Origin of the sequence: Roseiconus nitratireducens, from assembly GCF_008629675.1 — a bacterium.
GTDB classification, from domain to species: Bacteria; Planctomycetota; Planctomycetia; order Pirellulales; family Pirellulaceae; genus Stieleria; species Stieleria nitratireducens.
Genome location: NZ_VWOX01000009.1, coordinates 173,014 through 230,684 on the forward strand (window position 1 = coordinate 173,014; position 57,671 = coordinate 230,684).

Here is a 57,671-nt window from a genome sequence, read left to right on the forward strand (position 1 = left end):
TCCGAATGGTGGGGGCGGGTCAGCGCCCTGGTCGTGTTCGGCGGTTTCAACATGACGTTTTTCCCGCAATTCATCCTCGGGATCCTGGGCAACCCGCGCCGCTACCACACCTACCCCGATGAATTCCAGGTGTTCCACGTCATGAGCTCGCTGGGGGCAACCATCCTGGGCATCGGTTACCTGCTGCCGTGCTGCTACCTGCTGTGGTCGTTGAAGTTCGGACGGCGTGCCAGCAACGATCCGTGGCACGCGACCGGGCTGGAATGGCGCACAACGTCTCCCCCACCGAAGCATAATTTCTTATCCCAACCGACGGTCAGTGGTCCGCCGTACGCCTATGAATCGCCACACCCCGAACTGGTGATCGGGGAAGGAGAGCCCGAACCCCACTGAGTCTTTAACGTCCGGTCAAATCCGTTGGTGCAGAAGCACCGACCGGATCGTCCGCCATTCACCCCTTTTCGGTCCCTTCGAAATCTTCATGGCCAACGAGATGTCCAGCGAAATCGCGATTCCGTACGACAGCGCCGACCAGCAGCGCTCCGCGGCGACGTTCGGAATGTGGGTGTTTCTGGCGACGGAAGTGCTGTTCTTTGGCGGCCTGTTTGTGGGCTATGTGGTTTATCGCTATGAGTACCCCGAAGCTTTCCGCACGGGCAGCGCTGAATTGAATCTCTGGTCGGGCGGCGCGATGACGTTGCTGTTATTGCTGGGCAGCATGCTGGTCGCCGTTGTCGATCACCTGATCGCCCCATCAGCCGACAATCGGTCATCGCTGCGCGGGCCGGTGGTTCGTCGATTGGTAGCGACAACCGTGCTGGGCATCGCGTTTTTGGCCCTCGAGTTCCACGAATATCATCAACTGATTCAAGACGGTCGGTTTCCCGGTCACGCGTTTCGCCTGTCGGACGTTTCGTCCGATCCTTTGGATGGACGTAGCGTGGAAATGTTCTTCACGCTGTTCTTCTGCATGACCGGACTGCATGCCTTCCACATGTGCTTGGGAATCCTTTTGGTGGGAGGCATGGCCGTCGCGATCGGCCGATCAGAACAGCCCCGTTCGCTGGCCAATCCGATGAGCGTGATTGGACTCTACTGGCACTTTGTGGACATCATCTGGGTGTTTCTGTATCCGCTGTTCTATCTGGTTCGCTGAATCCCATGCGTTCACACCAACTCTCGATCTACCTCACCTTCCTGGCGTTGACGTTGCTACTGGCCGCAACGATCGGACTGAGCTTTGTCGACATCCGGCCCTGGAACCTGTGGCTGGGATTGGCCATCGCCACGGCCAAGATGCTGCTGATCGCGTGGGTGTTTATGAACCTGGCTCATTCGATCGGACCGGTGAGGGTCGCGGCGGCGGCGGGGCTGTTGTGGCTTTCCTTTGCGATTGTGTGCACCCTGGCCGACTACACCACACGCGGCTGGGGCGAAACACCCGAACATTGGCTGCGCCAGACCGAGCACGTTGAAAGCTACGATCGGGTGGAACCGCCCCAACCGGAATTCCAGATTCCCACCGCGAGTGGTCGGGCTCTGGACGACTCCGACCTCGGCTCGCTTTGATCGGACGACTTGCCGACGCGGTTGGCGCAAAAGTTGCGTCGTACCCGCCTCACGACCAAACTCAGGCAAGAGCGTTATCTGGATGGGCCACCAAAGCCGGATCGGCCCCCGGTGCAACACCGGCGCCCACGCTCAAACCAAAAGAACCCTTTTTCATGGAGCACCCGATGCAGAGCGGCGGCGAGAGTACGAACACGGTCTCCGTGATTGGAAACGTGACCATCAAACCCGTGTTGTGGGCGGTGTTGTTGTTGGGACTGATCCTGGCCGCCTCCGGATTGCTGGTGCCGTCACTCAGTGTCGTCTTGTTGGTCTTCGCCGGCATTTTGTTCGGAATTCTCATGAACGGTGTCAGCAGTTGGTGCGCCGAGCGCACGCCGCTGTCGTACCGAACCTGGTACTTGATCCTCACCACCGTATTGATCCTGCTGATTCTGCTGGGCGTGTTCTATTTGGGATCACAGATCGTCCAAAGAGCGGACGAATTATGGGTGCAGTTGCAGTCGGCGATCTCAAACGCATCCGAACAACTGCGTGAATCGGAGCAGGCTCAGAAATACTTGCCGGATGCTTCCCAGGTGAAAAAGGCGGTGACCGAGTCGCAATCGGCCATTCTGCCTGAAATGTTGAAAGGTTTTCGTGGCTTGGGATGGGCGATCACCAGCGCCTTTGTGATTTTTTTCGTCGGCTTGTATGCCGCTTACGAACCGGATTTGTACCGCACCGGTCTGATCAAACTTGTCCCCAAGCACCGACGGGGACGCGCCGAAAAAGTCTTTCGGGAACTCCGATCGGCACTCGGACAATGGATCATCGGCCGAATGTCCTCGATGGCCATCATTGGTGTGTTGACCGCCATCGGCTTGTGGCTGTTGGGCTTGCCGCTGCCGATCACGCTGGGTGTCGTCGCCGCCTTGCTGACGTTCATCCCCAACATCGGCCCCCTTTTGGCTGCGGTGCCTCAAGTGCTGCTCGCTTTGAACCTGGGGTCCAGCACCGTGATCTACGTGTTGATTTTCAATGTCGCATTGCAAGGCGTGGAAAGCTATCTGATCACACCGGTCATCCAACGTCACGAAGCGTCTCTGCCTCCGATTCTGACCATCGCCGCCCAACTGCTGATGGGCGTCACGGTGGGCGTGATCGGCATCATGATGGCGGCGCCGCTGGTCGTGGTGATCATGGTCCTGACGCAAATGTTGTACATCCACGACCAACTGGGCGATTCCCACCCGGGCGAACTGACCGAATCGTAACGCCGTCGGCTGATCCATTGATGTCGACCGGGATTTGCAGGGCGCGGCGCGGCAAGGTGCTATGCCCTGTCTAGAAACCGCACAACCCTGGAACTGCCGTCACCAGACGTCCGAACGCCACGCTCTGGCGAGCGTCGCTACTCGATTTCACGCAAAGCTTGGTTGAACCGCGACACTTACAATCAAAAACGTCGGGATTTGCAGTGCAATGCCTGGCAAAACGCTCGTGCCGGTCGATGCGGGAAAACCCGCCGATCAAGCAAAGCGCCGCTGTCTAGCTAGCCGAAAGATCATCACGCCTAATCCGATGACGGTCGACACGCCCAGCAGTCGCAGTGACCACTGGACCAACGCACCAAACTTTCCCGTGGTGGGATCGTACAGGTAGCATCGGACGAAGGTGGCGGGGGGCTCGCGATCGCTCACCTCTCCTCGTCGCGACCGATCGATCGCCTGGGATAACTGCTGGGGCGAAAACTGAACGCCATCCAAGAACTCCGTCATGGTGCCGTCGGCGGCAACCACCACCAGCCCGGAAGCATGAGCAAATTGTTTGGATCGCTCGTCCCAAACGTATCGGAATCCCAACGCGTCGGTCAGCCGATCCACCGTGGGCCGATCGCCGGTCAGAAAATACCACCCTTCGCCACTGCTATCGCCTTCGCCGCCCGGAACTTGCTGGAGAGCGTGGGCTCGTGCGTGCCGGGCATCTTGTGGCGTATCTTTGGTATTGAAACTGATCACCGCAATGTTGAAATCGGATCCCACCGACGGTTCCATGCTGGCAACGGCACGGTACAACCCATCGGCCGCCAGTTTGCATAACATCGGACAATCGAAATAGACCAAGCAGATAACGGTGGGACGCTGTCGGACCACCTCCGTCAAGTCGACCGGACGGCCGGCATGGTTGGTGAAGACGAGCGGCGTGGGCAGGCGAGATCCAATCTTGGGCCGATACGATGCTTGCCGCAGCAATGCTTCTGGACGTGTTGACTGAGACGGCTCCGCGCACTTGGCACCGGTTGCAGCGAACACCAGAATCACCAGAGCGACCATGCGCCCGCGTTTGACCGCGATGGATCCTCGCCGACGCGGGTGTTGCTTCTCGAAGGTGCGATCACCGCTGGACGGCGATTTGCAGATTTGGTTGCCCGCCGCCCCGGAAGGCTCCTGGGATGGTCGGTGACATGGTGAACAATCACGCATGGACAGGCTCACGTGTTCCCTCGAATTCCGGGTGATCCGAACGCCTGACGGGTCATCGATTCATCACCCGTCCGGCCGCCCAGGTGCCAACCGCCAGTCCCAGCCCGATGGAGGCGATTCGTTGCAGCGTTTTTCGCGATTCGCTGACCGCTAACATCGGGCTGCGATCACTTGCTTGGTCGTCGAACGCCCCGTGAGCCCCGAAATCTCCGCCTCCGTTGCTATCCACGGGCGACCACAGATTGTGCGGACGGTCCACGTCCTTGGGCTGGTCAGTTTGCTGGGCCTTGTAACCGTTGGCCGCCAGGTAATGGTCTGCCAGGCCCGGCACGAGTTTCTGTGCCAGAATCGACAGCACCGCGGAGCGTGCGACCCACAGTTCGCGTCGACGATGGTGCGCGGCGAAAAAGATCGCTTCCGCGGCGACCTCCGGCTGAAAAATCGGCGGAACCGGCTGGGCACGGTTGGGAAGACGCGACTTGACCCAATCGAATTGCGGTGTGTTCACCGCAGGCATGTGAACCGCGGTCAGATGAACGTTGCTCTTGTCGTGAATCAACTCGCACCGGAGCGAATCGGTGAAGCCGACGATCGCATGCTTCGCAGCGCAGTAGGCCGACTGCAAGGGAATGCTTCGATACGCCAACGCCGACCCGACTTGCACGATCGCGCCACGGTCTCGCGGCTTCATGCGTTTGAGTGCCGACAGGGTTCCATACACGTAGCCCAAGTAAGTGACTTCCGTGACACGTTTGTATTCTTCGGGTTTCATCTGATCGACCGGCGAGAACACGGAACTCATCGCGTTGTTGACCCACACGTCGATGGGCCCCAACTCCATCTCCACCTGTTCGGCGGCCGAATCGAGGGCGCTGGCGTCCGAGACATCGCAGGGGAGTGTCAGGGCGGTCCCGCCGCCGCGTCGGACCTCATCGGCGGCGGCTGATAAACCGGATTCGCCGCGAGCGATCAAACCGACGTCGTATCCGCCGCGGACGAACCGCCGCACCGCGGCGCGCCCGATCCCAGCGGAGGCTCCGGTGATCACCACGACGGGGCGTTTGCCGCTTCGATTGACGGGTTCCATTGGTGGACTCCTGATTCGTTGGATGCAACTTTCTGCTGGGGAAAGGTCTGATCTGGTTTCAGATCGCACTCCATTCGACGGTCGCAACCACCATGCCAATCGAGCCATCAAGACGGTGATGCGACTTGGCTTTGCCGGTAAAGTCGATCGAGCGAGAATGATTGCTGCGCTGGGTTGGTAGTACCATGAACCTTTGGCCGAACGTCGTGTGCGCGTCCGGCGGGGACGGTATTCTTCCGTCTGCCCGCACTGCAGATCCTTTCACCTGCAAATCTTTTCACACCTGACACCGGATGGTCGTCCATGTCTGCTATCACCACGCTGACAATGAATCCCACCGTCGATCGAAGTGCTCGCATCGACCACGTCATTCCAGACTGCAAATTGCGTTGCAACGACGAGCGATTCGATCCTGGGGGCGGCGGCGTCAACGTCGCTTCCGCGATCCATCAACTCGGCGGGGAAGCCCTCGCGATCCTGACGTGCGGAGGCTTTGTCGGCGACTTTCTAAAAGACCTGTTGAATCGCCGCGGGATCCGAACGCAGCTCATTCCGGTTGCCGAGAACACGCGAGAAAACGTGATCATTGACGAAACGGAATCCCAGCATCAGTACCGCTTCGGGATGCCTGGCCCTCGGCTCAGTTTTGACGAGCAACAGGCGTGCATCCAATCAATCGAACAACTGTCTCCCGCGCCGGACTACCTGGTTCTCAGCGGCAGCCTGCCGCCGGGTGTACCCGACGATTTTTATGGTCGCGTGATTGAAGCGACCGGAGAAAAGACGCGTGTGATCCTCGATACCGGCGGAGCAGCGCTCAGGAGCGGCGTGGATCAATCCGTCTTCTTGCTCAAACCCAATCAGCGCGAGTTGGAGGAACTGGCCGGAAGCGAGATCACCAGCGACCTCGATGCCCGCGATGCCGCTCGAAAACTGATCGATCGGGGAAAGGTGAAAGCCGTGATGGTCTCCCTGGGCCGCGGTGGGGTGATGCTGGTGACCGAAGACGACGAACACCGGATCGTCGCTCCCACCGTGAAGATCCGCAGCAAGATCGGCGCGGGCGACAGCACGGTCGGCGGTACCGTGCTCGCACTCCACCGCGGTCAGTCGCTACCCGACGCGGCACGTTTTGGCGTCGCCTGCGGGAGTGCCGCAGTGATGACGGACGGCACCGAACTCTGCCGCCGCGAAGATGCCGAACGAATCTATCAAGAGATGTTGAGCTTTTAAGTCGGCGGGCCCAGGGTGAACTCTTGAGTCCAGAGGGCCGAGGGCTCTCGTGCAAGCCCATCCCCGATCCCGAAGAGTCACCCCCCAACGCTCTGACGAGCGGGGCTACGAAAAAGCAGGATCATCCGGGTTCACGGTGAAAGGATTCTCGCGGAGACTCCCGGTACCGCTTGATCGACTGTTGGATGCTGGTGAGAGCGGCATCCAGAGACTGAAATCCCTTCACGTCGACCTCCTTGCCTTCCAACGTCTTGTAGTCGCGAAAGAAGCGAACCAATGTCCGCATTCGGTGCTCGGGCAATTCATCGATCGTCCGATAGACGTTGTACTCCGGGTCCGATGCGGCGACCGCAATGATCTTGTGGTCCTCTTCCCCACTGTCGATCATCGTCATCATCCCGATCGGACTGGCCTCCATCAGCGTCAACGGGCCGACAGCCTCCTGGCACAACACCAGAATGTCCATCGGGTCACCGTCGCCGGCCAACGTCTGCGGGATGAAACCATAATTGGCTGGATAGTGGACCGCCGAGTACAAGACTCGGTCCATTTTCAACAAGCCAGACGCCTTGTCCAACTCGTACTTCACGGTGCCACCCCTGGCAATCTCGATGATCGTGTTGACCTTTTCAGGTGCGTCATCGCCAGGTGAAACATCATGCCAGGGATGCGTCATCGCAATTCACCATCTGGGGGTATCGAAGGTTTCGTGGACCTTGCCAGTTGATACCCTCGAGATGGTGATTTGATCAAGCCCCAGGAAACCGCTTCGTCTACCAGCCGCGGCGCTCCGTCGATGTAGCTGCCGGCGCCAGACGGTGGCATCGCTAGGTCTTCCGCGCCGAATCTTCCACGCTCTGGCGAGCGTGGCTACGTGATAGAGACGGCGTCGTCCGCCGAACGAATCTTCTACGCTCTGGCGAGTGTGGCGACGCCGAAGCGAAAGAACGCCATTGTCAGGCACATCCTGACCTACTGACACTGCCCTCGGGCGGCGGCAGCCACGCGGTTTATTGCTTGGATTCGTTTTGATCACGCGCAGCGAACTTCTTCGCGTCCATTTTTGAAAGCGTGACCGCTTGCTCTCCGTCATAGATCGCGTCGGCAACCCACACCGAGTCCTCGTTGTAGCGACCCTGGCGAACCAGCAGATGGACATCTCCACCCTGCTTCAACTGCAGATCGCTCAAACGGTTCTCCGGACCCAGAATCACGGTTTCCTTCTCGCCGTCCGCCGTTTCGACCGTCGCCACTTGGAACGGATTGTCCCGGTCACGAAACTTCTTGCTGACCAGGTTGGCAACCGTCCCATCCAGCAGCTTCAAATCGCGGTCACGCTCGCGTCCAATATCGACACTCTGATCGCCGGAAGTGATCTTCTGAGCACTCAGCATTCGCCGATTGTTGATCCGGACACGCTTCCCTTCAACGGTGACCTGATCGCCCTCTTTCAGATTCAGCTTGGACAGCGGATCGACCCGGCCGAGATCGACAGGAACGACGCCGCCGTCTTTCAGATCAAGCTTGATGAATTGGTGCTTCGGGCCATCGACCAAGTCGAACGATCGCATGGCCGCAACCGATCCGCTGACGCGAAACATTCCATCCTCGGAAGGCGACTGCTGAGAATCCGACTTCAGTTCAGCGACCGACTCCGCATCCTGCTTTCCGTCAGACAGCCATTGCTCGAACTGCCCCTCGCCTTGAGGCTCGTACCATGTGCTGGTGAAGAACCAATCGTTCTTAGCATTGGAGTCATTCTTGTACCAGCTTTCATGCCAGATGCCGGTTTTGTCATAGTCGTCACCGTAATCATCGAACTGGTAATAGTGCTCGGTGTAATCGCTGGGCTTGTTGTTGTACTGCTCACCGGATTTCGATTTCTTCTGCGACGCATAGTCGGAGTCGTAGTCGTCGAACTGGTAATAGTCGTCGCTGTAGTCACTCGGTTCGTCGTAGTATCCGCCGTCACTGTCGGGAGACCGTTCGGCCGACTTTTGGGAATCCGTTGTTTGCTGATCTGCTTGCTGATTTTGACGTTGCGATTGCCCTGACTTGACAGCTTCCGCACCATCCTGGGATCCGTTGGACGCGTCCTGTGCTGCGGCAACTCCGCTGACAGCGACTCCGGCCAGGATCGCGAGAAGAGCGCGCTTGATTGAGATAGAAGTTGGAACGGACATCAGATGGTTCTCCTAGATAAGGCGGAATGGCTTGAAATCGACCAGGCTTGAATGCTTGCCGACCAAACCCTCGCGGGAATGGCAAGAGCGATGATTCAGAACTGGTCCTCGCCAATTAGGGGAGGCAATTCTGATGCCAGAACGGTCACGATCGACGAAAACTCGCCACCGTGACGAAGTCGCACAGTTGCCTGTAGCCTTGCAAAGGATCGCATCGGATCTTGCCCGAACCCCAGGCGTTTCCGAACAAGCGCGGCGACGCTCGCCAGAGCATGGTTCCCTCGCTTGGCGACGCCGGCTACGTGGACGCAGGATCTTTTGAAAGCTCTTCACTGGCTTCAAGGACCAGTAAAAACCTGGAAGAGCCGGACGGATGAAAGCATCCGTTTGCAACTTAGCTTTGCGAGTCCTTTCCCTGGTCCTGTTCGTCTTCAAACCGCTTCGCCAACTGACGAGCACGCTTCAGGTGCTTCTGGACCTTGTCAATCGCCTGTTCTGAGAATGGTTGCAATGACCCTGGCCCCACGTCGCGGATCGCCTGCAGTTCGGACAGGAGCATGGTGTGCGCGACGATTTGATGGCCCAAGAACGCCATGTCCAAATCCTGCCCGCTGTATTGCGCGAACATCTCTTTGGTCATCTTCAGCGCATTGGAACACGCCTGATCAGCAATCTTGCATAGTTCCTCGGGGACCCTCTGCGGAGACTGCCCCGCCACGACGCGACTCTTTCCCTGGTCGTCTGCCCATCGGGCATCACTGGTCAGCTTCTCTAATTCCCGGTTCAGGATTTGATGATCGCGGGCAATCGTCTGTGTCAGCTGCCGAATGTCGGCGTGGTCGGTTTTGTCCTGAACCATCTTCGCCAATTCGATCGACGCGTCATTGGCCTTCCGAAGCTTCATGACCAGTGCTTGCGGAACCGTGGGGTTCTGCTGGCCATTTTCGGATGCAACGCGGCGAGCTTCATAGCGATTCCCAGTCTCTTCTTGCGCTAGCGTGATCGAAGATCCCGCAAAAGTGATTAGCGTGATTGCCGCCGGGATGATGAAATACTTAGACATTGTCGACTCCGTTGTATCGAGAGGAGGGAAAGTTGCTCGCTGCCGACGCCGGGGGACGCAAGGCAACGATGAACAACGACGGAGCACAATTCGCGCCTTTCGCAATGCGCGGCGTCAGCGGAAAGATCGCCGGGCGTCGCTAACCGGGCAGACGACGGCGATCCCGGGCGGAAGAGGAACGCCCGGTCACGCGCAAATCGACATGGATCAATCGGCAGTCTTGCGCGCTGAGTCCACACCTTGGTCGACGACCGTCCTGCTTCGCGCGCCGGCTTCAATCAAGCGGGGGTCCGAGATAAGAAAAGCTTGTAAAGACGTGATTCGCCACCGACCTCGGGGGACGCCGGACCGTCAACACGCGATATGATTGAGAGCGAATGCTGGTTCTTCAACGCTGCACGGAGCTCGCTTTGAGTCAACGTCTGTTCTTTTGGTCACTGACCGCCGCCTTGGCCGGTTTTCTGTTCGGATTCGACACGGTCGTCATTTCCGGAGCGGAGAAAACGATTCAGTCGTTGTGGAACCTTGGCGACTTTCAGCACGGGCTGGCGATGAGCATGGCGTTGTGGGGCACGGTTGCCGGGTCGCTGTGTGGCAGCTGGCCAACCGACCACTTCGGTCGGAAGACGACCTTGCTTTGGATCGGCATTTTGTACTTCGTGTCTGCCGTCTGGAGTGGTTTGGCCACCGACGTGTATTCGTTCATGGTCGCCCGTTTTCTCGGTGGTCTGGGCGTCGGGATCTCAACCGTCGCCGCGCCGCTGTACATCTCGGAGATCGCCCCTCCGGAGCATCGCGGGCGGTTGGCTGGCATGTTCCAGTTCAACATCGTGTTTGGGATCTTGATCGCGTTCGTTTCTAACACGCTGCTGGGACGCATCGGCGAAAATGCGTGGCGCTGGATGCTGGGGGTGGAAGCTGTTCCGGCAATGATTTACAGCGCGCTTTGCTTCACCCTGCCCAGAAGCCCACGATGGCTGATCGGCCAACGAAGCGACCGGGCGGGAGCGACAGAAGTCCTGCGGCAGATTTATCCCGACCACACGGAGTCCGAGATCGAAGCCCTGGTCGATGAAATCGCCGGGGTCTCCCACGAACCGTCCAGCACCGGAGGCTTTTGGACTTGGCGATTGCGCGTTCCGATCTCGCTGGCATTCCTGGTCGCCTTCTTCAATCAACTCTCCGGAATCAACGCGATCCTGTATTTCGCTCCACGCATTTTCGAACTGACCGGGCTGGGCGAACAGGCGGCATTGCTGCAATCGATCGGCATCGGGGTGACCAACCTGGTCTTCACCTTCATCGGACTTTGGTTGATCGATCGCCTGGGCCGCAAAACCCTGCTGTACCTTGGCTCGCTGGGCTACATCGCCTCGCTGGGATTGTGCGCGTGGGCGTTTTTCACGGAGACGTACTCCATCGTTCCGGCTTGCATTTTCGCGTTCATTGCGGCGCACGCGCTGGGTCAGGGGACGGTGATCTGGGTACTGATCTCCGAGATCTTCCCAAACCGGCATCGCGCTCAGGGACAATCGCTTGGAAGTTTCACTCACTGGATTTTCGCGGCGTTGTTGACGCTGTTCTTCCCCGCGATGGTGTCGGCATTTGCTCCCGGCTACGTGTTTTCGTTCTTCTGCTTCATGATGGTGCTGCAATTGATTTGGGTGTTCACGATGGTGCCCGAAACCAAGGGCCGACCGTTGGAAGAGATCGAACATGCGCTGGGCCTGGAATCGAGCGGCGATCCAGAGATCCTCGCGAGGTGAGGATGCATTGAATCAGGTTGGCTCCATTGACCGAGACGTCTCATGGCGGCGAATGGTTGCGCGGGTCGCGCCGCGTCTGCCGGAGGCTTGGCCTGTCGATTCGCGGATCACCACGCGTCAAGGTCTGCTGCTGTTTGGTGCGGCTTGCCAGTTTGCGACGGTGTGGATCACCTGGGCACTGTGGCAAACGCGTTCGGATCCGCCCAATCTGCCGACATTTGACCTTCCCCCGTGGTCATTCGGTTGGTGGATCGTGGGCTCGTTGGTCTGGGTGTGCGTACGACCACGCAGTGGCCTGGCGGTTCACTGGTTTCTGCTAGTGATCGCTGCGTTGTTCGACCAAACGCGTTTGCAGCCGCAGTTTTTTGGGCTGGCCCTATTGATGACGGCCTGCGTGTGGCCCGCCGGACTGGCCGTCGCCAGATGGTTCCTGGCATCGACCTGGTTGTGGGCCGGCCTGCATAAGCTCCTTTCACCCGATTGGTTTGGATTCGCGTCACACTGGTTGGTCGAGCGCATGGGCATCGACGACCCCGATGCCTTGTACCTGCCGTTTGCACTCACGGTCGCAATCGTAGAGTTGGCTGTGGGCGTGATGGCTTGCGTCCGTCCACGCTGGGCGGCAATCGCGTGCATCCCGATGCACCTGGGGATCATCCTAATGCTCTCGCCGCTACTGGCCGCATGGAACGCGAGCGTGATTCCCTGGAATCTGGCCATGGCGGTCATCGGCAGTTGGATCCTCTGGAGTTCTGCAGGTCGGTGGATTCTGGGCCGCTGGGAACCGCTCCTCATTGCCGCCTGGATGGCGACTCCACTGGGCTTCTTTGTGGGATGGATCGATCACGGATTTGCCGGCGTTCTGTACTCCGATTCCGTCCCACGCGGCCTGATCACGCGGCATGACGGCCTGCGTGAAATCGTGGGTTGGGGAGCGATCGGTGTTCCGTTCCCCAATGAACGCCGGACGCTGCGGATGTACTTCGAACGATCGGCCCGTCCCGGCGAAAAACTTCACATCGCCGACCCGCGCTGGCTGCTGGAGGATCAGTACTTTGTGCTCGGCCAAGACAGACGTGCCGTCCCGATTGACCGGCCGAGTTTCTTCGCCTCCACTCCAATCATCGCTGGCGATCCTTCGGTGCTTGGTGTCGCCAAGGATTCGCCACGATCAATCTTCAGACTCCAGCAAGCGGGCGTACGGATGCTTCAGGAATCTCTCGGCCAACCCATCTACGCGGTCGCCTTCGACAAACAGAGTTTTCGCCCAGAGTTGATGCAAGCCTTGCCCGGTCTGCCAAACTTGCAACAGGTTCAATTGGCGGGCACTTCGGTCCGCGACCAAGATCTCGTCCCCTTGGCCCAACTGCACCTGCTGGCGGGACTGGGGCTGGACAATACTGACGTGACCGACCGCGGGCTGGAGACGCTGCGTGACCTCCCCTACCTGCAACACGTCGAATGTGAAAACACCGACATCAGCGCGCAGGCGCTACGGTCTTTGCTCTCGAAAGATTAGGGCTGGTTTGTCGACGCGAGGCCCCGTCGGATGCGCGCGCCGCGTGGCGTATCCGCGGGTTCCTTCGCCTCAACCGGCGGCTAACGCCTTGCCGCTCAATGCACGGCAACTCACGGTGTTTTTGATTGAAAGCGACGCTGTCTGAAAAGTCGGATGAGCGAAAAGGGAGTCAGGAAACCTTAAAAAACTCTCGCAAATCGTGTTCGCACTTTGGATAGCGACAAATCAATTCTTCCAATCCCGGCACTTGACCTTGGCGAGCCAGATCCAGGTACACCCCCAGGACCTCATCGCGTGTCATTCCATCACAGCCGGGAAACACTTCCGGACGAATCCGGGACGACAGCCCCACCAACAGATGCTCGATTCGGATCGAACCGACCGGTCCGTGAACTTCACATGAAGTGACCATCAGAAAGGCCCTCCAATTGCATAAGAGAGAAGAGACGCCGACCCACCAGCCGCAAGCCCGTCACAGGCGGTGCAGCGAAGTGTCCAGTCGCGTGGCCCAGTCGCGCCCTGAGACTTCAGCATACCGCGTTGGAGCCACGGCGGCCAACATTCTTTCGACATGAGGCGATCTACTTTCAACTCAAGTCGATGCCGCAAGACGCAAGGGTGTCAATATCGCACGGAGATTAGCAGGGCCGCGCCACTTCCAATCAAGAATGCCGTGATTCGCAGGGTAGTAAGCAGCAAGACGCTAGCCGCCGGTTGATGGGAGAAAACCCGCGGCTAGCGAGACGCGGCTCACGTAACGTGGCGCTGTCCAGTTAGTTGGCGATCTCGATCGGTCGCGATCGGAAGTCGCCGATGGAAGCACCTGAAACCGAACGGACCAAAAACGCGAGGCCGTCGAAATCACCCGGCTTGCCCAGTTCATCGGTCGTCAGGTGGAGGTAGCGTGGAGTTTCCCGCACCCTGGCAATCTTTGCCGGCTACCGCACTGCGACGGCGTCCAGATCATTGAGCCCGGTACACCAAACTGAACGCAAAAAGCATTTTGTATTTGGAATGGGTTGATAGATCGCTAGAATCCGAAACGTGGCGTGCGACTACAGGTGAATTGATCCGGACCAGACTTTCTGGCTGAGGTTTCTTGTCTCTCCCCCGCAGCCACAACTCCTTTTTAAAGGTGCCTCCGGTGTCTAGTGCGAGTTCGTCACGGCCTGGGTTGGGTCACAACATGACCTGTTTGTGTGAACACCTCGCATTCAGCACGGGCGTCTTTTCGCTGCACCTTCTGAACGGGGCGACCAGACGTTCCCACGCAGCTCTTCTTCCTCGTGTCAGGGCTGTTTTTCCCCACAGTTCGCAGGTCATTGGAGATCGCTATGTCTATCAATCTTTTGGATCTTGCCCGAAACGTCCTCGGGGACTCCGGAATCCGTTCTCTGTCTTCGCTGATCGGTGAAGATGAGACGAAGACGCAGTCCGCGATGGATCTTGCCTTGCCCACAATTCTTGGAAGCCTATTGAAAAAGGCTTCCACGCCGCAGGGGACGCGTGAGGTGTTCGAGGGGGCGAGGCATGTCGACACCAGCATTCTGGGACGCTTTGGAGACCTCATCTCCGGCGATCCACAAAACTCAGACCGGCTGTCGTCGCTGGCCGGCAGCCTGCTGCCCATGCTGCTGGGATCAAATCAAGATTCGCTGATCTCCAAGATCGCCGGACTGGTCGGGATCGGGAAAGGATCATCCAAGACCTTGCTATCGGCACTGGCTCCGTTGTTGATGGCCGTCTTGGGGAAGCAAGTGCAATCCGGCGATCTGGGACTGAGCGATTTCACCCAGCTGCTACAAGGACAGAAGCGGTACGTCCAGGACGCGTTGCCAGCGGAAATGGGACGGCAACTGGGGCTTGCCGAAATGTACGACGACGGTGTGGCGAAGGCTCGACAGGCAGCCGCTCGCACCGGAACGGCCGGCGCGGAAACCGGAGCAAACCTGTGGAAGGTCTTGGTTCCGCTTGCCATTTTGGCCGTCCTTGGTTTTGGCATTTGGAAACTTGTCTCTCAACCGGATCGTGAAATCGCCGACACGACACCCACCGTGCCGGCGGTCAATGTGCCGCCAGACGCCGACGCCACCGTGGAAGTCAACAAGCCCCCAAGCGGTGAAGTGGATTGGAGCGGATTGACTGACACATTGAATGAGAGCTTTGGCAACGTCACAAAGTCGATCGCGGGAATCAGCGATGTCGAATCCGCTCAAGCGGCGGTCCCTGAAATAAAACAGTTCAAAGACAAGCTGACGGAACTGGGCCTGGACACGCTGTCGGAACAAAACCCCACGCAGTTGGCGAGCCTGATGGCACCGTTGGTTGAAAAGCTACGCTCGGCTATCGAGACCGCATACAAGATTCCGGGCGTGGAAGCGATTCTGCAGCCCGCCATGGATGGATTGATGCAACGGCTCGGATCCTACGCCGTTTCGGTCTGAATCGAGGCGAGACCTCGCAAGATTGCGGAGGTATTCAAGCCGATTCTGCGTCGACCGACCGGTGCCATTGGGCCGGTCGCGTCAAAACCGTGGTCGGTCGTTACAACTGCCGTCGCCACGTGATGGGAAGCCCACGTCGGATCGAACCTAGCAGCTGGACCATCAGATTCCGTCCTCTTCCGCACTGGCCACGATCGGGGTCACCACCGATCCCGCACCCGGACGCACCGACAGGATACGCATCCGAATGGTCTTCAGCGAATGCGTCGGCAACGTGATGCCTCCCAACACGCCCAGACACAACAGTCGGCCGAACGAAGAAACCGCGAACAGCAGGTAATACGTTTGGAAGCTCACTCCCAACCATTGCAGCACCGCCGCGCCGGCCAACGCCCCCGCACACATCGAAAGCGTGTTGCCCAGGTTGTAGTACGTCAACAACCGAGTGCGATGCCCGGGCGGAAGCGTTTCGAAAAACATCAGGAAGAACCCCAGTTCGTAGGCCGCCCAGGCAATGCCGCTGAGAACTTGCATTCCGGCCAACCACAGCAAGTTGTTCGAAACGATCCACAATCCCGCCAGCGGCACCAGGCCAATACCGCCGATCCAGAGCAGTCGCGAAGCTCCGGCGGTTTCCGCGATGCCGGCCCAGAACGACATCGACAGGACCTTGCTGAGAAACGCGATCGAGATCAGCATCACGTAGATGCCATAGCTGAATTCCAATTGCTGCAACATGTAGGGCACGAAATACGGCGCACTGAATTGGATGAATGCTTGCATCAAAACCAGATAAACCAGCAAGCGGATCGCGTCCGGCCCCACCGGGTCGTCGGTCGACCAGTTCGCCAGTGCCAACTCATCGTGAGATTCCGTGGGGTCAATCGCGTCCTCGGAATCCGGCTGGCCTGACTCCGCATCGCCTAGTGGAAGATGTCCGATCGGCGTTGAATCGGTGCGATGCAAAAACAGGGCGGAAGCAATTCGAAAACCGGCGGCAATGCAAAAGGTGGTGGCGAATCCGATCAACGCGACCTGGGAAGCCTCTGCCCACTGCAACAACACGCCCGCCGCCATCAGCGCCACAAACGTCGTCGCCTGTTGCAATCGGGACCGTCGGGCAAAGAAACGGATCCGACGCTCGGCCGGAACGACCTCCTCCATCCACGTGTTCCACGCCGGGCCGGTCGCCAAGCCGGCCCCCCAATAGACCGCCGCGATCAACAACAACCAGGGCAACGAGAGCGACCCGTACCAAGCGGCGATCGCCAACGGGACGAAGGAAAACGCCTGCACGAATGCGCCGGCAACGACCCACCGCTGCAGACTGCCCAACCAGGTGATGGCGATCGGCGACACCAGTTGGATCAAGCCTCCGGCCAGCAGGGGAAGGCTGGCCACCAATCCGGCCGCCGTTTCGCTCAGTCCGATTGCCAGGGCGAATGGCGCAAAGTAGGTCTCCCCGCAGCCGACCATCGCACCAAAACAGGCGGCATCGCCCATGCTGCGGGTCAAGTTGCGATCATCGCCTCCCCCAGCCGCCGGGCGAGAAACGGTTTCCAGATCCGAAAGGGATCGCTCCATCATGGTCGATGCTGGCACGGTGCGTTCAATTCTGGGCGGACAGTGGCGGTCGATGGGCAATCATCAGAATGACAACCTTATTCAAACAGACAGCGTGATGAAACGGTTGGGCGTCGATGGGTTCACCAGGGTCCCAAAAAGTCACTGTGCAGGCGAGCTCCCGCTGTGATCACGCCGGCGCGAGAACAATCGCAGAAACCGCGATCGCTTCCAAGGTCTTCTTACCTTCCAAGCAGCATCAAAGCGGCGTGAAATTGCCCCTTCCCGGCGAAGCCCTCCTGACCGACCGGCAACACCCCGACAGAAGCGGACAACGAACACTTCGGCGCCCGTGTCGATTCCGGGCCCGCTCCCGGCTCGGCAAACCTTGGCAGACGGTCCGCTAACGGCCGATTGGACGCGACGGCTAGCAGAGCGGTGACTCGCCAGCAGCATTCGATCAGGGCTCGAACATCCGCCCATCTCGCAGGCAGTCCGCCAATCGTCGGTAGACCGGCCGCAGTGCGGCAGCCCCCGAGGCATCTCCAACGGCGTTTGCAATCCGCGACGCCAACGTGCCCTGTTCCAGAATGACCTGCAACGCCGGGACATGGGGGTCCAGCGAAGCATTGGTCCCGGCCAGCCGTTCAAGCAGGACCCGCCACAGTTCGCCGGCCCGACACTCGGATCCCCCCATCCCGAACGCGTTCAGGAATTCGCGGTCATCGATCGACGCATTTTCTGCATCCCGGATCACGGCGTCCAGAATGCTGCGGAGCGTTCGGGTCGGAATCCGGTTGCGTTGATCGACCGGCACCGATTTCGGATCGAGGACCAATGTCCGCAACACCGCAATGACCAGGGCGCAGATCGCCATGTCGGCGGCGGGACATTCCTGGACGTCCATCACGCGGATTTCAATCGACCCGCGGTCAAACCGGGCGATCGCCCCACGGGCGTTCAAAAAATCTTCCTGCAGCACCTGATCGGGATCGTGTGGACGGATTTCCGCGCCAATTCGTGAAAGGATCTGTCTCCGATACTCACGTTCCGTTCCCAAGGGCTCGGGAATCACATCGCCGACCAGCGACGGCAACCGCCGGCAATGCCCCGAATAGTGCTGCAACCGATTGTCTCGGACCGTCGTCAACTGTCCGTCGACGATCGGAGAACTGGCCGCCAAGGCCGGCAGGATCGGCAAGATCAACCGCACCGCCGAATGCAGCCGGCCGAATTCCTGGTCGTCGGCGAACGGCAAATTCAAATGGACGCTTTGGACGTTCGCCCATCCGTGGGAGCGGCAGTCAAAAATGCGATCGAACGCCTGGTAGATCTCGTGGTTCTCATGGGGCCAAAGAACCGTCTGCGACGTCGGATCCATCCAGGGGTGCATCGCGGTGGGCAACAGGGACAATTGCAACTGATCCAAAACCTGCTGGATCGATCTGATGGCATCGCCCGCCAACGTCGCAAATCCGTCCAGCGACTTGATCGGTCGGGTGCACTTCAGCTCCACGACGTGCGCCGTCAATTCATTGGAAAGCGTGACCGGACCCAGCTCGCAATCGCTCGTCGTCGCCGCTCCCCCGATCAGCGCCAACAATCGATCGGCGACGGGCCGGACCTCCAACGTTTGGCGATCGACCAACATGTACTCCATCTCGACGCCGTAAGCGTCGAACAGGTGATAACGACCATCAGACATGGCGAAGGTTCAATTCAATCAAGTGACAGGTCCATTCAGGAGATCATTTAGCAAGCAACAGCCGACGAACGGCATCACGGTGAAGTCGCCACGTGAGCCAAGTATGAGGGGCCTGGCATCTCCACCGTCTGGCGACGGTGGCTACATTGAAGGCAAACTTCGCCGTCTGGCGACGGTGGCTACATCGAAGGCATTCCCCACCGTCTGGCGACGGTGGCTACATTGAAGTTCGTGGTCGATGAGATCCCGGCTTGACCTTGGCGTTGTTCGTTTAACATTCAGGAGGATTCACCCTCGATGCTCATCCCTGCTTGGCAGCTTCGATGCGACGCACAAACGATTGCATGATGCGCCGGTACAATTCGTCTCGCAGAACGGCATCCTCGACACCGGAGTCCAGGTTCGGATTGTCATTGATTTCGATGACATAAAAATGACCGTCGATCTCCTTGATATCGATTCCGTAAAAACCGTCCCCGATCAGGTTGGCGGCCTTGGTTGCGATGGCAACGGCTTTGCGTGGCGCGGTTTCCACCGGCAGGGTTTCGCACTTTCCGAACCGCGGCTTGGAACTGCCCCCGTTATGCTTGGCAATTTGCCAGTGTCCTCGCGCCATGTGGTACTTGCAGGCGAACAGCGGACGTTGATCCAGCACACCGATTCGCCAATCGAAATCCGTGCGAACATACTGCTGGGCAATCACCAGCTCGGAGCCGTCAAAGAATTCGTTCAGCCGATTCATCAAATCATCCGCGTCCGTTGCCTTGACCACTCCCTGCGAAAACGCGCTGTCGGGTCGCTTCAAGACACACGGAAACGAAAGAGATTGCGACACCTGGTCCACGTTGCCACGATGCACCACGGTCGTCTTTGGCACCGGGACGCGGGCCCTGGAAAGTAATTCGGCCAGATACACCTTGTTGGTGCATCGCAAAATCGATTGGGGGTCGTCGATCACGATCATCCCCGCTGCTTCGGCCCACCGGGCGAGTCGGTAGGTGTGGTGATTGACCGCCGTTGTTTCCCGGATGAACAACGCATCGAATTCCAGCAGCCTGCCGGCGTCCTGTCGTGTAATCAGCTCGGCGGAAATCCCCTCGTTGACCGCCGCCTTGATCAACCGTTTGAGTGCCACATCATCCGAGGGCGCCAAATCGCCTTCCTCCGGATTGTGCAAGATCGCAAGGTCATAACGCGTCGAGCGTCGTTTGGGGCGGTGCACCGAACCGCGGGCAAAGTGACGTGCCGCGGCTTCGGCCACAAACTCGCGATGGCTGATCGGCACGGAGTTGAGTGCGATGGCCGAGGCCCGACGCAGGCGCCAGCGTTCGTCACGGCGGATGAAACGAAACCGCAGCAGCGGAGCTTGAAACAAACCGTACAGTTCTTTGCACAGGCGATCGTAACGGCGCGCCAGGTTGTCTCCGAAGTACACGCTCAACGTGAACTCATCCCCGGCGAGATTGCGGAGCGAAGATTGGATCAACTCTTCCAAATGCTGCGGGACCAGGCGAACGGCCGAGGTTCCATGCAAGTCCTGAATCGTCAGCACGTCCGGAATCGGGCGATGCCCGCGGGCTTCGGCCAACAATGACACGTAATAGCCCATGCTTTGATACGCGTAGGACCGGCTGAGGTTGTAGACGCGTGTCCGCGGGCGAAGTTCTGCATGGGAAGTCGCCACGTAGTCGCGTGGATCGATCTTTCGCACGCCGTCGAAGTCGCCCAGCCAGTCGTCGCCGGATTCGGCGATCAAAACGGCGTTCATTCAGTGAGATGCCTTTGGCAGCAAATAGCAGTGCAGCAGTGAGTCCGTCACGAAGGGCTCGGATCACGGAAGCTTCCATGGTCACCGGAGCGTACATTACGTCCGGGAGAGATTGTCAGCAAGTTGGCATCGTAGGTCACGATGCCAAGCAGGATTGCGGACGCCACACGGGACAACGTGGTCGCGTACTTGTTGGCCGGAGCCAACGGATTGGGGTGCAACGGATCGGCGACCAACACCGACCGGGTGGCGGGGTCGTAGCCGTGCAGCACCACGAAGTGCCCCGTCGGGTCCCCGACGATGTCATCTGGAACGCTGCGGATCTCGCCGTTCTTTCCCACCAGGATGCGTTCACGCGGTTCATGATAAAGGTAGGTGGCGCTCAGCCCACACAGAATTGGTTTACCAGCGGTCAGCGACGCCGCGATCAGATTCTCGTCCAGCGGTTGCATCCGCACCCGCCCTCCAAGCCGCAGGAAGTCAACGAAAGCAGCGGTGGCCGCGTGCAGCCGCGTCTGATCTAAATCGGACCGGTGCCCCTTGGCCTGAACCTGCAGCCCCAGTTTGGCGGAAAGGTCGACCGGCGACATCATGTTCCCGCTGAGATCAAACCAACTGGGATCAAACAGCTGCACGTTGTACGTCACGATCTCTGCCGAAAAGCCACGTCGCAAGGCGTCGCATGCCAGATTCACGGCCAAGGTTCCCCCGCCACCCAGCTGACCGATGTCCCGAATCAATTGGTTCAGCTCGATCGAGAACCCCCAGTAGGCGTAGACGGCGGCCAGACACGTGGGGCCACACGTCGTATCCGACGGTTGCGTCTGGATGTCCAGATCCAGCGAGTGCTTCATCGCGAGCCTTTCCAACAACGGTCCTGAAAACTCATCGGCTCCGCCACCCACCACAACGCCGTTCTTCTAGCTGGCATGGAGATCCAGGCTCCCCTGGCAACGGGTCTGCGTCAATCTTATTCGTCGGAATCGTCGGGTGCTTCCCGATCCGTGAAATTGGTCGAACCATTCCGGTGGGCCCGCCAGGCCAGAAAACTGACCAGAACAAAAGACCAAGGCAAGACGACCAGACTGTAGATCCGCTTCCACATTGAAGCGTCTCCCCACCCCATTTCATCGGCAATCGTCAAACCGGTGTAGCCCACAAACAACACCAACATGCCAATTCCTTCGCCCCGCGTCACTTCGGCGTCGCTCCAGAACACGGGCCAACACAGCAGGGCGACAAGCGTCATCACCATCAGATCAAACCGCAACACACTTTCGGTCACCGGTACCCCAACCGGGGAAACCGCAGCGCCAGTCGCCAACACCAGCATCAGGTTAAAAACATTGCTGCCCACGACGTTCCCGACCGCGATGTCACGCTGCCCTTTGGCTACCGCCACGGTCGACGTGGCAAGCTCCGGCAGAGAGGTTCCGCCGGCGACAATGGTCAGCCCGATCAAGATTTCGCTCACACCAAAACTGCGGGCGATCGACGAGGCGGCCTCGACGAACATCTGCCCCCCAAACACCAGAGAGCCGAAACCCACGACGACCAAGATCAAGCTGACCGGAATCTGCCGACGCCGCGAAATCAAGTGGGGGGATTCTGACGGGTCGGCCAAGTCGTTGCCCTGCTTGCGGCCGGCACGCACCAACCACCCCGTGTAGAGCAGGAAAACGACGAGCAACGACACCCCCTCCGCCCGCGACAGCCGACCATCAGCGGCCAACGCCCAAACGGCGATCGAAGCGATCAGCATCAGCGGGACGTCCAACTTCACCAATTGCGATGAAACGCGAAGGGGAGTAATTGCCGCGCACAGTCCCAGAATCAGCAGCAGGTTGAAGATGTTGCTGCCGACGACGTTGCCGAGGGCGATTTCCGAACTGCCTTTCAAAGCCGAAACCGACGAAACCGCCAACTCCGGGGCACTGGTCCCAAAGGCGACCACGGTCAGCCCGACAACCAACGGGGAAATCCGAGCCAGGGCCGCCAACACGACGGCACCCCGGACCAACAATTCGGCGCCGAGCACCAACAGCCCGAGTCCGACAATCAGGTAAACGTAATTCATGGCGGGGGAAGAATAGGAAATCCCGTCGCCGGAGAGAACTCCCTCTGTTCTCGAAATTTCAAATGACCTGCGGCGGGTGGCTTGCCGATTGGAGCCGATTGACTGCGTGACACGGCAATCAGACCTCACCGGGCAATGCGAGCCGCCCGACGTTCAAACGTCTCTCGGCGGTTCGCCGGCCAATCCGCTCGGCCCCAGGGCGCGGTCCATGCGTTCGACAACCTCTCTCAACCTCGCTTCGTCACCTCCCTGAACCTCGGCGGTCGCCCAACCGGTAAACCGAATCCGACGAAGTTCCGTCCGCACGGCCGCCCAGTCAATGTCACCCTCGAACAGGTTGCAATTCTTTCCCACTTGCGAGTCGTGCCCCTTGGCATCCAATTTGACGATGCGTTCGCCCAACGTGCGGATCCAGACATCCGCGCCGCCTTTGCTGTGGTGATTCCCGATGTCGAAAAACGCGCCCACCCAGGGATCACCGATTTCGTCCAGGTAGTCGGCCCACTGCTGCGGGTGTTCACAAAAACCGTTGCCGACGTTTTCACACAGAATCCGAACGCCCAATTTTGAGGCCAAGGGCAACGCTTTGCGAATCGCATCGATCGAACGCCGCCACACCTGATCATGGTTCTCATCGACGGGATCGGTCACTTTCCCGACCACCTGCAGGATCGAAGAGGCTCCGACGGCGTGGGCAAACCGGATCGCCTCCAACATCACGTCGAGCGACTGTTGCCGCACCGCCGGGTCGCGATCGGACAGTCGCTGTTTCCAGTGAACCGCATTGTTGACGTTGTGAATCATCAACCCGGTTTGCTTTTGCGCCTGCCTGGCCTGGTCGACGTCGAACTGATCGGGAGCAAACAACGAAATGCCGTCGAAACCCGCCTTCTTCGCCATCAGAAACTTCTCCAGCAACGGCTGGTTGCCCCGAATCATCGAAACCTTGACCGCCTTGAAAACTGGCAGGTCGATGACGGCTTCCCCCTGTGTCTGAGACGACTCATCGGCCCACATCGATGTGGCGATCGCGGCGGATCCGGCGGCCGCGCAGAACACCCGTCGTGATAGACGCCCGTCTGAATGTTCGCTCATAGCGTCCACCCCGCTCGATACTGCCGCTTCAGGAAGGGTTCCGGGTCGCGTTCGGTTCCGGACGCAGACATGCTTTCGGTGTCCCAATGCAGTTCGCCGCCGGCGCGGTACGCGACGTTCCCCAAGTGATTGGCCTCCGTCAACAAGCCGGCATATTCAAAATTGCTCAACGTCGCCGGGCCTCCTTTGCACGCGTCGATCCAATCCTGGTGATGGCTTTGCGATCGTGGCAGGAAGGGATCGGGTCCCTGAAAATCGACAAACTTTTGTTCGGGCAACAACACGTGTTTGCGGTAGTCGGATAGCAGCATGCCTTCATCACCCACAAACAAGTGGCCGTCGGACCATTTCGGGATCTCACCACGCTTCCATCGGTCGGGCTTTTCCAGCCCCTGATACCAGGTCAGCTGCAGCGGCGTGCGATCGCCACCGGATTCGTACTGATAGGTGACCTGCATCGACGCCGGGGCAATCTCCGGATGCGGTTGGGGACCACGCGCCTGGATGGTCTTCGGTGCGTTCAATTCCAACGCCCAGAACGGCAAATCGATCCAGTGACTGCCTAAATCTGACATCGTTCCATTGCCAAATTCCCACCAGCGATACCATTTCGGTCCGGGAAAAAAGTCGTTGCTGAAGGGTCGATCGGGCACGGGGCCGAGCCACAAATCCCAATCCAGATTCTTCGGTACGGGATCCACCGATGGTTTGCCCAGAATCACGTAGCGATCTTTCGCCTCCCGCGCCGCCGACTCGGTCGGATGCCAGCCCCACGCCCGCGAAACCCAAACATGCACCTCGCGCACCCGTCCGATCGCTCCCGAGCGAATCAGTTCGACCACCCGACGGTAGTTGTCGCTGGCATGCATTTGGGTCCCCATCTGCGTGGCGACTCCGGCATCGCGGGCTGCCATGCGGATCACGCGAGCCTCTTCGACGTTGTACGTCAGCGGCTTCTCGCAGTAGACGTGCTTGCCCAGCTGCAGCGCCGGAAGCGTCGCGAATGCGTGCGTGTGTTCGCAGGTACTAACGATCACCGCGTCAAACTCGTTGGAGCGATCGAAGAGTCTGCGAAAATCGACCTCGGTTCGTGCGCCGGGATATCGATGGGCGGCCGCGGCCAGATTCGTCCGATTGACGTCGCACAACGCCACGATGTTTTCGGATTCAACAGACTGGCTGTTGCGAGCGCCGCGTCCCCCCGCGCCGATCACCGCGACATTCAATTTGTCATTCAAGTTCCGGCCACGCAAAATGGCCGGTGCCGACAGCGTGGCCGCGGTGGCCGTCGCCGCCGCAGCGGATCGCCGAACAAATGACCGGCGATTGAGTTTCAAGTTGCCCATACAGCTGCTCCGGTGGGTGGCGGTGGGACCGGTGGGTCGCTGCGAAACGCGCACCGGGACGGGTGGGAGGAATCATCAATTCTGTGCGATCGATCAGGCGGAAGCAAATTTTTCCGCATCGACCGGGATCGCACTGCGTCGGCTACTTGCGTTGCTTACCTTGGCCGGCCTGATAACGTTCCTCTTGCTCGCGGACATCGGACAAGCGATGGGGCTTCAAGCCACAGGCCCAGTGAACTCCGGCGGAAAGCAACGCTTCGAATTCGGGCTGGGAAAAATCATCGGGATGCCCCAGCGAGGTGTAAAAGGACCGTCCACCGTCACTGCGGATAAAGGTCCACGCGATCGGTTCGGCCGGTTCGTCCGGGACTTGGCCTTCGGCGATCACGAACGTTCCGGCCGCCAACGGTGAAACTTGATACAAGGATCCGCCCGGCTGGATCTGAGTGACTTTCGTGGCATCCAGGATCGCGTGCCGGACATCTGCGGCCGGCTTCAGAATCTCCGCGGTCAACTGGTTCCCGTGGTGGTTGGTGTAGTGTCCGCCGAACACCTGCGCGTCGAACTCGGGCCACACGGCTTGTCCCGGCGGCGGCTCTTTCCCCCGCAGCGAAAACGCGTGGCTGGCCGTTCGAATTCCGATCACGGGCTTTGCCTTGGAAACAAACTCCCGCAGGATCGCCAGCTCGCTCGCGGCAAGCGCCCTACGACGTACGCTGACCAACAGGGCATCGGCATCCCGGACCGCATCCAAACCGACGATCTGATTGCGATCCTGTTCACTGCCGAACAACGTTTGAACGCTAAAATGTTGGCTCAAGTGCTTGGCCGCAAAGTGCGGCAGCGTCGCGGCCGTTTGGTATTCGTCTTCCGCGATCAACATCACCAATTTGAAGCGGTCGTCTGCCGAGAAACGAAATGGCTCGCCGCCCAATACCTGGCTGCTGGCAATGGTCGGACAAACGTACCGCTCAACATGATCGATGATCAGATCGGTTCCGGTGAAATGGCTTGCGTAGGGCCAGGCACGGGGGTCGTACATGGTGTCGGTCAAATCACGCGCAAGCACGACATTCTTTCCAGCCGAAGCCAGGCGGCGAAGACCGAACGGACGTCCCAACACGCACATGTTGGTGTGCACGCCGACCAGCACCACGTTGTCGATTTGATTGGCGGCCAGAATGCCCCAGATTTCACTCCCCCGGTCACTGATGTAGTCCTGCTGCGGGTCGATCTGGATCTCCGCCACTTGCCGCAACCAGGGCGCACGTGGGTCCCGTCCTTCGGCGGCTAACCGTTGGGCCCATTGGCGATGTTCCAACAGGTCGTCGTCTTCACCGCCTTCGGATTGATCGATCGGATAGGCCGCCCGCTCTTCGCTAGGAATCTGATCGCACCAGGAATCGATTTCATCGGGATAGGATTCCAGCTTGGGAACCTGGAGGGAACGCAGCCGCGACGGATGCTGTTGGTAGGCATCCATGCAACTGCTGGGCGCATGAATGATGGTCACGCCTCGTTCCCGTAGCGATCCACAAAACGCATCAATTCGCGGCGCCAACTGGGCAACGCGCCGGACCGCATTGACACAGTGGTGTGAATCCCACATGTCGCACACGATCACCGCCGTCCGCTCGGATACCCAGCGTTCCTGTCGCTGCCGTCGGTGAAACCGTGGCGAATCAGGCGAAGTCGGCGACTGGAACTGCAGCGTCAGCTCCAGCGGCTGGGCATGGGATGCGGCCGGGAAGACCAACAGTCCACACAGACACAGCAGTAGTGCCATTGGCATCGACAACTTTTGAGCACAGGATCGTTGAGCAGGATGTCGACCGTTGGGGAATCGGATCCGACACGGCGTCGTGTTGGCAAAATCAAACAGAATGCACATGGCTCGATGGGAGGGTTGGATCGGTGGGGTGGTGGGACGTGGGCAGGAGGAGGACTCCGCGCGATCTGACAGGGCGAGATCAGCTTGCTGGACGGCGCCACTTTGCGTGAGCCGCGTGGCGCTAGCCGCGGGCATTCTCGCAGCAACCGGCGGCTAGCGCCTTGCCGCTCATTGCACTGCACATCAAGGTGTTTTTGATTGAGAGGGGCTTGATCCCGCTAGTCTATTCGATCGGCCGCGCCGGGTTGTGAATCGGTCCCAGATTCCAATCGCTTCGGACCGCGGCGAAATCGCGTCGAGGTATGATGAGACGTTGACTGACCTCGTCCTTCGCTCGTGTTCTCTCCGCCCGGTGATTTCGTGAAGCTTTGCCTGAGTGCCCTTACAGTCTGGATGTGGTTCGCGGTGGCAACATGCAGCGCCACCGAGACGTCCCCTTGGGACTTAAACGCGTGGCACCAAGTGCCGCCGGTCCAATGGCTGGATGATTCATCCCCCGTCCGATCCCTGCTGTTTGAAAGCGTGCCGTATGAAGGCCACAAGACGCAGGTGTTCGCATTCTACGCCACGCCAGGTTCCGTTAGCGGTGACCCCAGCAAGGACGTCAATTTGCCCGCGGTCGTGCTGCTGCACGGCGGCGGCGGAACGGCATTCGCCGAATGGGTGAACCTCTGGGCTCGCCGCGGCTACGCAGCCATCGCGATGGACCTCTGTGGCAATCGCCCCGAAGCCCCCCACTACGCCGCGCCAACCGGCGAATTGCTGACCACCGCGATGGTTCCACGTCAGCGGTTGGAGTTCGGCGGACCGGCGGAGGGTCCCGTGGGAAAGTTTCAGAACGTCGGCGGAGACGTGACCGACGACTGGCAGTACCACGCGGTCGCCGCGGGAATGTTGGCCCATTCACTGATTCGAAGCTTTCCCGAAGTCGATGGCGAACGGACGGCCGTGACCGGCATTAGCTGGGGCGGTTACTTGACCTGCCTGATGGCGTCGTTGGACGATCGCTTCAAAGCGGCGGTGCCCGTCTACGGTTGCGGTTTCCTGTCTGACGGCGAGTCGGTGCAACGCAATCAGATCGATGCCTTGCCGCCGGAAAGGCGCGCCCAATGGATTCGTGATTACGATCCCTCCGCGTGGCTTCCGCGATGCCACACGCCCATCTTTTTCGTCAACGGCACCAATGACAAGCACTATCCGCTGCGAAGTTATCAACGCACCTATTCGCTGGTCCCCGGTCCACGACAATTGCGGATTGAAGTCGGAATGAAACACGGCCATCCGCCCGGCTGGGCGCCAAAAGAGATTGGCCTGTTCGTCAATCACTACTTGCGTGGCACGCCGTCCTTACCGAAGTTCGGCCCCCTGGTCACCCGCGACCGGATCGCAACTGCGTCGATCCAATCCCCCGTTCCTATCCGTCGGGCCCAGTTGCACTTCACCATCGATGGCGGAACCCTTGTCGATCGCACCTGGACCAGCGTCCCGGCAGCGTGCGACGGTTCCGAAGTCTCAGCCGCAGTCCCGGAAGCAGCACAGATTTGGATGCTGTCCGTGACCGACTCACGCGACGCGATGGTCAGCACCGGCGTCAGCTTCGCCCCGCGGGCCGATTGACCGGCGCGATCGGACGATTGGAGGCGAGTAAAGCAAAACGGCAGGCCCCGCAGTCGCAAAGCGACGAAAGCCCCCTGCTGTCGGCGCAAGCCGACGGAAACGGCATCCCCCAAAACACCACCGGCCGCGAAGCGGCGACAGCGCTACGAGGGTGGTGGATCCTTGGCGTCAGAACCTTTCTCGGACGACGCATCGTTTTCCGACGTCTGTTCGGCTGTCGGGCTCGGTTCCTGCTCGGCTTCGGCGGCGGGCTGAGTTCCGCTGGCGGCATCGGGCGAGAAACTTTCCTCCCCCTGGCCTGTTCCCGCACCGGCCGTCTGCATCCCCACTGCCGAATCCGTGGTTTTCCATTCGGACAGTCTTTGGAACACAACGAAGAACGTCGGGACGAACAACAGCGAAAAGCAGGTGGCGGCAATCATCCCGCCCACGACCGCATTGCCGATCGCTTGACGGCTGGCGGCCCCCGCACCGGAAGCGACCAACAGGGGCAGGAAGCCCAAGATCGACGAGACCGCGGTCATCAAAATGGCGCGAAACCGCAGCCGGGCCGCGTTCACCGCCGCGTCACCGATCGGCACGCCGTGACGACGTTGTTCACGAGCGAATTCGACAATCAGAATCGCGTTCTTGCTGGCCAGCGCCACCAACAACACGATCCCGATCTGCGTGTAGGTGTTGTTGTCGGCACCGCGGAGCACCAATGCCAGCACCACCCCCAAGGCGGCCAGCGGCACCACGGCGATGACCGCGGCGGGGCTGGTCCAACTTTCGTACTGCGCCGCCAACACCAGAAACACGGCGACCACCGCTAGAAGCAGGACCAGCGCCTGACCTCCGCTAGCAACTTTCTCCTGATACGAGATCCCCGTCCAGCGAAAATCGAATCCGGCCGGCAACCGCTCGTCAGCCATCTGCTCCATCAGGGTCAGTGCCTGTCCCGAACTGGTCCCCGGGGCGGGTGCGCCGTTGATGGAGGCGCTGGGGTAAAGGTTGTAGCGACGCACCACCGTCGGCCCAAATGCGTCGCGTACATTGACGAGGGATCCCATCGGAATCATTCGCCCCTGGGTGTCGCGAACGTCCAGATGAGCGATGTCGTCGGCGGAGACACGAAACTCCGACTCCGCCTGGACACGAACCTGGTAGGCACGATTGTCTTTCATGAAGTCGTTGACGTAGGCCGATCCCAGGAACGCCTGCAGCGTGCCGAAGATGTTTCCCAGGGGAACATCCATGGTCTTGGCTTTGACGCGATCGACATCGGCGAACAGCTGGGGTGCGGAAGCCCGAAACGTGGTGTTCAGCCCGACCAGTCGTGATTGACCGTTCCCGGTCGCCACCAGATCTTCCGCCTGAGCCTGCAGGGCCTCGTACCCTTGGCTGCCCACGTCCCGCAACTCCATCTGGAAACCGCCCGCGTTGCCCAGCCCGTCAATCGGCGGCGGGGCAAACGGGAACACGATGGCATCTTGGATCATCGCAAACCGCTCGCGGAGATGCTTCTGGATTCCTTCGACACTTTCATCAAAGCCTTCCCGCTGCTCCCAAGGATCCAACACCAACACCGACAGCCCCAAATTCGAACCCGCATAGCCGCCGATCAACGAATATCCCGAAATCGAAACCGTATCCTTCACGCCAGGAATCTGCTGATAGATTTCATCCAGTTCAGCCATCACTTCCTGGGTACGCGAGGAAGACGCCGAATCAGGAAGCTGGCAATTAACAAACAGATAGCCCTGATCCTCCGACGGAACAAAACCGGTCGGCAGCGATTGAAAGGTCAAGCCTGTCGTGGCAACCAATCCCAGATAGACCAGCAGGACGACGGTGACCAATCGAACAAAGCGTCCGATCACACCGGAGTAAATCCCGGTTGCACCATCGAAGGCTCGGTTGAACCAACGAAAACCGATGAACTGTGATTCCGTCGGGGCACGCAAAAACACGCCGCACAACGCGGGGCTGAGGGTCAACGCATTGACCGTGCTGATCAACACGGCTGACGAAATCGTGATCGCAAATTGGCGAAACAGTTGCCCCGTGATCCCGCTCATGAAAGCACTCGGAACGAAGACCGCCAGCAGCACCAGCGTCGTCGCGATCACCGGCCCGGTGATCTCTTCCATCGCTTTGACGGCCGCCTGCTTGGGCGAGAGCCCGTCCGCCAAGTGGCGGGTCGTGTTTTCCACGACCACGATCGCGTCATCCACGACGATCCCGATCGCCAGAACGATGCCGAACAGTGACAGCATGTTGATCGAGAAACCGATCGCCGCCATCACCGCAAAGGTCCCGATCAACGAAACCGGTATCGCCGCGACCGGAACGATTGTTGCTCGCCAGTCTTGCAGGAACACGAAGATCACGGCCACCACCAGCAGAATTGCCACCGCCAGCGTCGTGTAGACCTCTTGGATGGACGCTTCGACGAATCTTGTCGAATCGAACGGGATGTCGTACTCCAAACCCTCCGGCCAGCTGGACTGCGAACTCAGTTCTTGCATCGCTTCCCGCACCAGTTGCGCCGTCGTCACCGCGTTGGCATCGGGCAACTGGTAGACAGCCAGGGAAGCCGACGGCTTGCCGTTGAACTTCGAATCAAACTGATAGGACTTTCCGCCCAACTCGACCCGGGCGACATCGCGCACCCGGAGGATCTGTCCTCGTTCGCCCGTCGAGACAATGATGTTCCCAAACTCCTTCACATCGGCCAGGCGTCCCTGGGCCCGCACCGGAAACTGAAAGGCCGTTTGGTCCGGCGCCGGTGGGGCGCCGATCTGGCCGGCCGCCACCTGGACGTTCTGCTCGGCAATCGCGTTGACCACGTCCGACGTCGTCAGCCCACGTTGTTTCAATTTGCGGGGATCCAGCCAAACCCGCATGCTGTAATCGCCGGCGCCGAACACGGTGACTTCGCCGACGCCGTCGACTCGGCTGAGTTCGTCCTTGATCCGCAATGCGTAGTTGCTCAGGTACAGCGGCGACAGATCACCATCGCTGGAGGTCAATGCGACGAATTGAAGGATCTGGGTCGATTGTTTCTTGGTTGTGATCCCCTGCGCACGGACTTCGCTGGGCAGCTTGGGTTCCGCAATCGCGACCCGGTTTTGGACCAACACCGACGCGATGTCCATGTCGGTGCCCACCTCGAACGTGACGGTCAATTTGTAGGAACCGTCGTCCGCACTGGTGGAAGACATGTACAAGCTTTTTTCGACGCCGTTGACCTCCTGTTCGATCGGCGTCGCGACCGCATCGGCGATCGTGACCGCATCCGCACCAGGATAAACCGCGGAAACGGAAACGGTCGGCGGGGCGATGGGCGGAAACTTGGCCACCGGCAAGGCACCAAACGACACCACCCCGGCGATCACGATCACAATCGAGATGACGGTGGCAAAGATCGGCCGGTAGATAAAAAAACGCGACATGCTGCGGCTTCCGATTCGGTGCGATCTTGCCTATTCGGCCTGCGGGGAAGAAGCCGGTTTCGTTGGGGGCGTCGTCGACGGTGGGTCAGACGCGTCCGGCTGCGATTCATCGTTCCCCGATTCCGAATCCGCACCGTCCGACGGCGTGTCCGGAGCGTCCTGTTGGAAGTCTGACAGCTGCGAATCGGAAACGCCTCGCAGCACCTGGCTCTCATCAAAATCCAATTCGATCAATTTGGGGACGACCGGCGCGTCAGGAATTGCCCGCTGAATCCCGGACAAAATGACTTGGTCGCTGGTCGACAAACCGCTCTCGACCATTGCCCAGCCGCCCACCGTTTCGGCAACCGAGATGTCTTTCTTGGCCACCCGGTTGTCCGCACCGACGACCAACACGTAGGGTCCAGACGGACCTCGCGAAATGGCAGATTCCTTGATCAGCATTCGCTCGACCTTCTCAGGCATCGCCACACGAACGCTCACAAACAGCCCGGGCAGCAGACGCTTGTCGGAATTGTCGAACACCGCTCGCAGTGCCAACGTCCCAAAATTGGGATCCACGCCGGCCTGGTCGATGTAGTCCAACGTGCCTTTGAACGGATAGCCGGTGTCGGTCTCGCGTTTCAGGAAGACGTCGTACCGGCTCCAATCTTGTGATTCCGGTTCACCGCCGGGACTCGATTTTCGCCGAGCAGCCATCAGCTCCAACAGCTGACGATCGCTAATCGTGAAGTTGGCGTAGATCTGAGACGCATCCACGATCCTGGTCAGGACCGTGCCAAACTCCACCAGGTTTCCCTGTTTGATTTCCGTCTTGGTGATTCTGCCACCGATGGGCGCGGTCACCGTCGTGTAGTCCAAATCGATTTTGGCCCGGTTGCGATTCTCCGTCGCCACCCCCAGTTCGGCCTTGGCTGCTTCAACGTTCGCTTTGGCCGCCGTGACCGCCGCCCGCCCCGATTGGGCGTTGGCCAACGCCTGGTCGTACTCCGCCTGCGACGCGGCTTGGCGTTCGAGCAGCTTCGTGGTGCGTTGGAGTTCGTTTTCGGCCTGATCCAGAGTTGCCTGAGCCGTTTCGACCGAAGCCTCCGCCACGCCCACGGCGGCCTCCGCCGCATCAACGGAGGCTTTCAGGGCGTTGAAGTCCGCTTCATATTGATCCGGTTCAATCTGGTACAGGGTCTCCCCCTGGCGAACCTCTTTCTCAGGATCGACCATCACATCGCGAATGAACCCCTGAACCCGGGCCCGCACCTCGGCTTCCCGCACCGCTTCGGTATCCCCGGTGGACTCCAAAAAGGGAGTCAATTGAGTCTTAATCGGTCGTGCCACCGAGACCGTCGGGGGCGGCGGCGGCTCGTAAACGTTTGACTGTCGACGGCAACCAACGGCGGCGAGGATCAAAACGATGCACAGCGGCTTCATGCGACGGAATCTTGCCATCAAAGCTGTGTCCCAAGGTCAGAAACCGGGCAGAAGAATTCCCGTCAGTATACGAAATTATCTCGGCACCGGAATCAGCCTCAATGCCGGCTGATCGTTCGCCGGCTGTTCCGGAGACAGAATTTCCGTGGACGCGATTGCCTGGGGACGGGTTTGCCGGCAGACGGGTTTGCCGGCAGACGCTGCACGACGCCGCGTCGATTCACCGCGTCGCTTCCAAGTCAGCGACTGCGGACTTCAACCGCGCCAGCCCGCTCGGGTTTTCCGGCAATGGCTGTGGCTTGATGGCCGGTAACAGTTTTTCCCAAACCAGATTCAGTTGTCCTTGAAGATCGCGACTGTTGGCCGTCATGGCCACGACCACTTGCTGATCCGGCAACACCACACAGAATTGCCCATCCTTGCCATCGCCCCGGTAGGCATCGTGACGACAGCGCCAGAACTGGAATGCATACCCCTGGTCCCAATCACTGTCCGGGTTGCTGCCGTTGGAAACCTGCTTGGTGGTCGCCAATTCGATCCACGCTTCAGGAATCAGTTGCTCTCCCTGCCATCGTCCTTTCTGTAAATAAAGTTGTCCGAATTTGGCGATGTCTTCGGTGCGCAGGAACAACCCGTAACCACCGATCGAGATCCCCTGGGGACTTTCGTCCCAGCGAGGATTGGAGATACCCAGGGGGTCGAACAATCGTGGCTTCAAATAGTCCAGCACGGTTTCGCCGGTCACTTTCTGAACGATCGCCGACAACATGTACGTCGCCGGTGTGTTGTAACGAAAGTGGGTTCCGGGCTTGTGCGGGACGTCCTGATTCAGAAATGAATCCACCCAAGGCTGGTCGTCGCCCAACGAGGGCGGATCCTGGTGACCGGTCGACATGGTCAACAAATCACGAACACGCATGGCCCGCAAATTGGCCGATGGCTGTTCCGGTGCCTGGTCGGGAAAAAACTCCAACACGCGATCGTCGATGCTCATTTTGCCCTCGGTGACGGCCAGACCAACCGCCGTCGACGTAAAACTCTTGCTTAGCGACCACAGGATGTGTGGTTTCTCGGCGGATTCGGGTTTCCACCAAGCCTCGGCGATCACCTGGCCGTTCCGCAACACCATCAAACTGTGCATCGAATCAACCTGCTCGTCGGCCGCCTGGACCCATTCGCACAACCCGACCGAATCGACGCCTTGAGATTCGGGTGTACTGCGGGGCAAAGCCATCGTTCCCGGCGCCTGCTCGGGTGTCGGGGCGGGTGTCTGAGCTTTCTCTTGGCCACAGACCTGTGATGCGAGCCCAAAACCAAGCAGAAAAAACGCGGGCATCAAAAAACGGAGTCGGCGTGACATCGGACGGTCCGGGACGGGAGGGAAAAGCGAACGGCGGCAGCGAACTCGCTGGCCGGAGCCGATTATAGAGAGCCGATCGGCTGGTCGCGTGTGCCCGACAAAACGTCGCTCGATCGCGGCTGGCCGCGGACGGCGCGCCGGCGGGGTGAGGCGAGTCCATCCCGACTCCATCCCAACGGATCCTGCTACCGCTTTGGCACGCGGGCTGCAAAGATGGAGTGGATCACCGGAGTCCTCAAGATTCTTTCACGTCACCGATTCCCCACAGCACCGTTTCAACGCCACCACAAGGAACCTCCAATGCTAGGCAAGTACCTCCCCCGCACCGCATCCGACACCGCACCAGCCCGTCCGGCATCGGTGCCGCCCTTGGCGACGGCGATCGGGTTTTCTTCCTTGATCGTCGCGGCAATCCTGACCTTCCCTGCTTCCGCTTTCGGACAGGAGCAGGAAATCGACGATTTGCCGTCGATCAGCGTCAGCGGCGAGGGCGAAGTTCAATCGAAACCCGACATGGCTGCGATCAGCGTCGGCGTCGTCACCGAAGCCGAATCGGCCAAGCAAGCTCTGGAAGCCAACAACGAAGCGATGCAACGACTGTTTGAATCGCTGGATCAGATGCAGATCGAAGACAAGGACCGGCAAACGGTTCGATTCGACATTTCACCGCAATACCGTCGTGAAGATCCTCGCCGACAACAGCTGCAGCAAGACGACGCATCACGCCAACCGCGAATTGTCGGATACCAGGTCACCAACCAATTGCGGATCAAGGTCCGCAGGATTTCTGAATTGGGCAACGTGTTGGATGCCGTCGTCGCCGCCGGCAGCAACCGAGTCGAAGGCATTCAGTTCGCCGTGGACAACCAAGACAATTTGCTGGACGAAGCGAGAAAGGCCGCCATCGAAGACGCCCGTCGCAAGGCGCAGCTGTTCGCCAAGGCCGCGGACGTTTCACTGGGCCGCGTGCTCCGCATTCAGGAACGCGGCGGTGCTCAACCGGTCGGAGGGCCAAGGATGATGATGATGGCCGAAGGCCGGTCGACGCCGATCGCATCGGGTGAACAAACGATTTCCGCCCAGGTCGACGTCGTCTTCGGATTAAAAGAATCGCGTTGATCGGAAATCAATCGCCGATTCCGTTTTCTGCAGTCGAGTTGCGCAGCAGCAGTTCATAGAACCGCACGATTTCGGCCAAATTGTCGACCGCGAGGCGTTCGTTGACTCCGTGAATCCTGGCCATGTCCTCTGATCGGACACGCATCGGGATGAATCGGTAAATCTTGTCCGTGACTCCGTAATACCAAGAAGAATCGGTGGAGACGGAAGTCAGACCGGCCGCCACGATCACGTCCGGAAAGACTTCATGAATGGTCTTCTGAAGCGTCGCGAACTCTTCGCATTCGTCGGACGATACCAATTGCCCCTTGATATCCTGCCGGATCGTGCATTCGATGGCTGGGCTACCGTCGTGTAATTGCTGGTCTTTGGTGATCGCCAATAGATGGTCTCGCGCATCTTCTGCGGTGTCCCCAGGCAGCAAACGCACGTTCACCGTCGCCTTGGCCCACGCCGGAGTCACGTTCGGCGGATTACGAGTGAACAGTTGCGTCACGTTCATCGTCGATCGGACAACGCCTTCCGTTGACGGTTGACGCGAGAATTGCCAACCGATTAATCCGTCAAACAACCAGCGGTTTCCCAACACCGTCCGCTGCAACAGCGGCATTTCCGGCGCCAGGAAACGAAACAGCGTGGCCGTCGCCTCGGTCACCCGAACAGGCATCGGTTGGTTCTCAATGCGACGGATCGTCTCCGAAAGCTGGGCGACGGCACTGCGGCCCGGCATCGAACCGTGACCGCCCTCCCCGTGGGCGACGATCTCCAGATCCGCCCAAGCTTTTTCCGCAATGGCCACGAAGGCAACCGGTCTTGGGGCGCCCGGCACCACGCCGTCCAAAATCGCGCCGCCCTCATCCAGGATGTAGGCGAATCGAATCCCCTGATCGGCGAATCGCTTCGCCATCACCGCATTGCCCTGCTCGCCCCCGATCTCTTCGTCGTGTCCGAACGCCAGGTAGACCGTTCGTTGCGGGGTGAATCCGTCGGACGCCAATTGTTCGACGGCGGACATGATCGCGATCACACCGCTTTTGACGTCCAAGGCGCCCCGCCCCCAGACGTATCCGTCGGCGACCTCACCGGTCTGGTACCCGTGAATCCACTCCGACGCGGTTTCTTCACTGACCGGCACGACGTCCATGTGCGACATCAACAGAATCGGATCCAACGATTCATCGGTTCCCTGCCAGCGGTACAGCAAGCTCAACTCGCTGACCGTTTCCCGCTGCAGTGACTGATGCGCATTCGGAAAGCGATCCTGCAAGATCTGGTGCAACCGCAGAAACGCGTCGGGATCCATCTTGGACCGATCGTGGTAGGAGTAGCTTTGGACGGCAAGAAACTCCGCCAGGATCTCGGCGGATTGTTCAGGGCTCATGGCACCGGTCTTCATGTCGGGGGCAATCACCCGTTGCTGTTTGGATGGTAGACGAAATGCGTATCCGACCAGACCAAGGGCGATGACGACCAGCGTCACGCCAATACCGATCAGCCACCGCCACAATCGGCGTGTTTTTTTGAACGCTTTCATGATCAAACGACAAGAATTGGCTGCTGCAACGCATCGGCCATTGTATCAAGTCGTCCCGTGACGGACCGATGCGGGTGAAAAGACAGCGTGAGTGGCTGTTGCGACCACCGGCTTTAAGGAGCCTTCCGCGGCGGAATCGATCCAGCTCCGGATCGGCCAATCAGCGTTCGGACGCCGGCAGCGATTCGATACGAAGCTTCGAAACGAGAAACGATGCCCCATGGTTGGCTCCGATGACGAATGCCGGCTGCGGCGTGGCCGACCAGCCACCGGCCATTTGCAAGCGTTCCGGGTCACCATCCCACCGGACGATCAATTGGTCATCCAAATAGTACGTCAATCCGTCGGCGCAAACATCGACGGCGAACCGGGACGGCGTTTCGGTCCCCATCGCATCGTGCTCGGCGACGGCCGCCAGTCGCCCGACGGCGTTGAACCCAAACCCCAATTTCGAAACGCCAGCACGCTGCGAATCGAGCAGGACAAAACATTGGGACGTTTGCCCGATTGGCAGGAACATCACCAACGGCCCACTCCCCCCAAGCCGGCGCACCTCACCGGTGACCCGATAATCCGGTTGCACGGCCACCGGAATCAAGAGCTTCGCGGGGGAACTGTCCGGCACCAGCAACGTGCCGCCTGACAATTCCCAGCCCTCGCCGGTCAGCGCGTGGATCGCCGGGTCGGTCCTGCCAAGCAAATCAAACGGAAGCTCTCCGGGTGAGATCAATGAAATCTCCGGGAAAGTCACACCCGCGTTCGCCTGCATCAAGGACAAGCTCTCCGCCGGACGGCGGTCGGGCCGCAACATCCAGCCGGCGGCGGCGACGAAAGCAATCAAGGAGATGGCGGCCAGCCAACGCAATCGGGTACTGTGCTTGCGGGATTGATTCTGGCACTCCATCTGGATCGTGGTCACACCGGACAGCATGCTGCTGTAATCGCGTTGGACCCGATTCAAATCCGACAGCAGTTCCCCGGCATTGGCGTAGCGTGTCTCCGGCGTTTTGGAGAGCATCTTCTCGAAGATGTCGTCAAACTCTCTCGGAACATCCAAAGCCGCCACGGACAGCCGTGGGATCTCTTCCTCGCGATGGGCCACCAAACGCTCCAACACGGTTTTTTCGTGTCCCCGATAGGGCGGATTTCCGGTCAAGAGAAAATGCAACGTGCAGCCGAGTGCGTACACATCCGCCGACGGTGTGACGGAATGGGCGTCGATGGCTTGCTCGGGAGCCATGTAGTCGACGGTTCCGATGATGGTCCCGCCATGGGTGCAATCGACATCCGTTTTGTCATCGTCCCCGTCGACTTCGTGCGGATCAAACTTCGCCAGACCGACGTCCAGCACCTTGACGGTGCGATCGGGGGTCAACAGCAGATTGGCAGGCTTGATGTCCCGATGAATGATGTTTTGTCGATGCACGTACTTCAGGCCTTCGGCCGCCTGAATGATGACGCCCAAGGCATCGGCAAACGTCATCGGCCCGTGCTGGCGGACGTAGCTGGAAAGCGTCGTTCCCTCCACGTACTCCATCACCAGGTAACAGTGCTCGCCGCGATATCCGGCATCGAGTGCGCTGACGATGTTGGGATGCACCAGTCGTGACAGTGCTTCCACTTCGCGCCGAAACCGTTGGTCGGCCTCCTTGCTGGCGTCATCGGCCAGCGTGAACTTCACGGCGACCTCCCGCTGCATCAGCGTGTGGCGGGCTTTGAAGACGCGTCCCATGCCGCCTTGCCCGATCTTGTCGATGATCAGGTAGTCGTCCAAGATCAACTCATCCGACTTGCCTTCGTGGACCGCGGCGGCCTGGAAATCGGTCAGACTGCCCGACTGGGCCAACTGGTCCAGGACGTAGCGATCGGTTTCAGAATCATCGCCCGCTTGCTCCTGGTCCAACTGCGAACGGATCCGATTCAGTTCGGCACGGGTGACCAGCCCGCTCTTGAGCAACAACTCGATAAAGCGGTGCAATGGTGAATTCATCAATCCGATCCGTCGTGGGATTCATTTGCCGTCGGCGGCGGGATGCGACGCAATTCTCTGCGAATGGCTCGTTCCAGCGGACTGTCCACACCGGAGTCCAGCGCAAAACCGGCGTCCGCGGCGGCCGGCGAACCGACGGAGGAATCCAACTGCATTGAAAGAGGCTCCGGGCCTTCCTCTTGAGGATCCATCGGTCGTCCAAAGGAGGAATCCAATTGGAACGCGGCGCGCGCGTCGGCCAAGGCATTCGCCCCGGCACTGTCCAGCTGCAACGAAGCAAGCATCGAAGAATCATTCTCCAACGCCGCGACGTTCAGATCAATGAATTCCGCGGCGGTCAAGCCAAATTCCGGTGCGCGGCTGTCGCCCGCGATGGCTCGCGGCGATGGCGTGAACGACGGCCCTTCCACCTCGCCCGGGTCACGATCCTGAGACGCTTCGAATCGATCCAGGTCGAACATGGACACGGCGGCCGCAATCTTTTCGTATTCCAACGTCAAACGCTTCCAGGGCCACAGGTCGTACAAATGGTCACGGCTGGCGGCCAGATTTTCGATGCGACGGTCCACGTCGCCGGGAGCCCCACGTCGATGGTAGCTGCCCTTGGTGGCGGACAATTCGCGCCGCAACCGCAACAAAACCGGTTTGATCTCCAACTCGGCCAGGAGTGGCAACCAGTGCTGGAGGGTTTGCACGAAACGGGGATCCTTCAGAGCCCAGGGCATTGGAAGTGCCCCCAGCGCCTGGCGTGCCGCCGTCGTGTCCAACTGACCGCCGTCGATGACTTGTCGATTGAGCTTTCGGATCTCGATGTGCTCGGCAAACACCTTGTCCACCGGACGCCCCAGGTTCCATCCCAGTTTCTGCAGCATCCGGGTAACGACCGACGTGCCGCTGTGCCCGACCGCCAAAACGATCACCGGCGGCAGCAACGTTGCATCGTCTTCGTAGTGATAGGGTAACACACGCTCGTAGTGCTCCACGCCCCTGGCGTTCAGGTAGGCACGGAAATAATCGGCGGCACGACGGCGGTACTTCAAATAATGCGTCGGCCGCCGATCGGGAACGTGATAGATCTTTGGCAACGAACAACTGGCGACACGCCAACGACGCGCCAGTTTGACCTCGTAGAAGAACGGACAGTGCTCGCCGATCTTCAAGGCGTCGACCCAGCGATGCTCGCGCAGCATCTCCCGCCGGAACAGGGCAAAATTCCACACCATGTCGCACAGTCGATAGGGGATCCCACACGGCGTGACGGCAATCCGATGCGGAGCCTCCCGCACGCGCATCGTCGTTCGGCACACTTCGATGTCCAACGCGTAGCACGTCACCCGACCGTCACAGCCCCGAATCGCTCCTCCCGCCACGCCGATCTCCGGATCCGACCGCAGCACCCGCCAGAGCGGTTCGATGTCGGTTTCGTCGGTGAACTGAAAGTCGTCCTCCAGCACCAGCAAGAATTCCGTCTCCAACGCATCAATCAACGCGTTTCGGGCGCGGGACAGCCCACAATCAAACGGCAAATGCAGGACCTGGACGTCGTCGGGCAACGTCGCATGCTGGCTGCCGTTGTCGGCCACCAGAATCCGCACGTGGGGATAGCGCGTCCGGATCGATTCGATCAATCGCCGCAGCAGGCGAGGACGATTGAAGGTGGTGATGCCAAACGTGATCGATGGCATCGAAGCAGATGAAGTCATGGTGTCAGCTCAAGGAGGATAATCGGCCTTGAGTATACACGCCGAACGGGGGGCGTTCAGAAAGCCACGCCGCACGTCAATTCCCATGCAATTCTGATGCTGGCCCGGAATTGCAAAAGTGCTGCCGACGTCCGCTACGATTCCTGGGCGGCCGCGCAGGCCTCCGCGACTTCGCCGACACTGGCCGGGTCAATCAACTTCAGCTGTGCCGCATGTTCGGCGGCCGCTGCGGTGTCTTCGATCAATCGCAACTCGACATCCGGCGAGGCCTGCTTCATTTCTTCCGCCAGTGACTCGATCGTCGATCGCCGATCCTTCCAGCTGACTTGCCGAATGTAGATCGCTTTGACCCTGCCGGGAAACCTCTTGACGACTTCGGTATAGAGTTGCGGATCCTTTTGTCCGGCGTCCCCGATCAGCACAAACGGCAACGAATCAATGGTTTCCAGAATCTGACAGATCTTGTCCAGTTTGTGCCGGTGCCCTGTTTTGATGAACTTGGTCTTATCGATGCCCAAATCCCGCAGCAGAATCGGTCCCCGCGGCAATTCGTGATAGGACAGGAAGTCTTGCATGGCGTCGTAGAGGTTCCAGGCACTGCTGGAAACATAGAAGAATGGATTCGCGGCATTGCCCGAAGCCCCCCGCCGCAGGCTCTGATAAAAAGCCGGCACCCCCGGCAACACGACTCGGGTGCGAGAGTTGTGCAACATCGTCAGCCGCACCAATCGGAAGAGGTCGGTTGCGCGACTGTGCAACACGGTATCGTCGATGTCGCTGATCACTCCGTATTCGGCGCGGGGCGGCGCGACCGCGATCTCTCCGGTCGCATTGACGGCTCCCTGGCCTTTGACGACCTGATCGAGCACCTCCAAGTGGACTGGGTGCCAAAGCTTGTCTACCCGAAACCGATTCGGTTGCAGCTCGAAATGAAAATAGCCTTCTTCGTCGGTTTGGACTTCCCAGCTCTGATCATCCACTGTCGCCCGGACTCGGACATAGGGGATCTCGGCAGACGTGAAGCGCCGGGTCATGGAACGCGCGTTCTGCCACCACGAGGCGTCTTCGGATGGTTCGGGTATCCCGAGCTCTTCCAGGACGCGGCCTCGCAGATACCAGCGATCCTGGTTGCCGTAGCCGTCATAGGGCATGATGCAGATCGGATCCAGCAAGTTGAATTTCCGCTTGGTCACGCGTTTGACGGAATCGATCCGTTTTTCGATCGCGTGGGCGCCATACTTCAACGCACTTCCAAATTTCCAGTCGGCCATCAAATCAATCGATACAGGGAGCGCGGACCGTGAACGGCCGCCGCCTGGCCGCCAAGCGGCCAGGATGATGCGGCGGAGCCCAATCGGCTGGCAGATTCAACTGGCCGGGGACTCCCACGGGTGATCCGGGATTCACTGCTGCTGCGTAAAGCACAATGGATGCCAATCGATCACGCCGCTCGGCAAGCTATCCGCCGAAACCGCCGCTGTGGCCGAACCAGCCAACCGGCACGACAAGTTGTTCGAGTGGATCAACTGCTCTGCATTTGTGGGTCAGATCCGTAAAGGTCCATCTAGCCGTCAATGTCAGGCTTTCTCTGGTTCACCCTCCCGCAAGCGGGAGGGTCGCGGAGGAGCTTGCGACGACGCGGGGAGGGTGATTGCTGGACCATGCGTTGTTGACGTTCGCTTCCTGTTCTGCCCTCCCCGGAGTCTCGTGCCTCGCCTCCGACCCTCCCGCAAGCGGGAGGGTGAAGTGGCGGAACACGTCGTCGCTGGTCACAAACTCTGGCCGGATGATCCACGAGACGGACGATCAAGGTTGATCGTCAGATTCCTAGAAGGCCGATCAAGGCTGATCGTCCGGCGGCATCGTGAATCGGGGCCTGGCCTGATCCGTCAGATACGCGGCGAGATCGAACGCTTCCTGGTCACTGAGATCGGTATCATCCAATGGCATGGCAACCTTCAACCAGGACGCCATCTTGGTCACTTTGGACAATCCGGCCCCGTCGTTGAACGAGGCATCGCCCCAAACCGGCGGGCCCTCCGGGGTGCCACTGCCGTCAACGGCGTGACAGTCGGCGCAGCGATCGGCGTACAACACTTTTCCGCGTTTGGTGTCTGGTGCCCTTGCCGGTTCATCCAGCATCGCCAAGTGATGGGGGCCGAGCGGCTGCGCGGCGTTCATCGCGATGGGAGTGCCGCGCGAGAGCCACGTGATGTAGCTGGCAATCGCGACCGATGCTTGCCCGCCGTTGGGCGGACGCTTTCCATTCTGACTGCGGATAAAACAGTTCAGAATGCGGTCTTCCAAAGTGATGACTCGCTGTTCGCGTGGTGACCAGGCCGGGTAGGCAGCCGCCACACCGATGAAGCTGGCTGCCGACGGATGCCTCCCGGCGTCCAAGTGACACGAGGTGCAGCGCAACGAATTGCCGACGAACGGTTGCGTCAACGGATGCGTGTCCGTTTCGTTGACCAACGTTTCTCCCAAGCGAACCACCCGCCCCAGTTCGTCCGGCGGGACCGCCTCAGCCGCCGACGTCACTGATTCGTCCGGTTCCCCGTCGCCTCCTTTCGCCATCGGGACCATCGTCGCCAGCAACATCATCGTGGTGACGGTCAGGGGCGAACGACGACGAGTCAAACGACGAGGGACGCAAACCAGAGGGTGGCGCATCAGGATTCCTTTTCAATCGAGGCGAAACGGTCTTCGGCCGATCCAACTTCCGACGGACAGGGTCCGCTGGACGACGGACCGACTTGAAACTCTTGGATGAACCGGCGGTCGATCCATGTTTTCAGCGACCAACACCAGCGGGCATGGGCGGTCAGCCAATGGTATTCCAGCAATGCTTTTCCGTCGCCCGTATTCAGCAGCTTCAGAAAATCACTTTGTGGCTTGAATGATTGCAGCGGCCGACCGGTCAGGAACGATCGCAGGTTGTGCCACAGGATCGGGCTTTGCCGAACCGCATAGACACCGGCCTTGGGCGACGGATGCTCCACCACGGTGCCCGAATCACCGACGGCAAACACGCGGTCGTCCGACACCGACTGCAGCGTCGGCCGGGTCGCGATGAACCCCCGATCGTCGCTCGGCAAACCAAGCGTCTCCAGCACCGGCGGCGGTGCGGCTCCGGTCGCCCAAACCACGCAATCCGCCGGGAACTTTTGGCCAGATTCGGTGGTGACCGCCGTTTCAACCACTTCGGTCACCCGCTGCCCCGGCGCAACCGACACGGACCGTTGCCGCAACAATCGCTCGATCCGTCGGACACTCTTGGGACGCATTCCTCGAGCCACGTGGTCATCGGCCGTGACGATCAGAATCTCCAACGGAGACTCTTTTCGGCGGCGGGTCCAATCCTGCTGCAGGCACAACGCGATCTCCACGCTGGCGACACCGCCGCCAACGACGACAACGCGGATCGGCCGCCGATCGGTTGAATCCACCTGGTCCAATCGGTCGTGCAACCGCTGCAGAAACGTTTGCATCGGCTTGATCGTGACCAGCGAAACGACGGACCGATGACGTTCCCATCCGATCGGCATCGATCCGACCCCGATGGATAAGGCGTCGAAAGGAAGTGGTTCCCGATCGGCGAACCGCAATTCGCCGCGCTGGAGGTCCAGCCCGTTGGCGTCGGCCAATAGCAGGGTCCCCCCGGAAGCTGCGACCAAGTCGGGAAGATCGATCCGCATCTCGCACGGTTCGAACTGCCCGCCCAAGGTGCCCGGAAGCATGCCCGAATAGGTGGCCGTGGGGAACTTCGAAATGCAAACCAGACGGCAGTCGGCGATCGGGTCGGAAGCCCATTGCTTGACGACATGAGCGTTGGTGTGCCCGATCCCCAGCAACACCACCGTCTTCAATCTTGCGTGCTGCGGCATCCGTTTCTACTTCGTGACCGCTTCGTACTTTTCCGGAATCTTGTAGCGATCGCTGTAAATGTGCACGCGGTTGGTCGGCTTGCCTTCCAGGGTGACCAACGGCAGCTGATGGTTGACCCATTCCAGGATGCTGCCCTTGAAATTCTTGACCGGAACATCCGAATCGGCCAGCTGCTGAGCGTAGCGACCGCTGCGCCCCCCGATCGTGCAGTACGGGATGACCACGCGGCCGGCGTAGTCGTCCCGGTTCTCCTCATACGCCTTCTTGGTGATGGCACCAGGAATGACCGACACGTTCACCTCGGGTTCCGATCGAACGTCGACGACAACGAAATTCGGTTCCGGAACCGGCTGCCCCTCCTGTTTCGCTTTCTCTTCCGCCTGTTGCTGCTGCTCCAACAGCTTGGACAACTCTTCCACCTTGATGGTGGGAACCTTGGACGAGGTCCCGAACAGGCTTCCGAATTGTCCGCTGGCCGGCGCAAGCGGCGTCAAAGCCAACATCAAACAAAACAACAGCCAATGTGGCCGGGCGAATCCCATGATTGAACTCCGTGAATCAGTCGCTGAAAACATCGTGACGCATCCGATCGCCTGACCGGAGCGGGAAGGAAAGGATACCCGGCCGGCGGATCAGAACAGCAATTCGAGAAACCGTGGTTAAAGAAAACGAGTCGGACCGCGGCGACGGACATCACTTGTGCAATGCCCGAACGGAGACGCGGTCCGTCATTTTCCTCGCTGAATGGGTCCCGCAGAATCGGTTTCCCAGAGTCAGTTTCCCAGCGGGATATGAGCGTATCCCTCCGACTGCAGGTTCGCCACCGTCGTCAGGGCCGAAACGGCAGGATCGACGAACACGACCAACTCATCGGTGGTGGCTCCCTTGCTGTTCAACGACTGGCCGCAAACGTACAGCTCGACGCCCGCCTCGTGCAGTTGACGCAGCAGATCCAAATTGGGATTGCCCTGCGTGCCGAACCGGGCCGAGTACGCATCGGGGTTCAGCACCGCCAACGTCGCGTCACCGTGAAAGATGACAGCAATCGAAGCGTCCGCCGGCTCCGCACCGGCCCCGGCGTAAATGTTGACGTACTTGGCGACCTTCTCGACGGCGTGGTTCAGTTTCTCCGGATCATCACCCCGGGTCAGATCGATCAACAACTTGGTTCCCGGCCGCGGTTGCTGGGCAGCTGTTGGCATCTTGATGACCCCGCCGTGTCCTTGGATTCGCGGAAAGGCTGCCTGGTCGGCAGCGGTCGACCCCTTGTCACCCGGAACGGCATGATTCTTCATCGCTTCATCAAACCCACGATTGACGAAACCGGTCACCACCTTGGCGTGTTCTTGGATCAATCGAACGACGTAGGGATCGTCCGACGTTTCGGTCACGCGGACCCCGTTCGCGGTGTCCTCATGGACCATCTTGATTTTGTCGGTATGACGAAAGATCTCCGCAAACAACGGGTCTCGCATCCGAATGGGATTGGATTCTTCGATCCGCACCGTCATCCATTCGACGTGCTCCTTGATCTTGTCGGCGACTTCGGGAGATTCCGACTCGGTCAACGTCTGCACGCCGTTTGGCAATTCCTTGACGGTTCGCGTGATCTTCTTGTGGTTGTCGAGCAGAAAGTGAAAAACTTCTTGGTCAGCCTGGTGCCGTTCATCGTGACCATGCCCCCGGGCCTGCCCCGGACCGCCGCCGCCACGTCCAAAGCCGGGGCCGCGGCCAAAGCCACGTCCTTCCCCCGGTCCGCGACCGAACGGCGGACCACCGCCAGCTCCGCCACGACCGCGATTCCCCTGCTGTGCTGAGACTTGAGTACCAATCATCAAGGTGATGATCACGGCAGCCATCCAGCGGATCGATCGATTCATCTTCGTACCTGTTTTGTGAAAGAGAAATGCTGTCGACGCGCACCGGCACGAGGTTCCGCTGCCGGGTGCGTTTTGGTTTGTAAGGGTGACGCTACACCGGACTGGCTGCCGAATCCGTGCCAGCTTTGACGGTTGGCAAGCCTTCAGACTTCCAGGCGTTGTACCCACCGGACATGTTCCAGACATGTTTGAATCCGGCCGCCTGCAGCACGCTGACGCCGATTGCTGATCGGGCACCACTTTGACAGTGCACGACCAGATCCTCGTCCCGCGAGAGCTGATCCAGGTGATCCGGCAATCGCCCCAGAAAGAAATGTTCCGCCTGTTCGAGATGCCCCTGTTCCCATTCGCTGTCGCTGCGCACATCAAGCACGCGGACGCGTTCCGCACTGATGGCCTCTGCCAGCTCCGCCGGCTTGCCGGATGCGTAGGCTTCGGTGGCCCAACCGGAACCGCGGATCACGGAATCGTCGAACCCGCCGGCAATCTTTTCGATTCCGATCTTGTGCAGGATGCGGGCGGCTTCTTCCAGCTGATCGGGTCGGCAAATCAGATAAACCGGGCGATCGTAGTCGACCAACCAGCCCGCCCATGCGGCCAACATTCCCATCGGCAAATTGATCGTTTGGGCAACGTGCCCCTCCGCGAACGTTGATGACGCCGCGAGATCGATCACCGTTCCCGATTCGATGGCTTCCGGCAATTTGCTTGCGTCGAGCATCTCGTGGTGGTGTCCCGAACCGAGAATTCTGGGGCCGGCTTTGTTGACCCGCTTCATGACGGCGAAGTACTTGGGCGCCTCCGGTTGGTCCGCCAAAATGTATTGCACGAACTGCTCTTCGTCGTCGAACTGCAACGCCGGGTTGAATCGTTTCTCGTACCCGACGGTCGATGACGGGATTGCCCCAAGTCCCTTGCCGCAGGCACTTCCGGCGCCATGCGCCGGCCAGACCTGAAGGTAATCGGGCAACTGCTTGAACCGTTCGATGCTGCCGTACAGGTCCCGCGCGCCCGGTTCGGCCGTGTCGGCAATTCCGGCGGCCTGTTCCAACAGATCGGGGCGGCCGATCGAACCGACGAACACAAAGTCGCCCGTGAAGATGCCCATCGGCTGGTCGGCGCCGCCTCCCTGGTCGGTCAACACAAAGGACAGACTTTCCGGCGTGTGACCGGGCGTGTGCAGGACATCAAATCGAATGTTCCCGATCATGAACGAGTCCCCGTCGCGCAACAATCGGTGATCGTAGGGCGTCAAATACTCGTACTTCCATTCGCTGGGTCCTTCATCGGACACGAACAGTTCGGCACCCACACGGTCGGCCAGCTCCCGCGCCCCGGAAACGTAGTCGGCATGAATGTGGGTTTCGGCGACCGCGATCAGCTTCAATCCTTCGCGGTCGGCCAGCTCCAAGTACTGTTCCACATCGCGACCGGGATCGACGACAACCGCCACCTTGGCACGCTGGCAGCCGACCAGATAGGAGGCATGCGCAAGGGCGGGGTCGTAAAAGTATTTCAGTAACATCGGATCGGTTCCTATTGATTTAGAGAAACAAAGATTTGCTAATGACGAACATGGCGACCAAGACCACCGCAACCGAGAACACCCGCTGCAATGTCCGTCCGCCAAGCCGTTTGGCGACCAGGCCGCCCAACCACATGCCCAAGAATCCGCCGGCGAGAAACTGCAGCGTGATGGACGCCGACATCTCCTTTCCGGTCACCAGATAGGACGTGACCCCGCTGATGCTGACCAACACGATCACCAGCAACGATGTCCCGACGGCACGATGGATTTCCATTCCGCTGAACAGGACCAGCGCGGGAACGATCACGAATCCGCCCCCGACACCGAACATGCCCGAAAGGACACCCGTCACCAGCCCGATCAACAACAACAATCGCGCGCATCGGCTGTTCAACCGCAGCTGCCCGTCCTTGTCACGCTGACACGCCGAACGGTCCGCCTCCGGTGATGTGCCGACGGCACATTCGCCCGGTACCGGTTCCCGCTCACGCGTCTTGGACCACATCCGAACGGCGACCACCAACATCAATCCGCCGAACAGGACTAACAGCAGGGTTTCGGAAATCAACGTCGACAGGTAGGTGCCCAGCGGTGCCCCGACCATCCCCGCCACCGCAAACAGCAGCCCGGTGCGTGTCTCCACTTCGCCATGGGCCCAGCGTGGCAGAACGCCAAACAGCGAAGTCCCGCCGACCGACGCCAGCGAAATCCCGACGGCTTCCCTCGGGGCCACCGCCAGCCCGTAAACCAACAACGGAACAGCAAAGATCCCGCCGCCGCCGCCGGTCAGCCCCAGGGCAAACCCGACCAAGACTCCGAACAGAACTGCCAAACCAAACATGGATCGTTCTCCCGAAAATGCCGCCGGCGGCCCCCGTTCACGACGCGCACGTGCCCGTGTCGTCGCAGCACTGGTTCCAAGGCATCTTGGCCAGCATCATCCCCATCCCGCAGGTGTCCGTGATGCCGGCAAACATCAAGCCCGCCCCGATGAACGCCGAGAGGGCAATGAAGTACGAATTCACGAAAAAGCCCAGCACCGCGCCGAGCAATACCAGGAACCCGGCGACGATCCGCACCTGACGCTCCAGCGAAATGGCCTTCTTGCCACGTTGGACCGGCAGGCCCGCCTGCTCCCAAGCGCTGGTCCCGCCGTCGACGTTGACAACGTTGTCGAACCCGGCGTCCAAGAATTTCTTGACGCCCATTGACGAACGATTTCCGCTGCGACAAATCACGTACAGCGGTTCGGCGGACCTTCCGTTGCGGGCTTCCAGAACCCGCTTGGGATCCAGCGAATCAAGCGGATAATTCCGGGCCCCGTCGGCATGGATCTCCCGGAACTCGACCGGCGTGCGAACGTCGATCAAGTCCACCTCGCCTTCCCGCTGCTTTTCCGCCAACGTCTTCACATCAATGGTCTTCACATCAATGGTCTTCATACCCTGCACTCCTGTTTCGATGGCCCCGCGTCAGTTCGCAGCCGGGCCGGCCAATTGAGACGACTCCACCAACAGCCCTCACCCCGCATGGGTGATGAAACGACCCTCGATGCACGCCATCAAGGATTTCAGATGCGGCTCGGCGACCCGGTAATACACCCGTCGCCCTTCCCGATCACTGGCAAGAAACCCACACCGCTGCAACAGACGCAAATGTTCCGAGGCGGCGTTGTCCGGGATTCCGCAGTCTTCAGCCAACTCCCCGACCGTGTACCGGCCGTGCAGCAACAACTGCACGATCCGGATTCGGACCGGGTGCGCCAGCGTCCGCAAACACTCGGCGGCCTCGGTAAACGCTTCCACGCTGCCGGCAGGCTTGGAGAGGTTGGGATGCTGGACGCGGGCCATCGGGGAACTCCTCGGGAATCTCACTCAGCTCTATGTATCAATATATCGTGAGGTCACGATATGTCAATCCAATGTTTTTGCGGATTCTTTCCAAACCGTCCGGACCGCCACGGAAATCGGCGGCCGCGGCAAAGGCAACTCCGTCACCGCCCGACTTGACTCGCTTCAGGGTTGCAAGCGGCGTGCCGCGCCGTCCGAAGGCGACCGCCGCCGTCGCGGCATGGCGAGCGAGATCACCATCCGAACGATCGACGGAAGCGACTCTCCAGCAGAAGGCGTCCAACGGAGCGAAACATCGCTGCGAGTGGGCTGCTTACCGGCGGCCCACAATGCCGAAACGGCGTGCCCGCGTGGCACATTCTCGGTGTGACTCCGGAACACACTTTCTGGAAATATTTCGCTCCACGAGCGGTCGATTGGTTCGGCAAAGTTGACTGTGGATTTAGGCGACGCTCTCGCGCCCTTCCCGAATTGCCCAATCATCCATCCGGAGAACTCATCGATGCTCTCACTGTGCCTCCGACGCCGGCGTTCGCCGCAGTCTTCCTTCGCAACGTGCGTCCTCCCCCCGTTTCGTCCGCTCCGCTGCGAAACGTTGGAACGTCGCCACCTGCTGGCCAGCGTTTCACTGACGCCGATTGCGGCGGACGACCAGTTCAGCACCGATGAAGACAGCGTGGTCCTGGGCAACGTGTTGACCTCGGACCGGCTGGACGGATCGGTCGCCCCTGGCCTGACATTGCGAGTGGCAGAATGGAACGGGCAACCGGTGGGATCGTCTCCGATTTTCTTGCCCTCTGGAGCCATCCTGACGGTGGAAGAAGACGGTGACTTCCACTACGACCCGCGGACATCAGCAGACCTGCAAGGCTTGGCGGGCGGCGAATCGGCGGTGGACACTTTCCACTACACCGCCACACCCCAATTCAGCCAGATCTATGTGTTGGGCGACAGCCTTTCCGATCAAGGACAACTGTTCGCGGCCACCGCGGGAACCTTTCCTCCCGATCCGCCCTATGATCAGGGCCGCTTCTCCAATGGTCCCGTGTGGGTGGAACAGGCAGCGCCGGGACTGGGATTGGCGACGACGCTGGCCAATAACTTCGCCGTCGCGGGCGCCGCCTCGGGCACGGAGAACTTCAATGAATCGCTTCTGGGAACGGACTTGCCCGGTGTCGCCGACGAACTGGATGCCTACCTGGATGCCTACGGGCCGACCGCTGATCCGCAGGCCCTGTACGTCATCTGGGCTGGAACCAATGACTTTTTTCTACCGTTTTCAGATCCCGCTCCGGTGATTGCCAACGCGATCACCAACATTGTCAGCCACGTGGGAAATCTGCAGGCCCGCGGTGCGCAACATGTCCTGGTGATGAACATGCCCGACCTGGGATCGACACCTTACGGGCTTTCCGATCCGGTACTCAGCGGACAATTGTCCGCGATCAGCCAAGCGTTCAATGCCAACCTGGCGGCGACCCTGGACTCAAGCGGCTTGGCAATCACGCCGATCGACGTCTACGGTCGCCTTGAAGAAATCACCGACGACCCCGACGCGTTCGGCTTGACCAACGTGACGGAGGCCAGTTTTGATGGAACGCAAGTCGTTCTGGATCCCTCCACTTCGCTGTTCTGGGATTCCGTTCACCCCACCCAGCGCGGCCACGAATTGATCGCCGACCTTGTGCTGGAACACCTCAGCGACCAGGGGACAGTCTCGATCGATGTGTCAGGTGTCACGACCGTCCCGACACTCGACGCCAGGCACGAGAGTGGCCAAGCCGGTGAACTGGAGCTTTGGCTTTCGGCGGACGACGCCTCGATCAATGACCGCAACGGCCCGTTCGAGTACACCGTCGATTGGGGCGACGGGGAAGTGCAATCCGTTCAGGGAACTGCCGCCGGAGTTTCCCTGACGCACAGCTACGATGCCCTGCCCGTGGTGACACCTGAGATTCGTGTCCGAGATCAAGACGGTGATTCCAGCGTCGCGCTTCGCGAGGTGGTGATCTGGGGAACCGTCGGCAGCGATCGGATCCGGATTCGCCCCGATGCCGGAGGCGTTCACGTGCTGACCCTCAATGGCGAAACCGTGGCCTCACTTGACCCAACAAACGTGGATCGTGTCGTAGCATTCGGGCTGGAAGGTGACGATTTCCTCTCAGCCGCCGGATCCGAGATCGCCGTGGAATTTGACGGCGGCGACGGCCGTGACGTGGTGCTAGGAAGCCGAGCGGACGATCGGCTGATCGGTGGTCTTGGCAGCAGGTTATTGGAGCTGCGTGGCGATGCCGACCTGATCGGATCGGTCGCCGCATCGCGGTTGCGGTAGAATTCAGACCTCCGCCTTCCCACCGCCTCCCCTGTCTTACTCCCGACGCGATGCCAGGTTCATTTGTCCGGACGTTTGCGATGCTGCTGGCCGGTTGCCTGGTTGGATTCCTGATTGGGACATGTACCGGCAAAGGTGCGTTGGCCGAAGAGCCGCCCGCACGGCAACTGCCACGGTTCGACCTGCTGCAATATCGTGACGAAGGCGGCCAGAGGCACCCGGTCAAGTCGGAAGCTGATTGGCAACGGCGCCGATCCAGCGTGCTGCAAGCGATGTCCTCCGTGATGGGAGCTTTCGACGCGGAACGGCGTCGTTGCCCGTTGGACATGCAGTTGGTCGAAACCGTTGATTGCGGTTCCTATCAGCGTCAGCTGATTCGCTACCAGAGTGAGCCGGGTTGTGATGTTCCCGCTTACCTCTGCGTCCCGAAAACGGCATTGGGCCCCGCCGGCCGCGTGGCGCCGGCGGTTCTCTGCCTGCATCCGACTGATTTGCAACACGGCCACCAGGTTGTCGTCGGGATCGCCGGCAGGCCCAACCGGCAGTACGCCGCTGAATTGGCCCAGCGGGGCTTTGTCACGCTCTCGCCGAGCTACCCTTTGATGGCAGACTATCAACCCGACCTGGAAAATCTGGGCTGGCAAAGTGGAACCGCCAAAGCGATCTGGGACAACCGTCGAGGATTGGACTTGCTTGAATCGCTGCCGTTTGTGCGGGGAAACCGGTTCGCCGCCATCGGTCATTCACTCGGCGGCCACAACGCCGTCTACACCGCCTGTTTCGATCAGCGGATCGCTGTGATCGTCAGCAGTTGCGGGTTGGATTGCTATGTCGACTACTACGACGGAGATGCCGAACGCTGGCGACCGGGACACGGCTGGTGCCAGCAACGTTACATGCCGCAAATGGCCGCGTACCAGAACCGGCTGCAGGAGATCCCGTTCGACTTTCCGGAATTGATCGGTGCCCTCGCGCCGCGCCGCACGCTGATCATCGCTCCAAAACACGACACCAATTTTCGTGCTGCCAGTGTCGACCGGATCGCCGCGGCCGCGCGCGACGTGTACCGATTGCTTGGCGTCCCGGACCGGCTGCAGGTCTTGCACCCCGATTGCGACCACGACTTTCCCGAAGCGATGCGCGAGCGCGCCTATCGGTTGATCGAAGAAACGCTCGCGCCCGACGCTCCGGATCCGGAGTGACGCGACGGACGGAACATCGCCCGGTACTGCTCCGAACGCGTCGCCTCCATCAGCGCGCGCATCAGGCCAGGATCTCAGGCACCAGCTCACCGTGGACATCGGTCAGCCGGAAATCACGACCTTGGAAACGATAGGTCAGGCGTTTGTGATTGAGTCCGAGCAGATGCAAGATCGTGGCATGCAAGTCATGCACATGCACCCGTCCTTCGGTCGGCCCAAATCCCAGTTCATCGGTGGCACCGTGGATGTAGCCTGGTTTGATGCCGCCGCCGGCCATCCACATCGTGAAGGCATCGACGTGATGGTCGCGACCGATCGTCGCGCGGACTTCTCCCATCGGCGTGCGGCCGAACTCTCCACCCCAAATCACCAAAGTCTCGTCGAGCAGTCCCCGCTGCTTCAGATCCAGCACCAAAGCGGCCGACGCCTGATCGACTTCCTTGCAGATTGCATCCAACGCGCCTTCCAAGTTTTCTTTCCCGCCATGGTGGTCCCAATCGGTGTGGTACAGCTGAACAAATCGCACGCCACGTTGCACCAACCGGCGCGCTAGCAGACAGTTTTTGGCGAAGGAAGGCTGGCCCTCCTGCACACCGTAGGCGTCGAGTGTCTCCTGAGATTCATCTTCGATGCGAGACAATTCGGGGGCCGACATCTGCATCGCGAAGGCCGTCTCATAGGCCTGCATGCGGGTGGCAATTTCCGGATCCGACACCTGGTCCATGTGCATCTGATTCAGCTGCGAAAGCGTGCTGGTGAAATCCTGCTGACGCTCCCGATCGATGCCCGCCGGATTGCTCAGGTGCAAAATCGGACTGCCTTTGCTGCGGAACGGCACACCCTGATATCCGGTCGGCAAAAATCCGCTGGACCACAAGGCGCTGCCGGCTCTCGGCCCTCGGGGCCCCGACTGCAACACGACGAATCCGGGAAGATCCTGGCATTCACTGCCCAGCCCGTAAGTGACCCACGATCCCAAACTGGGACGCCCGGGTGCCTGAAAACCGCAATTCATGAACAGCTTGGCCGGGCCGTGGTTGAAGACATCGGTCGAAACCGCCCGCATCCAGCAAACGTCGTCGACGATCTTGCGGTGGTGCGGCAACAACTCGCTGAGGTCCATGCCGCACTCGCCGTACCGATCGAAGGAACGCGCACTTCCCAACAGCTTGGCGTCACTCTTCAAGAAGGCGAAGCGGCGACCCTCCATGAAACTTTCCGGCGGCTTCTGATTGTGATAGTCGTTCAACACGGGCTTGGGACTGAAAAGCTCCAACTGGCTGGGTCCGCCGGCCATGAACAGGTAGATCACGTTTTTCACTTTCGCCGGAAAATGAGCAACGCGTGGAGTCATCGGGCGTGGAGCGGTCTCCTGCGGCCTGGTCGCTTCGGCTGCGTCGCTCTTGTCAGCAAAGTTCTCGGCAAACGCGATGGCCCCCAACCCCAGGGCCGATTGACGAAGAAAGAATCGGCGTCGGAGCAGTTGTTCGTGGTTCGACGGTGAATGCATGGTCGATCAATTCGGTTGGCGGTGCTGAAACGTCGATGCGTCCGGCCCGGTGGATTGGGAAAGCCAACTGGGAGTTGGGGAAGCAAACAGTGGGGTGGGAAAGCAAATTGGCGTCAAGTCAGCGACCTGGCTCGGCGCCGTTCGCATCAGTTTCGGGTGACAAATTCGTCTTTGTTCATCAGCAGCCTGGCCACGCTGGTGGCCGCGGCGAGCGGTGCGGATTCCTCTCCCACAAACTCCCGGCACTGCTGGGGCGCGGCGGCGAAGTATTCCAGCTGTCGCGCATGGTAGTTTTGCAGGACTTCCATTTCCGCCGGCTCCGGGGACCGGGAAAAACATTTGCGGAACATCGTGGTCAAAGTCGCATCCGTGTCATCGCCGTGCGTCCGCAACACCGACTGGGCCATCCCGCGAGCCAATTCGACAAACATCGGATCGTTGGCCACCGCCAAGGCTTGCAACGGCGTGTTGGAGCGGACCCGGGCGGTGCAAGTCGTGCTGAAATCGGGTGCGTCAAACGTGGTCAAGAGCGGGTACGGAGCGCTGCGGTAGAACATCGTGTACAAAGTTCGCCGATAGCGATCCGGGCCGGTCTCGGTGGGCCAACTTTTCTTTTGCTGGGTGAAATCGAACACACCGTCGGGCTGAGGAGGATAAACGCTGGGACCTCCGATCCGTGGCGTCAGCTTCTCGCTGACGACCAACGCCTGGTCCCGCACAATCTCGCCTTCAACGCGAAACCGCGATTGACGGGACAGCCATTGATTGACGGGATCCTTGGCCAACTTCTCGGCCGTCACCTGACTGCTTTGACGGTAAGTGGCCGAGCGGACGATACGACGGTGCAACGCCTTCAGCGACCAACCGTTCCGCATCAGATCATCGGCCAACCAGTCCAGCAACTTCGGATGGCTCGGTGGCGTCCCCTGGAATCCAAAGTCATTCTCCGTTTGCACCAGACCGCGACCGAAGTACTTGGACCAGACACGATTGACCAGCACGCGGGCGGTCAGGGGATTATCCCGAGAGACGAGCCACTTGGCCAGATCGAGTCTGGATTGCAACTCCGCTCGTTCGCCGTCACCATCAATGGATTCCGGCACACCCGGCTGAAGCGGCCCCTCTTCGGTCGCGGGGGTCAAAAAATCGCCGCGATCCAAACGAAAGGTTTCCGGCGGCGACGCCTGCTCCGCCATCACCATCTGGGACACCGTGCGTCCTTCGCCAGGGACCATCGGTCGGACGGCTTCCAGACGCTGTTTCAGCCGAGCCACTTCCGCCGGCCAATGAGACCGGCTTTCCGATTCCGGAACCGACGAATGGCTGGTGTCGATCGCGAACCGCCCCAATTGGTAGTCGGCGTTGCGGTCGTGACGCAGCACCAGGGTGATCGACCGTCCGGCGGTCGCAACGGGCTTGGGCAACACGAACACGGCCTGGTGCGCTGCGTTCATGACATGACCTTCCCGGCGCTGCTGGTCGTTCACGTTGATGGCCCAACCGGTCTGCGAGTCTTCGTCGATGGCGTCGCCGATTTCGTAATCGTTCTGGCTGTGGTCCGCCCAGGCTTGGCTGAACCGCACCGGTTGCTCATCCAGCTCCAGCGCGACATCAGTCAACACAAAGTTGCCGTTGCCGGCTCTGCCGGGGCCGCTGGCGGGCAAACTTGGATCCGTCAACAATCGCAATCGGACCGCCGTGATGGGCTCGGACAGTCCTTTCAGCTCCAACCGATAGGTGTCATTGGGTGCAACGTCGTCGCCGGCCAGCAACGATCCATCCGTCAGCAGTTGCAGTTCCGCATTGCTGACCGTCGTGCGATCCCCGATCTCTGCCGCATCCCAGGTCCAGGCGGACGGATCCACGTCCGATTCGGCAAGCTTCGACTCGGCAATTTGCAGCTCCTTGCGAAGACGCTTCCACTCCGCCAGTGCTTCTTGCTGTTGTGGGGTCCAGCCGAACATTTCCCCGCGGCCGACTTCGACGGTCGGTCCGGTATTGTTCGCGTCGGATCCCCCATTGAAGAATGCGTAAAACCGGTAGTAGTCCTGATGGGAGACCGGATCATATTTGTGCGAATGACATTGGGCGCACCCGAACGTCAAACCTAGCCACACCGCGGCCGTCGTGTTGACGCGATCGATGATTGCTTCGTGACGGTACTGGTCCGCTTTGACGCCGCCTTCCTGATTGATCATTGTGTTGCGGTGAAACGCGGTCGCGACCTGCTGCGACTTAGTCGCCTGGGGCAACAGGTCGCCGGCCAGTTGTTCGATCGTGAACTGGTCAAACGGCATGTCCTGGTTCAGGGCGTTGATGACCCAATCCCGGTAGGGCCACATTTCGCGGCTGCCGTCGATGGTGTACCCGTGGGAATCGGCATACCGAGCCTGGTCCAACCAGTGCCTCCCCCACCGCTCACCGTAATGCTCGCTGTTCAACAGTCGATCCACCAGTTGCTCGTAGGCATCCGGCGACGGGTCGTTGACGAACGCCTCCACCTCATCCACTTCGGGAAGCAA

General features: G+C 60.0%; 43 protein-coding genes (2 of these 43 only partly in view). 12 read left to right on the forward strand and 31 right to left on the reverse strand.

Features of this window, described 5'->3' with window-relative positions:
• The 4 genes from ctaD to FYK55_RS16540 form a co-directional block, all read left to right on the forward strand.
• Positions 1-393: the 3' portion of a cytochrome c oxidase subunit I gene (gene ctaD / locus FYK55_RS16525; protein WP_150077542.1), read on the forward strand. It extends 1,224 nt beyond the left edge of the window; 393 of the gene's 1,617 nt are visible here — the last part of the coding sequence; its start codon lies off the left edge, out of view; its stop codon occupies positions 391-393.
• A gap of 88 nt (positions 394-481) precedes the next feature.
• Entirely contained in the window at positions 482-1,156 is a 675-nt protein-coding gene (locus FYK55_RS16530) for a cytochrome c oxidase subunit 3 (protein ID WP_150077543.1), read from the forward strand.
• Positions 1,157-1,161: 5 nt separating this feature from the next.
• Positions 1,162-1,569 (forward strand): cytochrome C oxidase subunit IV family protein, encoded by a 408-nt coding sequence (locus FYK55_RS16535; RefSeq protein WP_150077544.1) that lies wholly within the window; start codon positions 1,162-1,164, stop codon positions 1,567-1,569.
• A 155-nt stretch (positions 1,570-1,724) separates the two neighbouring features.
• Positions 1,725-2,825: an AI-2E family transporter gene (locus FYK55_RS16540; RefSeq protein ID WP_235908746.1), complete on the forward strand. Its 1,101-nt coding sequence runs from the start codon at positions 1,725-1,727 to the stop codon at positions 2,823-2,825.
• Positions 2,826-3,080: 255 nt separating this feature from the next.
• Here FYK55_RS16540 and FYK55_RS16545 read toward each other — a convergent pair whose 3' ends face one another.
• Positions 3,081-4,034: an SCO family protein gene (locus tag FYK55_RS16545; RefSeq protein ID WP_150077545.1), complete on the reverse strand. Its 954-nt coding sequence runs from the start codon at positions 4,032-4,034 to the stop codon at positions 3,081-3,083.
• Positions 4,035-4,086: 52 nt separating this feature from the next.
• Entirely contained in the window at positions 4,087-5,121 is a 1,035-nt protein-coding gene (locus FYK55_RS16550) for an SDR family oxidoreductase (protein ID WP_150077546.1), read from the reverse strand.
• Between the two features lie 303 nt (positions 5,122-5,424).
• On the opposite strand from FYK55_RS16550, the gene FYK55_RS16555 reads away from it, so the two are divergent.
• On the forward strand, positions 5,425-6,354 hold the full coding sequence (locus tag FYK55_RS16555; RefSeq protein ID WP_150077547.1) for a 1-phosphofructokinase family hexose kinase: 930 nt from the start codon (positions 5,425-5,427) through the stop codon (positions 6,352-6,354).
• Positions 6,355-6,475: 121 nt separating this feature from the next.
• Here the strand turns inward: FYK55_RS16555 and FYK55_RS16560 are convergent, their stop codons facing one another.
• The 3 genes from FYK55_RS16560 to FYK55_RS16570 form a co-directional block, all read right to left on the reverse strand.
• Entirely contained in the window at positions 6,476-7,030 is a 555-nt protein-coding gene (locus FYK55_RS16560; protein WP_150077548.1) for an inorganic diphosphatase, read from the reverse strand.
• Between the two features lie 334 nt (positions 7,031-7,364).
• Positions 7,365-8,537: a hypothetical protein gene (locus FYK55_RS16565; RefSeq protein WP_150077549.1), complete on the reverse strand. Its 1,173-nt coding sequence runs from the start codon at positions 8,535-8,537 to the stop codon at positions 7,365-7,367.
• A 394-nt stretch (positions 8,538-8,931) separates the two neighbouring features.
• Entirely contained in the window at positions 8,932-9,600 is a 669-nt protein-coding gene (locus FYK55_RS16570; protein ID WP_150077550.1) for a DUF4142 domain-containing protein, read from the reverse strand.
• Between the two features lie 410 nt (positions 9,601-10,010).
• On the opposite strand from FYK55_RS16570, the gene FYK55_RS16575 reads away from it, so the two are divergent.
• Positions 10,011-11,366 carry a sugar porter family MFS transporter gene (locus FYK55_RS16575; protein WP_150077551.1) on the forward strand — a complete coding sequence of 452 codons (1,356 nt, stop codon included), beginning with the start codon at positions 10,011-10,013 and terminating at the stop codon, positions 11,364-11,366.
• A 7-nt stretch (positions 11,367-11,373) separates the two neighbouring features.
• A complete protein-coding gene (locus FYK55_RS16580) occupies positions 11,374-12,885 on the forward strand; it encodes a DoxX family protein (protein ID WP_235908747.1) in 1,512 nt (503 codons plus the stop codon).
• Positions 12,886-13,054: 169 nt separating this feature from the next.
• Here FYK55_RS16580 and FYK55_RS16585 read toward each other — a convergent pair whose 3' ends face one another.
• A complete protein-coding gene (locus tag FYK55_RS16585) occupies positions 13,055-13,297 on the reverse strand; it encodes a hypothetical protein (protein ID WP_150077552.1) in 243 nt (80 codons plus the stop codon).
• Between the two features lie 922 nt (positions 13,298-14,219).
• On the opposite strand from FYK55_RS16585, the gene FYK55_RS16590 reads away from it, so the two are divergent.
• The gene (locus FYK55_RS16590) at positions 14,220-15,329 is read left to right on the forward strand and encodes a DUF937 domain-containing protein (RefSeq protein WP_150077553.1); all 1,110 of its coding nucleotides are present in this window, start codon (positions 14,220-14,222) and stop codon (positions 15,327-15,329) included.
• Positions 15,330-15,491: 162 nt separating this feature from the next.
• On the opposite strand, the gene FYK55_RS16595 is transcribed toward FYK55_RS16590, so the two are convergent.
• From FYK55_RS16595 to FYK55_RS16630, 8 genes are all read right to left on the reverse strand, one after another.
• Complete coding sequence (locus tag FYK55_RS16595; protein ID WP_235908748.1) at positions 15,492-16,931, reverse strand: MFS transporter; 1,440 nt, start codon at positions 16,929-16,931, stop codon at positions 15,492-15,494.
• 421 nt (positions 16,932-17,352) lie between these two features.
• Positions 17,353-18,597: a carboxylate-amine ligase gene (locus FYK55_RS16600; protein WP_150077554.1), complete on the reverse strand. Its 1,245-nt coding sequence runs from the start codon at positions 18,595-18,597 to the stop codon at positions 17,353-17,355.
• Positions 18,598-18,898: 301 nt separating this feature from the next.
• On the reverse strand, positions 18,899-20,365 hold the full coding sequence (locus FYK55_RS16605; RefSeq protein WP_150077555.1) for a RimK family protein: 1,467 nt from the start codon (positions 20,363-20,365) through the stop codon (positions 18,899-18,901).
• 47 nt (positions 20,366-20,412) lie between these two features.
• Positions 20,413-21,219: a hypothetical protein gene (locus FYK55_RS16610; protein WP_150077556.1), complete on the reverse strand. Its 807-nt coding sequence runs from the start codon at positions 21,217-21,219 to the stop codon at positions 20,413-20,415.
• A gap of 116 nt (positions 21,220-21,335) precedes the next feature.
• A complete protein-coding gene (locus FYK55_RS16615) occupies positions 21,336-22,442 on the reverse strand; it encodes a calcium/sodium antiporter (protein ID WP_150077557.1) in 1,107 nt (368 codons plus the stop codon).
• 153 nt (positions 22,443-22,595) lie between these two features.
• Positions 22,596-23,537, reverse strand: coding sequence for a sugar phosphate isomerase/epimerase family protein (locus tag FYK55_RS16620; protein WP_150077558.1), 942 nt, complete (start codon positions 23,535-23,537; stop codon positions 22,596-22,598).
• On the reverse strand, positions 23,534-24,883 hold the full coding sequence (locus FYK55_RS16625) for a Gfo/Idh/MocA family protein (RefSeq protein WP_150077559.1): 1,350 nt from the start codon (positions 24,881-24,883) through the stop codon (positions 23,534-23,536). Before FYK55_RS16625 ends, FYK55_RS16620 begins: the two co-directional genes overlap by 4 nt.
• Before the next feature lie 142 nt (positions 24,884-25,025).
• Positions 25,026-26,675, reverse strand: a complete 1,650-nt coding sequence (locus tag FYK55_RS16630; protein ID WP_235908750.1) for a ThuA domain-containing protein — start codon at positions 26,673-26,675, stop codon at positions 25,026-25,028.
• Between the two features lie 504 nt (positions 26,676-27,179).
• Between FYK55_RS16630 and FYK55_RS16635 the strand changes: the two genes are divergently transcribed.
• The gene (locus FYK55_RS16635; protein ID WP_161604563.1) at positions 27,180-28,391 is read left to right on the forward strand and encodes an alpha/beta hydrolase family protein; all 1,212 of its coding nucleotides are present in this window, start codon (positions 27,180-27,182) and stop codon (positions 28,389-28,391) included.
• A gap of 143 nt (positions 28,392-28,534) precedes the next feature.
• Here the strand turns inward: FYK55_RS16635 and FYK55_RS16640 are convergent, their stop codons facing one another.
• The 3 genes from FYK55_RS16640 to FYK55_RS16650 all read right to left on the reverse strand — a co-directional run bounded on the left by FYK55_RS16640 (position 28,535) and on the right by FYK55_RS16650 (position 34,613).
• Positions 28,535-31,828, reverse strand: coding sequence for an efflux RND transporter permease subunit (locus tag FYK55_RS16640; RefSeq protein WP_150077562.1), 3,294 nt, complete (start codon positions 31,826-31,828; stop codon positions 28,535-28,537).
• A 30-nt stretch (positions 31,829-31,858) separates the two neighbouring features.
• Complete coding sequence (locus FYK55_RS16645; RefSeq protein WP_161604564.1) at positions 31,859-33,160, reverse strand: efflux RND transporter periplasmic adaptor subunit; 1,302 nt, start codon at positions 33,158-33,160, stop codon at positions 31,859-31,861.
• A gap of 313 nt (positions 33,161-33,473) precedes the next feature.
• Positions 33,474-34,613, reverse strand: coding sequence for a serine hydrolase domain-containing protein (locus tag FYK55_RS16650; RefSeq protein WP_235908752.1), 1,140 nt, complete (start codon positions 34,611-34,613; stop codon positions 33,474-33,476).
• Between the two features lie 300 nt (positions 34,614-34,913).
• On the opposite strand from FYK55_RS16650, the gene FYK55_RS16655 reads away from it, so the two are divergent.
• On the forward strand, positions 34,914-35,732 hold the full coding sequence (locus FYK55_RS16655) for an SIMPL domain-containing protein (RefSeq protein WP_161604565.1): 819 nt from the start codon (positions 34,914-34,916) through the stop codon (positions 35,730-35,732).
• Between the two features lie 7 nt (positions 35,733-35,739).
• On the opposite strand, the gene FYK55_RS16660 is transcribed toward FYK55_RS16655, so the two are convergent.
• The 12 genes from FYK55_RS16660 to FYK55_RS16715 all read right to left on the reverse strand — a co-directional run bounded on the left by FYK55_RS16660 (position 35,740) and on the right by FYK55_RS16715 (position 50,105).
• Positions 35,740-37,266 carry a M20/M25/M40 family metallo-hydrolase gene (locus FYK55_RS16660; protein ID WP_150077565.1) on the reverse strand — a complete coding sequence of 509 codons (1,527 nt, stop codon included), beginning with the start codon at positions 37,264-37,266 and terminating at the stop codon, positions 35,740-35,742.
• 160 nt (positions 37,267-37,426) lie between these two features.
• Positions 37,427-39,256 carry a serine/threonine protein kinase gene (locus tag FYK55_RS16665; protein ID WP_150077566.1) on the reverse strand — a complete coding sequence of 610 codons (1,830 nt, stop codon included), beginning with the start codon at positions 39,254-39,256 and terminating at the stop codon, positions 37,427-37,429.
• A complete protein-coding gene (locus FYK55_RS16670; protein ID WP_150077567.1) occupies positions 39,256-40,959 on the reverse strand; it encodes a glycosyltransferase family 2 protein in 1,704 nt (567 codons plus the stop codon). The genes FYK55_RS16665 and FYK55_RS16670 overlap by 1 nt, the downstream gene beginning before the upstream one ends.
• Positions 40,960-41,093: 134 nt before the next feature.
• Positions 41,094-42,230, reverse strand: a complete 1,137-nt coding sequence (locus FYK55_RS16675; protein ID WP_150077568.1) for an App1 family protein — start codon at positions 42,228-42,230, stop codon at positions 41,094-41,096.
• A gap of 568 nt (positions 42,231-42,798) precedes the next feature.
• Positions 42,799-43,632, reverse strand: coding sequence for a c-type cytochrome (locus tag FYK55_RS16680; RefSeq protein ID WP_150077569.1), 834 nt, complete (start codon positions 43,630-43,632; stop codon positions 42,799-42,801).
• Positions 43,632-44,846, reverse strand: a complete 1,215-nt coding sequence (locus FYK55_RS16685) for an FAD-dependent oxidoreductase (protein ID WP_150077570.1) — start codon at positions 44,844-44,846, stop codon at positions 43,632-43,634. The genes FYK55_RS16680 and FYK55_RS16685 overlap by 1 nt, the downstream gene beginning before the upstream one ends.
• A gap of 6 nt (positions 44,847-44,852) precedes the next feature.
• Positions 44,853-45,389, reverse strand: a complete 537-nt coding sequence (locus FYK55_RS16690) for a rhodanese-like domain-containing protein (protein ID WP_235908754.1) — start codon at positions 45,387-45,389, stop codon at positions 44,853-44,855.
• A 231-nt stretch (positions 45,390-45,620) separates the two neighbouring features.
• Positions 45,621-46,727 (reverse strand): DsrE family protein, encoded by a 1,107-nt coding sequence (locus FYK55_RS16695; protein ID WP_150077571.1) that lies wholly within the window; start codon positions 46,725-46,727, stop codon positions 45,621-45,623.
• 91 nt (positions 46,728-46,818) lie between these two features.
• On the reverse strand, positions 46,819-48,252 hold the full coding sequence (locus tag FYK55_RS16700) for an MBL fold metallo-hydrolase (protein WP_150077572.1): 1,434 nt from the start codon (positions 48,250-48,252) through the stop codon (positions 46,819-46,821).
• A 19-nt stretch (positions 48,253-48,271) separates the two neighbouring features.
• A complete protein-coding gene (locus FYK55_RS16705) occupies positions 48,272-49,096 on the reverse strand; it encodes a sulfite exporter TauE/SafE family protein (RefSeq protein WP_150077573.1) in 825 nt (274 codons plus the stop codon).
• A 37-nt stretch (positions 49,097-49,133) separates the two neighbouring features.
• Positions 49,134-49,697, reverse strand: coding sequence for a rhodanese-like domain-containing protein (locus FYK55_RS16710; protein ID WP_390621733.1), 564 nt, complete (start codon positions 49,695-49,697; stop codon positions 49,134-49,136).
• 78 nt (positions 49,698-49,775) lie between these two features.
• Complete coding sequence (locus FYK55_RS16715; RefSeq protein ID WP_150077574.1) at positions 49,776-50,105, reverse strand: ArsR/SmtB family transcription factor; 330 nt, start codon at positions 50,103-50,105, stop codon at positions 49,776-49,778.
• Between the two features lie 595 nt (positions 50,106-50,700).
• Between FYK55_RS16715 and FYK55_RS16720 the strand changes: the two genes are divergently transcribed.
• Both FYK55_RS16720 and FYK55_RS16725 read left to right on the forward strand, forming a co-directional pair.
• Positions 50,701-52,437, forward strand: coding sequence for an SGNH/GDSL hydrolase family protein (locus tag FYK55_RS16720; RefSeq protein WP_161604566.1), 1,737 nt, complete (start codon positions 50,701-50,703; stop codon positions 52,435-52,437).
• Positions 52,438-52,487: 50 nt separating this feature from the next.
• A complete protein-coding gene (locus FYK55_RS16725) occupies positions 52,488-53,639 on the forward strand; it encodes an alpha/beta hydrolase family protein (protein WP_235908756.1) in 1,152 nt (383 codons plus the stop codon).
• A gap of 61 nt (positions 53,640-53,700) precedes the next feature.
• On the opposite strand, the gene FYK55_RS16730 is transcribed toward FYK55_RS16725, so the two are convergent.
• Complete coding sequence (locus FYK55_RS16730; RefSeq protein WP_150077576.1) at positions 53,701-55,149, reverse strand: DUF1501 domain-containing protein; 1,449 nt, start codon at positions 55,147-55,149, stop codon at positions 53,701-53,703.
• Positions 55,150-55,295: 146 nt separating this feature from the next.
• Positions 55,296-57,671 carry the 3' portion of a PSD1 and planctomycete cytochrome C domain-containing protein gene (locus FYK55_RS16735; RefSeq protein WP_150077688.1) on the reverse strand. 531 nt of this gene lie beyond the right edge of the window, so 2,376 of the gene's 2,907 nt are visible here — the last part of the coding sequence; its start codon lies beyond the right edge, outside the window; the stop codon is at positions 55,296-55,298.

Coding starts and splice junctions, on each gene's coding strand:
- FYK55_RS16670 (WP_150077567.1), bottom strand. CDS start 40,959: ATGACTTCATCTGCTTCGATGCCATCGATCACGTTTGGCATCACCACC.
- FYK55_RS16725 (WP_235908756.1), top strand. CDS start 52,488: ATGCCAGGTTCATTTGTCCGGACGTTTGCGATGCTGCTGGCCGGTTGC.
- FYK55_RS16555 (WP_150077547.1), top strand. CDS start 5,425: ATGTCTGCTATCACCACGCTGACAATGAATCCCACCGTCGATCGAAGT.
- FYK55_RS16650 (WP_235908752.1), bottom strand. CDS start 34,613: ATGTCACGCCGACTCCGTTTTTTGATGCCCGCGTTTTTTCTGCTTGGT.
- FYK55_RS16550 (WP_150077546.1), bottom strand. CDS start 5,121: ATGGAACCCGTCAATCGAAGCGGCAAACGCCCCGTCGTGGTGATCACC.
- FYK55_RS16600 (WP_150077554.1), bottom strand. CDS start 18,597: ATGTCTGATGGTCGTTATCACCTGTTCGACGCTTACGGCGTCGAGATG.
- FYK55_RS16570 (WP_150077550.1), bottom strand. CDS start 9,600: ATGTCTAAGTATTTCATCATCCCGGCGGCAATCACGCTAATCACTTTT.
- FYK55_RS16530 (WP_150077543.1), top strand. CDS start 482: ATGGCCAACGAGATGTCCAGCGAAATCGCGATTCCGTACGACAGCGCC.
- FYK55_RS16690 (WP_235908754.1), bottom strand. CDS start 45,389: ATGGGATTCGCCCGGCCACATTGGCTGTTGTTTTGTTTGATGTTGGCT.
- FYK55_RS16625 (WP_150077559.1), bottom strand. CDS start 24,883: ATGGGCAACTTGAAACTCAATCGCCGGTCATTTGTTCGGCGATCCGCT.
- FYK55_RS16700 (WP_150077572.1), bottom strand. CDS start 48,252: ATGTTACTGAAATACTTTTACGACCCCGCCCTTGCGCATGCCTCCTAT.
- FYK55_RS16610 (WP_150077556.1), bottom strand. CDS start 21,219: ATGAAGCACTCGCTGGATCTGGACATCCAGACGCAACCGTCGGATACG.
- FYK55_RS16620 (WP_150077558.1), bottom strand. CDS start 23,537: ATGAGCGAACATTCAGACGGGCGTCTATCACGACGGGTGTTCTGCGCG.
- FYK55_RS16675 (WP_150077568.1), bottom strand. CDS start 42,230: ATGGCCGACTGGAAATTTGGAAGTGCGTTGAAGTATGGCGCCCACGCG.
- FYK55_RS16680 (WP_150077569.1), bottom strand. CDS start 43,632: ATGCGCCACCCTCTGGTTTGCGTCCCTCGTCGTTTGACTCGTCGTCGT.
- FYK55_RS16685 (WP_150077570.1), bottom strand. CDS start 44,846: ATGCCGCAGCACGCAAGATTGAAGACGGTGGTGTTGCTGGGGATCGGG.
- FYK55_RS16590 (WP_150077553.1), top strand. CDS start 14,220: ATGTCTATCAATCTTTTGGATCTTGCCCGAAACGTCCTCGGGGACTCC.
- FYK55_RS16585 (WP_150077552.1), bottom strand. CDS start 13,297: ATGGTCACTTCATGTGAAGTTCACGGACCGGTCGGTTCGATCCGAATC.
- FYK55_RS16705 (WP_150077573.1), bottom strand. CDS start 49,096: ATGTTTGGTTTGGCAGTTCTGTTCGGAGTCTTGGTCGGGTTTGCCCTG.
- FYK55_RS16565 (WP_150077549.1), bottom strand. CDS start 8,537: ATGTCCGTTCCAACTTCTATCTCAATCAAGCGCGCTCTTCTCGCGATC.
- FYK55_RS16655 (WP_161604565.1), top strand. CDS start 34,914: ATGCTAGGCAAGTACCTCCCCCGCACCGCATCCGACACCGCACCAGCC.
- FYK55_RS16560 (WP_150077548.1), bottom strand. CDS start 7,030: ATGACGCATCCCTGGCATGATGTTTCACCTGGCGATGACGCACCTGAA.
- FYK55_RS16630 (WP_235908750.1), bottom strand. CDS start 26,675: ATGCCAATGGCACTACTGCTGTGTCTGTGTGGACTGTTGGTCTTCCCG.
- FYK55_RS16615 (WP_150077557.1), bottom strand. CDS start 22,442: ATGAATTACGTTTACCTGATTGTCGGACTCGGGCTGTTGGTGCTCGGC.
- FYK55_RS16730 (WP_150077576.1), bottom strand. CDS start 55,149: ATGCATTCACCGTCGAACCACGAACAACTGCTCCGACGCCGATTCTTT.
- FYK55_RS16605 (WP_150077555.1), bottom strand. CDS start 20,365: ATGAACGCCGTTTTGATCGCCGAATCCGGCGACGACTGGCTGGGCGAC.
- FYK55_RS16660 (WP_150077565.1), bottom strand. CDS start 37,266: ATGAAAGCGTTCAAAAAAACACGCCGATTGTGGCGGTGGCTGATCGGT.
- FYK55_RS16535 (WP_150077544.1), top strand. CDS start 1,162: ATGCGTTCACACCAACTCTCGATCTACCTCACCTTCCTGGCGTTGACG.
- FYK55_RS16540 (WP_235908746.1), top strand. CDS start 1,725: ATGGAGCACCCGATGCAGAGCGGCGGCGAGAGTACGAACACGGTCTCC.
- FYK55_RS16715 (WP_150077574.1), bottom strand. CDS start 50,105: ATGGCCCGCGTCCAGCATCCCAACCTCTCCAAGCCTGCCGGCAGCGTG.
- FYK55_RS16710 (WP_390621733.1), bottom strand. CDS start 49,697: ATGAAGACCATTGATGTGAAGACCATTGATGTGAAGACGTTGGCGGAA.
- FYK55_RS16695 (WP_150077571.1), bottom strand. CDS start 46,727: ATGAATCGATCGATCCGCTGGATGGCTGCCGTGATCATCACCTTGATG.
- FYK55_RS16545 (WP_150077545.1), bottom strand. CDS start 4,034: ATGCGTGATTGTTCACCATGTCACCGACCATCCCAGGAGCCTTCCGGG.
- FYK55_RS16665 (WP_150077566.1), bottom strand. CDS start 39,256: ATGAATTCACCATTGCACCGCTTTATCGAGTTGTTGCTCAAGAGCGGG.
- FYK55_RS16640 (WP_150077562.1), bottom strand. CDS start 31,828: ATGTCGCGTTTTTTTATCTACCGGCCGATCTTTGCCACCGTCATCTCG.